Raw genomic sequence first — 54,733 nt, forward strand, 5'->3', positions numbered from 1 at the left:
TGGCGCACCGGCGGGCTCGAGGCCGCGATCGTCGGCCACGTGCTGAACAACACGGTGCTCTTCCTGTTGCTGGCGCCGTTCGCCGGCACCGGCTCGAGCGACGGCAGCCCGATCGGCCTCGCGGTCACGGTGGTCTGCACCCCCGTCTGGGCCTGGCTCGCGGTGCGCGCGTTCGACAGGTCGGGGGAGCTCCGCTCCTCCCCAGCCCTCGGCGTCGGACGCCCTCCCCCCCAGGAGGCGCGGGCCGCCTGAGAGCGTCGGTACCGCCTCCTAGACTCGCCTGGTGACGACAGCTCCCCCCGCCCCCGCCGCCCCCTCGCCCGGCAGCACGCCCCTCGAGGTGCTGCACCGCGTCTTCGGCTACGACGCCTTCCGCGGCGACCAGGCGGCCATCATCGACCAGGTGGTCGGCGGCGGCGACGCCCTCGTGCTCATGCCGACCGGCGGCGGCAAGTCGCTCTGCTACCAGGTGCCCGCGATCGTGCGGCCCGGCACCGGGGTCGTCGTCTCGCCGCTCATCGCGCTGATGCAAGACCAGGTCGACGCCCTCGAGGCGGTCGGCGTCAGGGCGTCGTTCCTCAACTCGACGCAAGACCCCGACCAGCGGCGTGCGGTCGAGCAGGCCTTCGTCGCCGGCGAGCTCGACATGCTCTACCTCGCGCCCGAGCGCCTCAAGCTCGACTCGACGAAGAACCTGCTCGACCGCGGACGCGTCTCGCTCTTCGCGATCGACGAGGCCCACTGCGTGGCGCAGTGGGGCCACGACTTCCGACCCGACTACCTCGAGCTGTCGGTGCTGCACGAGCGCTGGCCCGACGTGCCGCGCCTCGCCCTCACCGCGACCGCGACCGAGACGACCCACCGCGAGATCTCCCGCCGGCTCGAGCTCGACGACGCCGCGCACTTCGTCGCCGACTTCGACCGGCCGAACATCCAGTACCGCATCGAGGCGAAGGACGGCCCGCAGCAGCAGCTGCTGCGCTTCATCCGGGCCGAGCACGACGGCGACGCGGGCATCGTCTACTGCCTGTCGCGCAAGTCGGTCGAGGGCACGGCCGAGTTCCTCGTGAAGCAGGGCATCGCGGCGCTGCCGTACCACGCGGGCCTCGACGCGGGCACGCGGGCGCGCAACCAGTCGCGCTTCCTCCGCGAGGACGGCATCGTGATGGTCGCCACCATCGCCTTCGGCATGGGCATCGACAAGCCCGACGTGCGCTTCGTCGCCCACCTCGACCTGCCGAAGTCGGTCGAGGGCTACTACCAAGAGACCGGCCGAGCAGGGCGCGACGGCCTGCCGTCGACCGCGTGGCTCGCCTACGGCCTGCAAGACGTGATGCAGCAGCGCCGCATGATCGACCAGTCCGAGGGCGACGCCGAGCACCGCCGCAAGCTGAGCGCCCACCTCGACGCCATGCTCGCGCTCTGCGAGACGGTCGAGTGCCGCCGCGTGCAGCTGCTCGGCTACTTCGGCCAGGCCAGCACGCCCTGCCACAACTGCGACACCTGCCTGAACCCGCCTCAGTCGCTCGACGGCACGGTGCCCGCCCAGAAGCTGCTGTCGACGATCGTCCGCCTCAAGCGCGAGCGCGACCAGCAGTTCGGCGCGGGCCAGATCATCGACATCCTCCTCGGCAAGGTCACCCCCCGAGTCACCCAGAATCGCCACGAGCAGCTCTCGACCTTCGGCATCGGCACCGAGCTGAGCGACACCGAGTGGCGCGGCGTGGTCCGGCAGCTGCTGGCGCAGCGCGTGCTCACGGTGTCGCCCGACGGCTACGGCACGCTGCTCATCACCGACGCGGCGGCCGAGGTGCTCTCCGGCGCCAAGCCCGTCCGGCTGCGACGCGAGCCGGAGAAGGCGCCGCGTGCTCGCGGGTCCCGGTCGGGCTCCGGCTCAGGGTCGCGGGGCTCCCGCTCGGGCTCGGGGTCGGCCGACCTCGACGCGGCCGACGTGCCCCTGTTCGAGACCTTGCGCGCCTGGCGTGCCGGCGTCGCGAAGGCCCAGGGCGTGCCGGCGTACGTGGTCTTCGGCGACGTCACCCTGCGCGGGGTGGCGGCGGCGAAGCCGTCCTCGATGGGCGAGCTCGCCGGCATCAGCGGAGTCGGCCAGAAGAAGCTCGACACGTACGGGCAGCAGGTGCTCGACGTCGTCGCCGGGACGTCGCCCGAGGAGGCCGCCGCGTCGGCGGCCGAGCGCGCCGAGGCCGGCACGACCGCGGGCCCGCGCTTCGTCGGCGGCGGCGACGGCGGCGACGCCCCCGCCGCGCCCCCGTCCGCTCGACCCGCGCGCTCGACCGCCCCGGCCACCGGTCGAGGTCGTTCCGCGGCGCCGGCTGCCGAGCCCGACCCGTTCCCCCTCGACGACGAGCCGCCCTACGACCCCTACGACGAGGCCGAGCCCCCCGACGACTGGCGCTGACGCGCCGCGCCCGCCCCGCCCCCCTCCACGCGAGGCGGGGCGTTCGCGTGTGCGCGCAGGCGCGCGCCGTGCGTGCGTGCGTCCGCCCGTCCGTGCGCCCGTGCGCCCGTGCGCCCGGCCGTCCGTGCGTCTTCCGCGAGGGCGGGTGTTCGCGGTCGAGGGCGGGTCGTCGGCGACCCGCCCTCGCGCACGGACACCCGCCCTCGCCGAGAACGGGAGCGCGCCGCTACCGCGGGCCGGGGCCGACCTGGCTCACGCGACGCCAGAGCAGCATCAGCGCGAGCGTCGTGCCGAACATCGCCTCGAAGCCGCCGATGAAGGGCCCGCCGTTGAGGCGCGAGACGTAGGCGGCGGCCAGCACGAAGGCGCCCGCGACCGGACCGACGAGGTAGACCGCCCGCACCGCCGCCTTCGAGGCGGTCCGGCCGCGGCTGCCCTGCACCTGGGCGACGATCATCGTGACGGCCACGGCCACCGAGATCACGGCGGCGATCACGTACAGCAGGGACGAGACCGTGGCCCAGGGCTCCTCGAACGCCGCGACGGTGACGGCCCCGACGATCTCGATCACGGCGAACCAGGCATAGACGGCCGGTCCCGCGACGTAGCCGGCCCGGCGGGCCCGGCTGGGCGCGAAGGGGAGGACGGCATCGCGGCGGTCGTCCTCGACCGCGACGTCACGCAGGCGTCGTCGACGCGGGGCACGGGCGGCCCGCGCCGTCCCCCGGGCACCGGTGACGGACATCGGGGCCCGCTCGACGAAGGGCGTGGCCGCACCGACCGGTGCAGCTGCGTCGGCCGTCGACGCCGCGGCGCCCCCGGACGGCAGCGTCCCCGGCTGCGTCGTCGTCCCTCGTTCGTTCCCCATGCCGCGAGCATACGAGCAATGAGAAAGCCTCGCGATCCTCTCTCCGGAGGACACCCCGTGTCCCCGGCAGAGGGTGAGAGGGGTGGCCTTCCTGAGAGCACCGGGTGCCCCGCGGGTGCCCCCGACACCCCCGGCACCCGACCGGGCGTCACGCGTCCCGCGTCCCCACGGTCGTCCACGGATCGTCGCGCCACGAGACCTCGGGCGACGATCCGTGGACACCCGCGCGCCCAACCGGGCGGGCCCGACGCGACGCGACGCGCCCGACGCGACGCGACCGCCGCGACGAGGCCCCACGCCACGCCCGCCCGCCCCGCATGCCCGCTCGGGCATGCACCCTGCGCCACCCTTGACCATGCTCACCTTCGTCAGCCGAGCGTTCCTCGCGCCCCTGGTCCGCCTGACGTGGCGCCCGAAGATCGTCGGTCGCCGCAACGTCCCGCGCACCGGCGCCGTGATCCTCGCGAGCAACCACCTGTCGTTCATGGACAGCGTCGTCATCACGCTCATGGCCCCGCGCGAGGTCGCCTTCCTCGCGAAGAACTCGTACTTCACCGGCACCGGCCTGAAGGGCCGCCTCCGCCGCTCGTTCTTCGCCGGCATCGGCGCGATCGGGGTCGAGCGCGGTGCCGGGGCCGCCGCCCAGCAGTCGCTCGACCTCGGCCTCGAGCGCCTCACGGCCGGCGACGCCTTCGCGATCTACCCCGAGGGCACCCGCTCCCTCGACGGCCGCCTCTACCGCGGCCGCACCGGGGTGGCCTGGCTGGCACTCACGAGCGGGGCGCCCGTCGTCCCCGTGGCGCTCACCGGCACGCAGGACCTGCAGCCCGTGGGCACGACCATCCCGCGCCTCCGACGGTTCACCGTGGAGTTCGGCGAGCCCCTCGACCTCTCCCGCCACGGCGACGCGAAGTCGGGCCGCGCGCGACGGCACGCGACCGACGAGGTGATGGCCGCGATCCAGCGCCTCAGCGGCCAGGAGGAGGCGGGCGCCTACAACGAGCCGCCGGCCCCGTCGGTCGTCGAGCGGGTGCGCCGGGCGATCCGACGCGACCCCCTCGGGTCGGGCGAGGTCGACTGACGCGGCCCGCGCCTCCTGACCGGCCGTCCGGAGGCGCGGGTCGCGTCCCGCAGACCGCCCGCCCCGCGACGCCCGCCGGAGGAGCGACCCGCTCCCCGCAGACCGTGCGGTCGCGCACGGCGTCGCCCCGGCCCCTCGGCGTACCGTCGAGCGCGGCGGCGACAGGCCCGCCACGACGACGACGCGGCCCGGCGATCCCGTGGCCGCCGACGAGGAGCAGGCAGATGAAGGTCGCGGTACTGGGCACGGGGATCATGGGGACGGGCGTCGTGCGGACGCTCCTGCGCGAAGGGCACGACGTCACGACGTGGAACCGCACCCGCGAGAAGGCCCAGCCGCTCGCCGACGACGGCGCGACCGTCGTCGACACCGTCCGCGAGGCCGTCGCCGGGGCCGAGGTCGTCGTCACGGTGCTGTTCGACGGCGACGCCGTCGTCGACGTGCTGCGCGAGGCCACCGACCAGCCCGACACCGACCAGCCCGACACCGACCAGCCCGCGACCGACCAGCCCGACACCGACCAGCCCGCGACCGACGCGCAGACCGGCGCCGCGGCCCCCGTCTGGCTCCAGGCCAGCACCATCGGCGCGGCCGACACCGGGCGCGTCGTCGACCTCGCGGCCGAGCGCGGCGTCCCGCTCGTCGAGGCGATGATGCTCGGCACGAAGAAGCCCGCCGAGACGGGCGCGCTCGTCATGCTCGCGGCCGGCGACCCCGACCTGCTCGCCCGGGTGCAGCCCGTCCTCGACGCGATGGGCGCGAAGACGATCACGGCCGGCCCGTCCGTCGGCCAGGGCACCGCCCTGAAGCTGGCAGCCAACGCGTGGATCGCCTCCATCACCGCCGCGACCGCCCAGTCGCTCGCGCTGACGCAGTCGTTCGGGCTCGACCCGCAGCTCTTCCTCGACGCGATCGACGGCGGGCAGTCCGACACCCCCTACGCGCACCTGAAGGGGGCCACGATGATCGCGGGGGAGTACCCGGCCCAGTTCGCGCTCGACGGGCTCCGCAAGGACATCGCCCTGATGCGCGCGGCCGCCGAGGGCACGTCATTCGACCCCTCCCTGCTGGAGGCGCTGGCCGGCCTCTACGCGACCGCCGCCGACCGCGGCCACGGCGGCGACGACGTCGCGGCGGTGCGTGCGGCCTTCACCGACTGACCCGGCGGCGCCGGGCGGCGCTGGCGGCGGCGCCCGGCGCACGCCGTCGCGTCACGGTCTGCGCGTCACGTCGCGGCGAGACGCGACGTGACGCCCAGAACGTGACGCCGCGCCCCGCCCCCGCACGTCCGGACGCGCCCAGCGCGCCTGCGCCCCGCGGAATGCCCGAGCCCGCCCCCGTGTTGGGACGCAGGTGCGCGACGACGGGCACCCCACCTCCGCGCCGCACGACGGCGCGACACCCCACCTCACCCCCACCGGAAGGACCCCTCCGTGGACCTCTTCTCCTCCGCCGTGCTCGGCGACCTCGTCCTCTCGAACCGCGTCACCATGGCGCCCCTGACCCGCACCCGCGCCGACGCCGGCGACGTGCCCGGCGACATCGTCGTCGAGCACTACGGCCAGCGCGCCACGCTCGGCATGATCGTCACCGAGGGCACCTACCCCACGCAGGAGGGCAAGGGCTACACCGGCCAGCCCGGCATCGTCACCGACGAGCAGGTCGCGGGCTGGAAGCGCGTGGCCGACGAGGTGCACGCGAAGGGCGGCACCATCGTCATGCAGGTGATGCACGCCGGACGCGTCTCGCACACCGACGTCACGGGCACCGACCGCATCGTCGGCCCGAGCGCCGTGGCGATCGACGGCCAGGTGCACGTCCCCGCCGGCAAGGCCGACTACCCCGTGCCGCACGCCCTCACCACCGAGGAGGTGCGCCAGGTCGTGCAGGACTTCGTCACCGCCTCGAAGCGCGCCGTCCTCGAGGCCGGCCTCGACGGCGTCGAGCTGCACAGCGCCAACGGCTACCTGCTGCACGAGTTCCTCTCGCCGGTGTCGAACGTCCGCACCGACGAGTACGGCGGCAGCCCCGCCGCCCGCGCCCGCCTCGGCATCGAGGTGGCCGAGGCCGTCTCCGCCGCGATCGGCGCCGGCCGCGTGGGCATCCGCATCTCGCCCATGCACAACATCCAGGACGTCGTCGAGACCGACCTCGACGACGTGACCGCGACCTACGACGCCCTCATGGACGGCCTCGCGCCCCTCGGCCTCGCCTACATGAGCGTGCTGCACGCCGACCCGCGCGGCGAGCTCGTGCAGCGCCTCCGCCGTCGCCTCGGCCAGGCGGTCGTGCTCAACAGCGGCTTCGGCACGGTCACCGACCTGGCCGAGGCGAAGGACCTCGTCGAGAACGGCCACGCCGACGCCGTCGCCGTGGGCCGCCTGGCCATCGCGAACCCCGACCTCGTCGCCCGCTGGGAGCGCGAGGCCGAGCTCAACGAGCCGAACCCCGCCACGTTCTACGCCGACGGTGCCACGGGCTACACCGACTACCCGGCACTGGAGTCCGTCTCGCGCTGAGAGCCGGGCCCCGGCACCGGACGGTGACCGACGAGGAGGCGCGGGGTGCGGTCGAGGCACCCCGCGCCTCCTCGCGTCCCCCCGCCTGGCACCGCGGCCGGGTGTACGACGGACGCATGAGCGACGACGTGAAGCACCCCTCCGACCTCGGAATCGACGTGAGCGACGGCCGGCCGCAGCAGCTCTACCGCTGGCTGCTGGCCAGCGTGCTGTTCGGACGGCCCGTCCAGCAGAGCGTCGCGGCCGACACGTACCGCGTGCTGATCGACCACGGGCTGACGAGCCCCGCCCGGTTCGCCGAGCACGACCACGAGGGGCTCCGTCGGCTCCTCGACGAGGGCAGCTACGCGCGCATCGACCACGTCATGAGCGACGAGCTCCACGAGGTCATGGCCCACGTCGTCGACGACTGGGGCTCGGTCAGCCACCTGGTGCGGTCGTCCGCCGATCGCCGCGAGCTGACCGCTCGACTGACGGCCCTCACGGGCGTCGGGCCGAAGACCGCCGAGATCTTCACGCGCGAGCTGCCCGACTCGCTGTACGGCACCGCCGAGGCCTGAGCCGCCGGCGTCGGCTGCTCGGGCTACGATCCCGGGAGCGGTGCGTCCCGAGCCTCCGCCGAAGGAGTCCCCGTGACCACGACGCCGACCGTGCCGCCCTCGCTCGAGCGCCTCGCCGAGCGGCTGCGCCACGACCTGCCGGGCCTCGAGGTCGGCACCGTCCCCTCCGACTACGTCGCGCCCGGCTGGCGGGCCGACGCGCTGCGGCTCCGCCTGGGGCACCGGCTCTGGCTCGACGTCGCCGACGACGGCGGCGAGTGGTCGACGCACGGCCTCTACGCCGACCACGGCGGGGTCACGCCCGTCGCCGAGCGGGCCCGCGAGGCCCTCGCGGTGGCCCCCGACGCGGAGGCGCGGGTCGTCTCCCTCGCCGTCGTCGCCTCGGTCTGGCGCTGGGTCGACTCGGTCGGCCCGGGCGAGGCCGACGCCCCGTTCGTCCTCAGCCGCTCCGCGGCGCCCCCGGCGATCCCGACCCCCGCGGCCTTCGACGGCTCGGCCCCCGCGCTGCTCGCGCGTCCGCCGATGCCGCGGCGGCGCCGCGGGCTGCTGGTCGCGGGAGTCGTGGCCGCGACGACGCTCGTGCTCGCCCTCGTCGGCACGGGCGTGGTGGCGGGCGTCAGCACCGTGACGACCGCCGTCACCGGGTCGGGCTGGTGGCAGGGGCCCGGCAGCGGCGACCCCGACAGCGGCGCCCCGGGTGCGCCGGGCGACCAGGGCACCGGCGGCGACGGCTCGGGCGACGACGGTGCCGAGGGCGGCAGCGGGCTCGACCCCGACCCCGGGGCGACCTCCGACACCTCGACCTACGACCTCGTCGTGGGCGACTGCTTCTCGTTCGCGGCCGACTCGATGTCCGGCGGCGGTCTCTCCGGCGTCGACGTCCGGCCGTGCCCCGACGAGCACCAGGCCGAGATCTACCTCGAGGACGACCTGCCGGGCGGTGCGTGGCCCGGACAGGAGGAGGTCGGCGCCGAGGCCGACGACCTCTGCTACGGGGCGTTCGCCGGCTTCGTCGGCATCGAGTGGGAGGACTCCGTCGTCGAGTACTCGTCGCTCGTCCCCTCCGAGTCGAGCTGGGCCGAGGGCGACCGGGCGGTCTCGTGCTACGTCTTCATCGGCGGCGTCGACCAGCGCGGCACCCTCGAGGGCCTCGGCGAGTAGCCCGGCCCGCCCGGCCCCGCCCGACCGGAGCTGCACCGTCGATCCGGCACTGCACCCCCTGTCCCGACGGTGCGACGCCGGTCCGACGGTGCGACGCCGGTGCGACGGTGCGACGGTGCGACGCCGCTAGAGCAGCCGCTCGAGGAGGCGCAGGGTCGCCGAGATGTCCACGCGGCGGTCGAGCAGCCACTGCACCTGCAGGCCGTCGAACGCGGCGATGATCAGCGAGGCGACCTGGTCGAGGTCGAGGTCGGTGTGCCGACCGGCGGCGGCGAGCTCGGCGGCGAGCTCCCTCGCGAGGCCGGCCCGCGCCTCCTCGAACCGGCGGGCGAAGAACTCGCGCGACTTGTCGTTGCCGGGCTCGACCGAGGTCGCGAGCATGGTCGTGTACAGGGTGGCGAGGCCGGGCACCGTGACGTTGTCGTCGGCGGCGAGTCCGAGGCGGGCGAAGGCGCCGACCGTGTCGCCCATGACGACGCCCGAGTGCGCGTCGCGCTCGCGGAGCACCTCGAGCAGCAGCTCCTCGCGCGAGTCGAAGTAGTGCCGCAGGGCGGCGTGCGAGACGCCTATCGCCTCGCCGATGGCCCGCAGGGAGGCGCCGTCGATGCCTCGCGAGGCCACCACGTCGAGGGTGCGGTCGAGGATCTCCTGACGGCGCTGGACGCCCTTCGCGTACGGGCCGCGCTCGCGGGTCTCGCCGGTCGTGGACATCGCACGACAGTACCCCGCAGGAGCGCCCGGAGAAGTCCGGGCGGCGAAAACCCCCACGTGGCTGTTTTCGGTGCTACTGTCCTGCCACTGCACTGAATCCCACTCGGCTTTCAGGACGCAGCCGCTGCCGACAGGCACCGGGAACGGGCCCAGGCCCCTGATGACTCAAGGAGGAGTCATGACGACACCGACGTCGATGGACGACCCGAAAGACGGCATCGCCAGCACGGCCCCCGTGCCCGGCAGCCTGATCGACGAGGGCGTCACGCAGCCCGTCGCGACGATCAAGGTCACGCGCACGTACATCTTCGGGCTGGGCCTCGCCCAGTTCGGCCTCTTCATCGCCCTGCTCTCGCCGGTCTTCGTGAGCATGTCGCTCAAGGCCCAGCAGCTGAACCCGGACGACCCCGCGTCGATCATCGGCTCCGTGCTGCCGATCGGGGCCTTCGGAGCGCTCTTCGCCAACCCGCTGGCCGGCGCGCTCTCCGACCGCACCCGCACCCGGTTCGGCCGCCGCCGCCCCTGGATGCTCGGCGGCGTGCTCGTGTTCGTCGCCTCGCTGGCGTACATCGCCTACGCCGACACCGTCGGCCAGCTGACGATCGGCTGGCTCGTCGCGCAGATCTCGGCCAACGCGGTCTTCGCGGCCCTGACGGCGAGCTTCGCCGACAACGTGCCCGAGATGCAGCGCGGCCGGGCCTCGAGCGCGATCGCCCTCGCCCAGAACATCGCCATCCTCGCCGGCCTCTACCTCGCGGTGTACCTGGTCGGCAACCTGCCCGTGCTGTTCATCGCGCCCGGCGTCATCGCCATCGCGCTGATCCTCGTGTACTGCTTCATCGCCCGCGACGAGCTGCCGACCTACACGCTGAAGAAGTTCAGCCTGGTCACGATCGTCAGCTCGTTCTGGACCAACCCGTTCAAGAACCCCGACTTCGGCTGGGCCTGGTGGGGCCGGTTCCTCATCACGTTCGGCACGTTCATGTTCACGACGTACCGCCTGCTCTACATGCAGGACCACATCGGGCTCGACGTCCAGTCGGCGACGTCGGCCGTCGCCTTCGGCGTGCTGCTCTACACGATCGCCCTCATGGTCAGCGCGGCCCTCTCGGGCTGGGCGTCCGACAAGCTCGCCCGGCGGAAGGTCTTCGTCTGGGGCTCGACGGCCCTCACGGCGGTGGGCCTCGTCGTGCTGGCGCACTCCGACACGGTGGGCATGTTCTACGTGGCCGAGATCATCATGGGCTTCGCCTTCGGCATCTACACCGCCATCGACACGGCCCTGATCGTCGACGTGCTGCCGAACGCCGACCGCCCCGGCAAAGACCTGGGCGTCATCAACATCGCGAACGCCCTGCCGCAGTCGCTCGCCCCGGCGGCCGGCCTGTTCCTGCTCCACGTCGGCAGCACCGCAGGCGAGAACTACACGCTCATGCTCTGGGGGGCCGGCGTCGCCGTCCTCCTCGGCGCGATCGCCGTCTTCCCGATCAAGTCGGTCCGATGACCGCGCAGCCCGCTCCCGACCGCCCCGAGAGGACCCGCACCATGACGCCCACCATCTCGCTCCAGCTCTACACGGTGAACGCCGCGCTCGAGCCCGACCTCGACGGCGGCCTCGCCCGCCTGGCCGCGATCGGCCTCGACACCGTCGAGGCGTTCGACTTCGTCGGCCGCGCCCCCGAGCTGAGGGCGGCCTTCGACCGGCACGGCATCAGCGCGAAGACCGGCCACGCGTTCCTCGTCTCGGAGCAGATCCCCCTGCCCGACGGCACGGTCATGACCGCGCCGACGCACGCCGAGGTGTTCGCCGCCGCGACGACCCTCGGCCTCGAGATCGTCATCGACCCGTTCGTCGCCCCCGACGAGTGGACGACCCGCGAGGGCGTCGAGCGCATCGCCGAGCGCCTCAACGCGGCGGCCGCCGAGGCCGCCGAGCACGGCCTCCTCGTCGGCTACCACAACCACGACCACGAGCTGCGGCCGCAGATCGACGGCGTGCCCGCCCTCGAGCACCTCGCCGGGCTGCTCGACGACCGCGTCGTGCTCGAGGTCGACCTGTACTGGGCCACGGCCGCCGGCGTCGACGCCCCGGCCCTCCTCGAGCGCCTCGGCGACCGCGTCGTCGCCGTCCACGTCAAGGACGGCCCGATGCGCGGCGACGTCTCGACCGCGAACGTGCCCACCGACCAGACGCCCGCCGGCCAGGGCGACGTGCCCCTCGCCGCGGCCCTCGCCGCCGGTGAGCACCTGCGGTACGCCGTGATCGAGTTCGACGGCCAGCAGGGCGACGTCTTCGAGGCGGTCGCCGCGAGCCACGCCTGGCTCTCCGCGCAGTTCGAGGCGGTGTCCGCCTGATGGCCCGCACCGGACGCGTCGGCGTCGGCATCGTCGGCGCCGGCATGATCAGCGAGCAGTACCTCGAGAACCTGACCCGGTTCCCCGACGTCGAGGTCGTCGCGATCGGCGACATCGACACCGAGCGCGCCGCGGCGTCGGCGGCGACGTGGGGCGTGGCCCGGTCGGGCACGGCCGACGACGTGCTGGCCGACGACGACGTCGAGATCGTCGTGAACCTCACGATCCCGGCCGCGCACGTCGCCGTCTCGACGGCCGCGCTCCGGGCGGGCAAGAGCGTCTGGTCCGAGAAGCCCATCGGCATCGACCGCGAGTCGGCCTCCGGGCTCGTCTCGCTCGCCGCCTCCTCGGGCCTGCTGCTCGGCATCGCGCCCGACACGGTGCTCGGCCCGGGCTGGCAGGCCGCCAAGCGCGCCGTCGAGGCGGGGGCCATCGGCACGCCGCTGACGGCCGTGACGAGCTTCCAGTGGCAGGGGCCGGACATCATCCACCCCGCCGCCGACTTCCTCTACGCCGAGGGCGCGGGCCCGCTGTTCGACATGGGCCCGTACTACTTCACGGCGCTCGTGCACCTGCTCGGCCCGATCGCCTCGGTCGTCGCGACCGGCACCAAGGCGCGCGACACCCGACAGATCGTCGTCGGCCCCCGCGCCGGCGAGGAGTTCCCGGTCGAGGTGCCCACCCACCTCTCGGTGCTGACGAGCTTCGAGCAGGGCGGCGCCGCGCAGAGCCTGCTGAGCTTCGACACGCCCCTGTTCCGCCACGGCGTGTTCGAGGTCAACGGCACCGAGGGCACGATCGTGCTGCCCGACCCGAACACGTTCGGCGGAGGCCACCCGATCCGCGTCGCGCGGCCCGTGACGGAGTTCGCGTTCCCGATCGAGAACCCGTGGGAGACCCTCGTCGACGAGGAGCCCGGCGTCGGCCGCGGCCTCGGCGTGCTCGACATGGCCCGGGCGCTCCGCGGCGGCGGCGCGCACGTCGCCACCGGCGAGGTCGGGTACCACGTGCTCGACACGATGGTCGCCGTCGAGGAGTCGATCGCGACCCGCTCGTTCGTCGACGTCGCCAGCACGGTCGACGCCGTGCCGTCGCTGCCCGAGGGCTTCGACCCGTTCGCCGCGACGCTGACCGAGGCCGTCACGGCCTGACGCACCCCCATGCGGAGGCGCGGGCCCGGCACGCGCCGCGCCCGCGCCTCCGCGTCGTCCCGTCCCGCGCCGCGGCGGAGCTGCACCGTCGGCCCGGCGCCGCACCCCCTGCCCCGACGGTGCAGCGCCGGTCCGACGGTGCAGCGCGCGCCTCCCCGTCGACACGGCGCCGCCTAGGATCGTCGTGGGCGTCGGGCACGACCGCCCGGCCGCCCCGAGACCCGCGAGGAGCACGCGTGCAGCTCACCGACCGCCTGTTCCGCACCGACGAGTGGCGGACCGTGCCGAACGCGATCACGGCGGTGCGCCTCCTGCTGCTGCCGGTCTTCGTCGTGCTCATCGTCGGGCAGCACTACTGGTCGTCGATGGTCGTCATCGCGATCGTCTTCGTCACCGACTTCCTCGACGGGTTCATCGCGCGCCGCACCGGTACCACGTCCGAGCTCGGCAAGTGGCTCGACCCCGTCGCCGACCGGCTCACCGTCATCGTCGTCGTGCTCGCCTTCGCCCTCGGCGGGCTCGTGCACTGGCTGACGTTCGTGCTGCTGCTGCTGCCCGACGTGCTGCTCACCTCGTACGCGCTCGTGGTGCTGCGCGGGGCGTCGTTCCCCGTCTCGTGGATCGGCAAGGTGCGCACGGCCCTCATCTTCGTCGGGCTGCTGCTGCTGCTCGTCGGCTACGCGTTCGTCTCGCAGTGGCGCGGCACCGACCAGGCCGGGCTCGACCAGGCCGGCCAGACCATGGTCGTCGTCAGCGCGGCCGTCCTCTACCTCGGGCTCGTCGGGCACTGGATCGCCGCGGTCGTCTACGCCCGGGCGCTCGTCCGACAGCACCGCGGGCTGCGCGAGCAGCGCCGGACGGCCTGAGGTGAGCGACGCGGCCGGCCCCGGCCCCTCGGCCGAGACCGAGACCGAGACCGACGCCGAGATCGTCCTCGCCGAGGTCGACCCCGACGACCCGCGGGCCGCGTGGTGCCTCGGGCAGTACCTCGCCGAGATCGACGCGCGCTTCGACGTCGGCTACGACCCCGCCGCCGCCGTGCCCACCACCCCCGCCGACATGCGTCCGCCGAAGGGGCTGTTCGTGCTCGCGACGCAGGACGGCGAGCCGGTCGGCTGCGGCGCGCTCAAGCTGCACGGCGACGGCACCGCCGAGGTGAAGCGGGTCTGGACGTCGGCCGTCGTGCGCGGTCGCGGGCTCGGCCGCCGGCTGCTCCGCGACCTCGAGTCGCGGGCCGTCGCGTCGGGCCGCACCGTGCTGCGGCTCGACACGAACGCCGCGCTCGTCGAGGCGATGGCGCTCTACCGTTCTGAGGGCTGGGTCGAGGTGCCGCGCTTCAACGACGAGCGCTACGCCGACCACTGGTTCGAGAAGCACGTGCCCGCCCGCCCCTAGGCTCGCGGCATGCCCTCCTCGACCGCTGCGACCGGACGCCACGACGACTCTCCCGTGGCCGTGCTGCTGCCGGGCTCCGGCTACACCGCGCAGGCGCCGCTGCTCGCCTGGAGCGCGGCGCTCCTCGCCGAGCGCGGCTGGCACGTCGAGGTCGTGCGGTGGGTGCTCGACGACGAGGCCGGGGCCGATCCCGGGGCGTTCGTCGAGCGGGAGGCGACCGGTGCGGCGGAGGCGGCCCGCGCCTCCGGCGCTCGGGGCCCCCTGCACGTGGTCGCGAAGTCGCTCGGCACGCTCGCCCTGCCGTGGGCGGTGCGGCTCGGCGTGCCCGGCGCGTGGCTGACGCCGCTCAGCACCGAGCCCGCCCTGCGCGGGGCCCTCGCCGCGGCCGGGCCCGAGCACCTCCTCGTCGGGGGCGGCGACGACGGCTGGTGGCGGCCCGACGAGCTGCCCGCCACCCGCGCCGAGGTCGTGACGGTGCCCGGAGCCGACCACGGGCTCACCCTCACGACGAGCTGGCGCGCGTCGCTCGCCGCCCAGGCCGACGTGTTCGAGCGGGTCGACGCGTGGGCCGCGGCCCGGGTCGCGGCGGTCGCCGCGCGCTGACGGCCCGTCCAGCGGCGCGGCCTACCGTGGCCCGCATGACACGACTCACGACTCCGTTCTCCGCCGCCAGCACCGCCGCCGAGGTGGTCGACGGACTCGACCTCTCCGGGCGCCGCATGGTCGTCACCGGAGGCGGCTCGGGCCTCGGCCTCGAGACCTCGCGCGCGCTCGCCGCGGCCGGCGCGGACGTCACGCTCGCCGTCCGCAACCCCGACCAGGGCGAGGAGGCGGTGGCCGACATCCGCCGCACGACCGGCAGCGAGACGGTGCGGCACGCCCACGCCGACCTGCAGGACCGCGCCTCGCTCGAGGCCTTCGCCGCGGCCTGGACCGGTCCGCTGCACGTGCTCGTGAACAACGCCGGCATCATGGCCACGCCCCTGACCCGCACGCCGGAGGGCTGGGAGATCCAGTTCGCCAACAACCACCTCGGGCACTTCGCGCTGTCGTTGGCCCTCCGCGACGCGCTGGTGGCGGGGGCGGAGGAGTCGGGCACGCCGTCGCGGCTCGTGTCGCTGAGCTCGACCGGCCACCACCGCTCGCCCGTCGTGTTCGACGACGTCATGTTCGAGCGCCGCGAGTACGACCCGTGGGCCGCGTACGGGCAGTCGAAGACGGCGAACTCGCTCTTCGCCGTCGGCGCCACGCAGCGCTGGGCCGACGAGGGCGTGCTCGCCAACGCCGTGCACCCGGGCGGCATCATGACGAACCTGCAGCGGCACATGCCCGAGCAGGAGATCCTCGACCGCGGCTGGCGCGACGCCGAGGGCACCCCGAACCCCGCGTTCAAGACGCCGGAGCAGGGCGCCGCGACCTCGGCGCTGCTCGCCGCGTCGCCGCTCGTCGAGGGCGTCGGCGGCCGGTACTTCGAGGACGTGGCCGAGGCCGTGCCGTTCTCGGACGAGAAGCCCGGCGTCGGCGTCAAGGCCTACGCGCTCGACCCCGAGGCGGCGGACCGGCTCTGGCAGTACACCGCGGGCCTGCTCGGCTGAGCGGGTCCGGGCGGGCTGCCCGGCGCCTCCCGGCGCCTCCCGGCGCAGAGCGGCTCGCGTGCCGCCGCGCTCGCGCGCGCACCCGCGCCGACGTCCGCGCCGACCCGCACCGACGAGGGCACCCCGCCGCCGACGAGTCGGGGCGGGGTGCTCAGCGCGGTGCGTGGTGCACGGAGGTCAGGAGAACTTCTTCTCCGCCTTCTTCACGGCGACCTTGCGGGCCTTCGCGACGTTCTTCTTGGCGGTCTTGCGCGCCTTCTTCACCTGCGGGTCGTTCCAGAACGAGCCGAAGTAGTTGGCGATCTCCTTGTAGCGGCCGTGTCCGGCCTTGGCGCCGTACGTGTAGGCGACGAAGGCGATGATGGCGATGAGCAGCCAGCGAAAACTCATGAGTGTCCTCCCGTGTGGAACGAAGTGCGTGTCGTGACGACGGTAGTCCTCGGCGCTGGGCGGCGACTCGATCGCGAGGCGGAGTTCGCGGAACGGCCCCGGGTCACGGCGGACGGCGAGCCGTCCCTCCCCTGACCGCATCGTGGCGGGCCCTTCCCTCCACCGATCGCATCGCGGTCGGCCCGTCCCCGGCGCGCAACGCCGTCGAAACACCCCCGCAACACCCCGTCGCTAGCTTCGACCCATGGGAGACCTCTTCGACGGATACGCGGGCCCGGCCATCGGGACCGGCACCGCCGGCGGTGCCGCCGCCCGGGCGCTGCGAGCCGTGCGCCCCGCCCGCGCCCCGCTCAGCGCCCACGCGGCCCCGCGTGCCTGGGACGAGATGTTCGACACCGACGGCCAGGCCCGCCGCGCCTACCAGGAGATCCACGCGACCCTCCAGGGCATGACGCAGGACGACCTGCGGCACCGCACGGCCGCCCTCGCCGACTCGTACCTCGCGCAGGGCGTCACCTTCGACTTCGCCGGCGAGGAGCGCCCGTTCCCCCTCGACGCCGTGCCGCGCGTCGTCGAGCAGCCCGAGTGGGTGGGCGTCGAGCAGGGCGTGAAGCAGCGGGTCAAGGCGCTCGAGGCGTTCCTCTCCGACATCTACGGCGCTCAGCGGGCGATCGCCGACGGGGTCATCCCCGCGAGCCTCGTCACCAGCTCGAGCCACTTCCACCGCCAGGCGGCGGGCATCGAGCCCGCCAACGGCGTACGGATCCAGGTCAGCGGCATCGACCTCATCCGCGACGAGGCCGGCGCCTGGTGCGTCCTCGAGGACAACGTCCGCGTGCCGAGCGGCGTCAGCTACGTCATCTCGAACCGGCGGGTGATGGCCCAGACGCTGCCCGAGCTCTTCGTCTCAATGAGGGTGCGGCCGGTCGGCGACTATCCCAACCGCCTCCTCGCCGCCCTGAAGAAGAGCGCGCCGTCTGGCGTCGACGAGCCCACGGTCGTCGTGCTCACCCCCGGCGTCTTCAACTCGGCGTACTACGAGCACACCCTCCTCGCCCGGCTGATGGGCGTCGAGCTCGTCGAGGGGCGCGACCTCTACTGCTCGGGCGGCCGCGTGTTCATGCGCACCACGGGCGGCCCCGAGCGGGTCGACGTGATCTACCGCCGGGTCGACGACGAGTTCCTCGACCCGCTGCAGTTCCGCGCCGACTCGGTGCTCGGCTCGCCCGGCCTGCTGATGGCCGCGCGCCTCGGCACCGTGACGATCGCCAACGCCGTCGGCAACGGCGTCGCCGACGACAAGCTCGTCTACACGTACCTGCCCGAGCTGATCCGCTACTACCTGGGCGAGGAGGCGTTGCTGCCGAACGTCCGCACCTGGCGCCTCGAAGACCCCGGCGCCCTCGAGGAGGTGCTCGACCGGCTCGACGAGCTCGTCGTGAAGCCGGTCGACGGCTCCGGCGGCAAGGGGCTCGTCGTCGGCCCCGCGGCCAGCCGCCGCGAGCTCGACGACCTGCGCTCGCGCCTGCAGGAGGACCCGCGCGGCTGGATCGCGCAGCCCGTCGTCCAGCTGAGCACCATCCCGACCCTCGTCGAGGACGGCCTCCGCCCCCGGCACGCCGACCTCCGCCCGTTCGCCGTGCACGACGGCGACGACGTCTGGGTGCTGCCCGGCGGCCTGACCCGGGTCGCGCTGCCCGAGGGCCAGCTCGTCGTCAACAGCAGCCAGGGCGGCGGCTCGAAGGACACCTGGATCGTCGGCGGCGACGTCAACGCCTGGGCCGGCCACGACGTGAGCGCCCTCATCGCCGAGCAGACGACCCCGACGGAGGCGATCGCGATCATCCCGCCGGAGGTCGCGGCCGCAGCGGCCGACCACAGCCCCGACCACGCCCCGCAGGACGACCCGCGCAACGACCAGCAGGCGCAGCAGCAGCAGGAGCACGTGCAGCAGCAACAGCAGCAACGGACGCAGGAGGCGCGGGCCGGGACCGCGCGCCGCCCCGCGCCTCCCACGCCCACCGCCACCATCACCACCGAGAGGGCATCATGCTGAGCCGCATCGCCGAGAGCCTGTTCTGGATCGGCCGCTACATCGAGCGGTCGGACGGCACGGCGCGCATCCTCGACGTGCACCTGCAGCTGCTGCTCGAGGACCCGTGGATCGAGGAGGACGCCGCCTGCCGCAGCCTCCTGTCGGTGATGGGCAGCGACGCCCCCGCCGACGTGCAGCTGACCCGGGCCGACGTGCTCGCCATGCTCGCGGTCGACCGGCACAACCCCGCGTCGATCGCCTACTCGCTCGGCGCCGCCCGCGAGAACGCGCGCCGGGCCCGCGAGATCGTGTCGACCGAGCTCTGGGAGTGCCTCAACACCACCCGCGCCCGCATGCCGCGCAAGGTCGCGGGCGACAAGGTGCACGAGTTCTTCGGCTGGGTGCGCGAGCGCAGCGCCCTCGCCGTCGGCATCATCGAGAGCGCCACGAGCCGCGACGAGGTGTGGCAGTTCTTCACCCTCGGCCGGTCGATCGAGCGGGCCGACATGACGGCTCGGCTGCTCGCGACGCGCACGCTGACCGAGGCGTCGGGGCCCTCGTGGACCACGATCCTCCGCTCGTGCGGCGCGTACGAGGCGTACCTCCGCACGTACCGCGGGGTGCCGAGCGCCCGCAACGCGGCGGAGTTCCTGCTGCTCGACCGCCTCTTCCCGCGCAGCGTGCTCTTCGTGGTGAGCAGGGCGGAGGCCTGCCTCCGCGAGGTCGAGCCGACGAACCACCGGGTCGCGGCGTCCGACAGCGGCGTGCGGATCCTCGGGCAGATGCGCAGCGAGCTCGAGTTCCGGCCGATCGGCGACATCATCGACGACCTGCCGGCGCAGATGGACGCCGTGCAGGCCGCGACGAGCGCCGCGTCGGAGGCGATCCGCCAGCGGTACTTCCCGACGAGCGCCGCGCCGACCTGGGTGGGGGAGCGGTCGTGAGCCGCCTGCGCATCCGCCACGTCACCGGCTTCCAGTACGCGGGAGAGGCCGTGGCCAGCTACAACGAGGCGCGCATGCTCCCGGCGCACACCGAGGGGCAGTACGTGCTCTCGTCGCACCTGCGCATCGAGCCCGTCGCGGGCGCCCACGAGTACGTCGACTACTGGGGCACGCGCGTCTCGTCGTTCGAGGTGCTGCTGCCGCACCGCCAGCTCTCGCTGACGGCGACGTCGCTCGTCGAGGTGCGGCCGGTGCAGCACCCCGACTCCCAGATGGACTGGGACGACCTCGCCCGCGTCGCCGGGGCCACGACCGAGTTCGTCGAGCACCTCGAGCAGACGCCGCTGACGGCTCCGCCCGCCGACCTCGTCGCGCTGGCGATCGAGACGCGGGGCGGGCAGGCGTCGCCGTGCGCCGCGGCCCTCGCGATCTGCGAGGCGGTGGGAGGCGCGGTGCGGTACCTGCCCGGCGTCACCAACGTGAAGACCACCGCCGCCGAGAGCTGGGCCGAGCGGGCCGGGGTCTGCCAGGACATCGCGCACATCACGGTGGGCGCGCTCCGCGCCGCGGGCGTGCCCGCCCGGTACGTGAGCGGGTACCTGCACCCGAAGCCGTCGGCCGAGCTCCGCGAGACGATCGTGGGCGAGTCGCACGCCTGGGTCGAGTACTACTGCGGGTCGTGGCACGGCTACGACCCGACGAACCTCATCGACATCGGCGAGCGCCACGTCGTCGTCGGCCAGGGCCGCGACTACCGCGACGTGCCGCCGCTGCGCGGGGTGTACGCGGGGTCGGGGGCGTCGAAGCTGTTCGTCACGGTCGAGATCACGCGCGAGGCTTAGCGCGGGCGCGCCGCGAGGCGTCCGGCGTCAGCAGCGGGCGAACGAGTACCCGGGGTCGTCCGGCGTGACGAGGTCGCGGTCGCGCACGACCGTGCTGCGCGGCGTCGACGACCGCGAGCACAGGCCCGCGACGGTGTCGCGCAGGTCGTCGACGTACTCGATCGCGAGGACGCGCTCGCCGTAGACGTCGGTGTAGGCGGGGCACTCGTCGTAGCGGTCGCACTCCTCCACGACGGCGAAGTCGTAGCCGATCTCGTCCCGGCCCCGCGCCTCCAGCTCGGCGGTGTTCTTCTGGCCGGCGAGCAGGCCCGCGTCGTGCGCCTGCCCGACGAGCAGGGTCGCGAAGGCGACGGCGTCGTCGAGGCCGAAGGCGCCGTCCGAGCGCGTGTACGAGTCGAGGTTGTCGAACTCGACGGCGTCGAAGCCGTCGTCGGCGCAGGCCTGCACCGTCGCGCGCATCCGGTCGGCGACGGCATCCCGCGTCGTCGCGCTCGCCAGGTCGAAGAGGTGCTCGTCGGGCCAGCCCGGGTCGACGAGCAGCTCGCCGGAGGCGCGGTGCACCAACAGCTCGTCGGGCCACTCCACGCCGGGCTGCGTCTGGAACCCGTTCACGTAGCAGACGTCCCAGGTGCCGGGGGCGGGCTGCTCGGTGCTGTCGCGGGCGACGATGCCCGTGCCGGCCGGGGGGTCGTAGGCGCCGCCGAGCTGGTAGTCGAGGGCGGCCCCGACGGGGAAGCCGTCGGCGTCGGGCGTCGCGGTCGGGGTCGTCCCGACGACGGTCGGGTCGTCGTCGACGTCGAGGGTGAGGCTGGTCGCGCAGCCCGTCAGCGCGAGGGCCAGGGCGAGCGCCCCGACGACGGCGGCGGTGCGGCGGAGGCGGGGCGCGCCTCCTCGGGGCGGGGTGTCGGGCATGCGGCGAGCCTACGGCGAGCACGACGCGGACCCGCACCGCGTCTCGGCCGGGGCACCGCGCTCGTGGCTCGGCGTGGGTCACGCGGAGCCGGGGGGCCGTGACGCGGGTCAGTGGCGGTGGGCGCGCGCGGCGAGGACCCCGGCCGGGGCGACCCACGACGACCGCGCGGCGGCGGGAACGGGATAGGCGCTCGGCCCGGCGAGGTCCGGGGCGACGGGAGCACGGTGCTGGCCGACGGTCGGCGCGGCGCGGACGGCCCGCTCGGGCGCGACGGTCGCTGCCCGGTCGCGGTGGTCGACGGGGGCCGGCGCCGGGGACGCGCCCGGGGTCGTCGTGGGGGGAGCGGACGCCGTGTCCCGAGCTCGACCCTCCGGTGCCGCCTCGGTCGGCGGCACCGCGCCGAGCAGTCGGTCGGCCGCCGCCACGAGCAGCACCGCCGCCCCGCCGAGCACGATGGCGACACCGAGCAGCCACACCGCCGCGGTGACGAAGTCGAGCCGGCCCGCGCGGATCCCGTCGGGGCCGAACGCCCCCTCGCGGATGAGCGCGACCGTCGCGATCCCGCAGATCGTCACGCCGACGGCGGTGGTCGCCAGGGACGCGCCCGTGGCCGTCGTGAGCCTCTTCTGCATGCGGCGCCTCCCGTCGACGGGGCGGCGTCGGTCGGCGACCGCGCGGCGACTCCCTCGTCGGGGGGACTGTACGCCCGCCCCGCCCGCCGCGGAACCCCCGAGCCGCCCGACGCACCCGCCGCCGTCACACCCGACACCCGGGCCCCACCGGCACCAGGTCCGGGGACCTTCCGGAGGCGTCGCGTCACGTCCTGCGCATCGCGTCACGTCCTGCCGTGACGTCACGCCCAGACCGTGACGCGACGCCCGCGCCTCAGCTCGTGCGCGCTGCCGCCTCGTCGGCCTCCATCGCATCGGCCGTCTCCGCCCGCGCGGTCTCCGCCCGCGCCGCGGCGGCCCGCGCCCCGGCGGCCCCGTCCCCGTCGTGCTCGACGGCGAAGTGCGGCAGCGGCGGCAGGTGCGGCAGGTGGGGGGCACGGCGGGCGGGCGGCGCCGGGGAGCCGGCCCGCGCCTCCTGCGCGGCGGTCGGCTCGACGGGCACCCGGCGCACCCGCAGGTGCTGCGCGCGCACCAGCCACGTGATCGCGATGCCCGCCGCGACGAACCCGGCCGCGGCGGCGACGCCGATGGCCCAGCGCGGCCCGAACGTGTTCGCCACCCAGCCGACGACCGGCGCCCCGAGCGGCGTGCCGCCCGTGAAGATCGCCATGTACAGCGCCATGACGCGGCCGCGCATCTGCGGGGCCGCGCTGAGCTGGACGGTGCCGTTCGCGGTGGTCATGAGGGTGATGGACGACAGGCCGACCGTGACGAGCACCGCGGCGAAGCTCCAGTAGGTGGGCATGACGGCGGCGACCGCGCAGGTCACGCCGAACGCGAGGGAGGCGAGGACGAGGATGCGCATCCGTGGCCGTTCCCGTCGGGCCGAGAGCAGCGCCCCGGCCAGCGACCCCACGGCGATGCACGACGAGAGCAGGCCGAAGCCGCTCGCGTCGACGCCGAACTCGACGCTCGCCATCGTCGACGTGAAGATCGGGAAGTTCAGGCCGAAGGTGCCGATGACGAAGATCATCGTGAAGATCACCATGAGGTCGGGGCGGCCGCGGACGTAGCGGAACCCCTCCTTGATCTGGCCCTTCGCCCGCGACACCGGCGGCTTCGCGAGCAGCTGCGCGACCCGGATGAACCGCAGCGACAGCAGCACCGCCGCGAACGACGCCGCGTTGATGAGGAACACCCACCCCGTGCCGACCGTCGCGATCAGCACCCCGGCGACGGCGGGGCCGAGGAGGCGCGCGGCGTTGAACGAGGCCGAGTTCAGCGAGACCGCGTTCGCCAGGTGCCCCGGCGGCACGAGCTCGGAGACGAAGCTCTGCCGGATCGGGGCGTCGATCGCGTTCGCCGTGCCGAGCAGGAGCGCGAAGACCCAGACCATCCAGAGCTGGGCGACGTCGGTGAGCACGAGCAGCCCCAGCGCCAGCCCCAGCAGCCCCATCGTCGCCTGCGTCAGCATCAGCATGCGTCGCCGGTCGAACCGGTCGGCGATGAGCCCGGTGACCGGCACGAGGAGGATCGGCGGCGCGAACTGCAGCGCCATCGTGATGCCGACGGCGGTCGCGTCGTGGTCGGTGAGGTGGGTGAGGACGAGCCAGTCCTGCGCGGTCGACTGCATCCACGTGCCGGTGTTCGAGACGAGGGCGCCGCCGAACCACAGGCGGTAGTTGTAGAGGCTCAGCGAGCGGAACATGGCGCTCACGAGCGGGTCAGCTTCCGCAGGACGGCGGTCGCGTCGGCGAGGGTGCGACGTTCGTCGGCGCTGAGCGCGGCGAGGCGCGGCACGAGCCACTCGTCGCGGCGACGGCGGGTCTCGAGGACGAACGCGGCGCCCGCGGGCGTCGTCTCGAGCACGACCCGGCGGCCGTCGGCGGGGTCGGGGCGTCGCGTGAGGAGGCCGGCGTCGACGAGCTTGCCGACGGTGCGGTTCATCGACGGCGGGGTGACGCCCTCGTGCTCGCCGAGCTGACCGATCGTCAGGGGCTCGGCCTGGAACACGTAGCCGAGGGCCGCCATCTGCGCGTCGGTGACCTCGGTGTCGGCCTTCTCCTGCCGCAGGCGGCGGGCGAGCCGCAGCACCGAGCCGCGCACCTCGCTCGAGAGCTGGGCGTGCGCCACCGCTCGCTTCGGGGGGTCGGTCACGTCGCTCAGGTCGGTCATCGCCGGCCAGCCTAGGCATTTAGCTCGGCTAAGTAAATAGTTCGACCCGATAAGCGACACGTGTTGAATCGAGGAGGCGCCGGGCGTATCGTCGAGGACGGCTCACCGACGAGCCCACCACGCAGACAGAGGAAGAGGGACGTCATGTCCAGGTTCGACAGCAAGACCGCGATCGTCACGGGCGGCGGCAGCGGCATCGGCGCCGCGATCTCGAAGGCGCTCGCGAGCGAGGGCGCCTCGGTCGTCGTCACCGACATCAAGCTCGACGCCGCGCAGTCGGTCGTCGACCAGATCACCGCCGCGGGCGGCACCGCGTCGGCGTTCGAGCAGAACACCGCGGTCTGGGAGCACTCGGAGGCGGCCGTCGCGTTCGCGAAGGACACCTACGGAGCCCTGCACCTCGCCGTCAACAACGCGGGCATCGGCGCCGCGCCGCAGACGATCGGCGACTACGACATCGAGGCGTGGGACCGCGTGCGCGCGGTCGACCTCGACGGCGTCTTCTACGGCCTCAAGTTCCAGCTGCCGGCGATCGTGGAGGCCGGCGGCGGAGCCGTCGTCAACATGGCGTCGGTGCTCGGCACGGTCGGCATGGCGCACAACGCGGCCTACGTCACGAGCAAGCACGCGCTGGTCGGCCTGACCAAGGTCGCGGCCCTCGAGTACACGGCGCAGGGCGTCCGCACGAACGCGGTCGGCCCCGGCTTCATCGACACCCCGCTCGTGCGCTCGGGCCTCTCGACCGAGCAGCTCACCGCGCTCGAGGGCGAGCACGCCGCGGGTCGCCTCGGCACCGACTCGGAGGTCGCGGCCCTCGTGCTGTTCCTCCTCAGCCCCGAGGCCTCCTTCATCTCGGGCAGCTACCACCTCGTGGACGGCGGCTACTCCGCGCACTGACGCCCCGCGTCGGCGCCGCGCGCCCGCCGCGTCCGCGCCGCCGATCTGCCGAGGGCAGGCAGGCAGGCGAGCAGCGCGCTTCAGCGCCGCTTCAGCGGGGCCGCGCCAGGATGGGCACCGGCGGGCAGGGTGCGCGCGGGGGAGGTCGGCCGTGCGCGTGCTCGTCGTCGAGGACCAGGCGACCCTGGCCGAGGGCCTCCGCATGGGCCTCGAGGCCGAGGGCATGGCCGTCGACGTGGCAGGGAACGGCGTCGACGCCCTCTGGCGCACCCGCGAGGGCCGCTACGACGTCGTCGTGCTCGACATCATGCTGCCCGGCATGAGCGGCTACGCCGTCTGCCGCGCGATGCGCGAGGGCGGCGACTGGACCCCGGTCATCATGCTCACGGCCAAGGACGGCGAGTGGGACCAGGTCGAGGCCCTCGACACGGGCGCCGACGACTACCTCACGAAGCCGTTCTCGTTCGCGGTGCTGCTCGCGCGCCTCCGGGCCCTGGTCCGCCGCGGCGCCCGTGAGCGGCCGGTCGTGCTCGAGGCCGGCGACCTCCGGCTCGACCCCGCGTCGCGCAGCGTGCACCGCGGCGACCAGCCGATCGAGCTGACCAGCCGGGAGTTCGCGGTGCTCGAGTTCCTCCTCCGCCGCGCCGGCCAGGTCGTCACGAAGCGCGAGGTGCTCGACGGCGTCTGGAACGACGACTTCGAGGGCGACCCCAACATCGTCGAGGTCTACGTCCGGCACCTCCGCAACAAGGTCGACCGGCCGTTCGGCCGCGAGGCGATCGTCACGCTCCGCGGTGCCGGATACCGTCTGGAGGCGCGGGGTGGCTGACCGCAGCGCGCCCGTCCCCGGGGCGCCCGCCGCGCCTCCCGGGGCCCGGCCTCGTCGCCGTGCCTCCCTCCGCCGCCGCATCACGACCGCCGCGGTGCTCGCGGTCGCCCTGACGCTCGGCGTGTTCACGCTCGTCTTCGCGCTCGTGCAGCGCGCGGTGCTCGACGACGCCCCGCGGTCGGCCGCGACGTCGGACGTCGACCGGGCCGTCGCCGCCCTCGAGACGGGCTCCACGCCGGCGGCGGCGGTCGCCGGGGAGGCCGACGGTGCCGTCGTGCTCGTCGTCGACGACACCGGCGCGCTGCTCGCCGCCGGGGGAGAGGACGACCTCGTCGAGCGGGCCGGCTCCCTCGTCGACGCCTCGTCGGGCGACCGGGTGCGGCTCGACGACGAGTGGTACGTGGTCGAGCGCGACGGGGCCGACGTCGCGGTGACGGCGAGCCCGAGCCCGAGCGCGAGCCCCAGCCCGAGCACCGACCCGGCCCCGAGCGCGTCGGCCTCGTCCGGCCGCGGTTCCGACGACGCCGACGACCTCGATCCCGACGACGACCCGGCCGGTGACGACCCGACCGACGACCGCGACGACGCCGACACCGCCGACGACGCGACGGACGACGCGAGCGACGACTCGACCGAGGCCGCTGCGCCCGTCGTCGACCGCGCCTCCTGGTCGGTGGTGGCGGCGCGCAGCGTCGAGGAGTCGCAGGCGGCCGCCTCGGCGAGCCTCGTGACGCTCGGGGTCGCGATCCCCGTGGCGTTGCTCGTGCTCGGCGTGACGACCTGGCTCGTCGTCGGGCGGGCGCTGCGCCCGGTCGAGACGATGCGGCGCGAGGTCGCCGAGGTCACCGCCGCGAACCTGTCGCACCGCCTGCCCGACCCAGGCGGCGGCGACGAGGTCGCGCGGCTCGCCCGCACGCTGAACGGCATGCTCGACCGGCTCGACGCCTCGGCCACGGCGCAGCGACGCTTCGTCGGCGACGCGTCGCACGAGCTCAAGACGCCGCTGGCGACGATCCGGCAGCACGCGGAGGTCGCGCTGCTGCACCCGGAGGCGGTCGACGGCCGGGCGCTGGCGGGCACCGTCCTCGGCGAGGAGGCCCGGCTGACGGCGCTCGTGCAGGGCCTCCTCGTGCTCGCGCGCGCCGACGAGGGCGCGCTCGGCGTCGCGCGGCGACCGGTCGACCTCGACGACCTCGTGCTGGCCGAGGCGTCCCGGCAGCGGGCAGCCGCGGCGGCGGCGTCGGCAGCAGCAGCCGAGGCCACGGCCACGCCCGCGGCGACCGGCGCCGCCGCCCCGCTCGTCGTCGACGCGACCGGCGTCGGCCCCGCCCGCGTCGTCGGCGACGAGGGCCTGCTCGGCCAGGTCGTGCGGAACCTCGTCGCCAACGCCGCCCGCCACGCCGCCGCGACCGTCGCGATCGGCCTCGTCGACCGCGACGGGCGGGCCGTGCTGACGGTGGACGACGACGGCTCCGGGGTGGCCGAGGCCGACCGAGAGCGGGTCTTCGACCGGTTCGTGCGGCTCGACGAGGCCCGCGACCGCGACGCGGGCGGCAGCGGCCTGGGGCTCGCGATCGTGCGCGAGATCGTCCGCGTCCACGGCGGCTCGGTGCGCGTCGAGGCCTCCCCGCGCGGCGGTGCGCGCTTCGTCGTCGAGCTGCCCGCGGCTGGCTGAACGTCCCTTCAGCGGGCTTCAGTTCCGCTTCAGCGCTCCCTCGAGAAGCTGTCTCCATCAGCTCGACGACCTCCTCCGGGAGCCCCGCCGAGCCCCGACCGGCCGCCCGCGGCCCCCTCGAACGGAGACACCATGCCCACGAAGAAGACCCTCCTCATCGCCGGCGGCATCGCGGCGGCCCTCGTGCTCGCCGGCGGCGGCGTCGCCGTCGCGTCCACGGTCGGCGACGACGACCGCGTCTCCGCCGCCACGAGCGACCAGGCGCGGGAGGCGGCGCTCGCCGAGGTCGGCGGAGGCACCGTCACCGAGGTCGACCGCCTCGACGACGGCCTGCCCGGCTACGACGTCGAGGTCACGACGACCGACGGGCGCGAGGCGCACGTGTTCCTCGACGACTCGTTCGCCGTGACCTCGAGCCGCGTCGACGACCGCCGGGACGGCGACCGCGACCGCGGCGGGGACGACGACGACCGCGACGACGCGACGTCCGCGGCGAGCCCGAGCAGCGGCGCCGGCCCCTCCGACGACGCGAGCACCGGCTCCGACGACGTCACGGGCGCCGACTACGACGACGCCTCGGCGGCCGCGATCGCCGCGGCCGGCGGCGGCACCGTGACCGACGTCGACCGTGACGACGACGGCGACGTGGCCTACGAGGTCGACGTCCGCCTCGACGACGGCACCGAGGTCGACGTCGACCTCGACGCGGCCTTCGGCGTGCTCCGCACCACGGTCGACGACCGCCGCTGACCCGCGGGGGCCGCGCCGCGCCTCCCCGGGGCGGTCGGGTGCGACACTGGCCGCATGCCCGTCTTCTCCGCAGCCCGCGGCGACCACACGTTCGTCGATGCCCACGGCGTCACCGTCCACTACTACGTCTGGCGGGCGGGGGCGCCCCGTGGCGTCGTGCAGCTGCTGCACGGCGTCGGCGAGCACGCGCTCCGCTACGAGCGCCTCGCGCAGGAGCTCGTCCGCGCCGGCTACACCGTCTACGCCGACGACCACCTCGGGCACGGCGCCACCGGCCTCGGCCAGTGGGACGGCGACCACGCGAAGCTCGGCCGCCTCGGCCCCTCGGGCCTCGCGGGAGCGGTGGAGGCGGTGGTCCGGCTCACGGGCATCGTCCGCGAGCAGGAGCCGGGCCTGCCCCTCGCGGCGCTCGGCCACTCGTGGGGCTCGCTCATGCTGCAGAAGATCGTGAACCGGCAGGCGTCGCTCTACGACGCGGTGGTGCTGAGCGGCACCGCGTACCGGATGCCCGGCAGCATGAACGGCGGCGACCTCAACGCCCGCCACGCCCACCTCGGCAGCACGGGGTTCGAGTGGCTGAGCCGCGACCCGGCCGTCGCCGAGGCGATGAGCGTCGACCCGCTCGCCGTCGACGCCAAGGTCGCGAAGCTCTTCGGCTACCGCGACGCGGCCCGGCTCTTCGGCCGCCCGGCGAAGCAGCTCGACCGCGACGTGCCGGTGCTCATCCTCGTCGGCGACGACGACCCGCTCGGCGGTGAGGAGAGCGCCCGCAAGCTCGCCACCGCCTACGCCTCGCGCAGCGGACTCACCGACGTCGAGCTCGTCGTCTACGCGGGTGCCCGCCACGAGGTCTTCCAGGAGACGAACGCGGACGAGGTCACGGCCGACCTCGTCGCCTGGCTCGACGCCCGCCTAGGCTGACGACCATGCACGGTGAGTACAAGGTCCCTGGCGGCAAGCTCGTGGTGGTCGACCTCGAGGTGCGTGACGGTCGCATCGCCGACTTCCGCCTCGCGGGCGACTTCTTCCTCGAGCCCGACACGGCGCTCGACGCGATCGACCGGGCGGTGAACGGCCTGCCCGCCGAGTCCGACGCCGCGACGATCGCCGACGCGGTGAAGCGCGGGCTGCCGGACGACGCCGTCATGCTCGGCTTCTCGGCCGACGCGGTCGCCGTGGCCGTCCGCCGCAGCCTCTCGCGGGCGACCGACTGGCGCGACTACGACTGGCAGGTCGTGCACGACGGCCCCGTCTCGCCGAACATGCACCTCGCCCTCGACCAGGTGCTCACCGAGGAGGTCGGGGCCGGCCGCCGCGGACCGACCCTCCGCTTCTGGGAGTGGGACCAGCCCGCCGTCGTCATCGGCAGCTTCCAGTCGCTCCGCAACGAGGTCGACCCGGAGGCCGCCGAGCGCTTCGGCTTCGAGGTCGTGCGCCGGATCAGCGGCGGCGGCGCGATGTACATGGACGCGCAGTCGATCGTCACGTACTCGCTCTACGCGCCCGGCGAGCTCGTGCAGGGCATGAGCTTCGCCGACAGCTACGCCTACCTCGACGAGTGGGTCATCACGGCCCTGAGGTCGCTCGGCATCGACGCGTTCTACCAGCCGCTCAACGACATCACGAGCGCGAAGGGCAAGATCGGCGGCGCCGCGCAGAAGCGCCTCGGCAACGGAGCGCTCCTCCACCACGCCACGATGTCGTACGACATGGACGGCGAGAAGATGGTGCAGGTGCTCCGCATCGGCCGCGAGAAGATGAGCGACAAGGGCACGACGAGCGCGGCGAAGCGCGTCGACCCGCTCCGCAGCCAGACCGGCCTGCCCCGCGCCGAGATCATCGAGCGGCTCAAGCAGACCTTCACGGGCCTGTACGGCGCCACGCCCGGCCACGTCACCGACGCCGAGCTCGCCGCCGCGGAGGAGCTGGTGGCGACGAAGTTCGCCACGCCCGAGTGGCTGCGCCGCGTCCCCTGACCCGCGGAGGCGCGCCTCCTCTCCGCCGCGCCGATCGACCCGCCCCACGAGGAGGCGCGGTGCCGCCCGGCTCCGCCGCGGCGGCTCCCGGCAGGGTCGCCCTGGCTAGGGTGTCTGCGTGGACCTGGTGATCGGCGGTGCGGTGGTGCTCGGGCTCGTGGTGGTCGGGACGGTGCTGCACCGGCTCGGCGTGATCGACCTCAGCGACAAGAGCCGCCGCGGCGGCTCGGGCGGGGGAGGCGTCGCCGGCATCGGCGACGAGGTGTTCTCGCCGACCCGGTACGAGGCCCAGGTCGAGCTCGACCGGCAGACGATCCTGCCGGCTCCCGCGCCCTTGCCGGGCGACGGCGACGGCCGCGGAGACCGTGGTCGGCACGTGCCCGACCTGGCGTCGCGCGTGACCATCGACCTGCGCGACCGCGACTGAGCCGGCGGCGCGCTGCGGGACGCTACCTGCCGCGGCGGCGTCACCCGCGCCTCCGGCGTCGGGGTGGTCAGGGCTGGCGGCGCAGCAGCTCCTGGTAGTCGACGTGCTCGTCGATCCACTCGACGACGAACGGGCAGAGCGGCACGACGCGGCGGTCGGACTCGGCCCGCACGTCGTCGAGCGCGCCCTGCACGAGCTGCGCCCCGAGGCCCGCACGGCGGCGGCTCGGCTCGATCTCGGTGTGCGTGAACCGGATCTCGTCGCCCGCGACGTCGTAGGCGGCGAAGCCGATGGTCTCGCCGTCCTCGACGAGGGCGTACTGGTTCTGGGCGGGGCGGTTCTCGACGGTGACGCTCATGCGGCCGAGGATACGCCCGGCGGCCTGGGCCTGGGCCTGGGCCCGCGGTCCGCGGCCGGCGGTCCGTGGTCCGCCGCCTCGGTCCGCGGCCACGTCCGCCCTCCCCACCCGACAGAATGGGGGGCATGCCCGTCGACTGGACCGCCGCCTCCCCGAGCCTCGTGGTGCACGGCGACAACCTCGACGCGACGCGCACCCTGCCCGACGGCGCCTTCACCGTCGTCTACCTCGATCCGCCCTTCAACACCGGGCGCGCCCAGACCCGCCGCTCGACCACCTCGACCCGCAGCGTCGAGGGCTCGATCACCAGCATCACCGGTTTCAAAGGGGTCGCGTACGAGCGCATCCGCGGCGACCTCATGCGGTACGACGACCGCTTCGACGACTACTGGACCTTCCTCGAGCCGCGGCTCGCCGAGGCCTGGCGGCTGCTCGCCGACGACGGCACGCTCTACCTGCACCTCGACTACCGCGAGGCGCACTACGCGAAGGTGCTGCTCGACGCGCTGTTCGGCCGCGAGTCGTTCCTCAACGAGATCATCTGGGCGTACGACTACGGCGCGAAGAGCCGGGCGCGCTGGCCCACGAAGCACGACACGATCCTCGTCTACGTGAAGGACCCGCAGCGCTACTGGTTCGACTCCGAGACCGTCGACCGCGAGCCGTACATGGCGCCGGGGCTCGTCACGCCCGAGAAGGTCGCCCGGGGCAAGCTGCCGACCGACGTCTGGTGGCACACGATCGTCTCGCCGACCGGTCGCGAGAAGACCGGCTACCCGACGCAGAAGCCCGAGGGGGTGCTGCGCCGCATCGTGCAGGCCTCGTCGCGCGAGGGCGACTGGGTGCTCGACTTCTTCGCCGGCAGCGGCACGACGGGCGCCGTCGCGGAGGCGCTCGGTCGACGCTTCGTCCTCGTCGACAGCAACGAGGAGGCGGTGGGGGTCATGCGCCGGAGGCTCCCGTCGGCCTCGTTCGTCGTCGCCGAGCCCTCGGCGACCGGTGCCGCCCCGGAGGCGTCGGCGAGCTAGCGGGCCTCGTCGTGCCCTTGGTCGTCGACCTCGATCGCCGACGTCATCTCGGTGAGGAAGCGCACCACGGCGGCCGACTCGTCGGCGCTCATCGACTCGGCGGCGTGGATCATGCGGGCGTGCATGCTCGCCATCGTCGCGCGCACCTCGCCGTCGGAGTCGCCGGTGGCGGTCAGCAGCACGCCGCGCTTGTCGGTCGGGTGCGCGTGCCGCAGCAGGTGGCCGCTCCGCACCAGGCGGTTGATCAGCACGGAGGTGGAGGCCGAGGTGATGCCGAGGCTGTCGGCGAGCTCCTTCGCGCTGACCGTCTCCGCGCGGCGCTGGGCCCGCAGCAGGAAGCGGATGGCGGCGAGGTCGGTCTCGCCCATCTTCATCGAGGTGCGGGTGCGCCGGCGCATCTCGGACTCGGCCGCGCGGTAGCGACGGAGGGAGTTGAGCACCTCGACCCCGCGCTCCTCGTCGGTGGAGGCGTACCAGTAACCGGAGGCGTCGTAGGTCGGGTGAGGCCGGTCAGACATGCTAGTCAGCCTAACGACCCGGCCCGGGGACGAGAAGAGGGCCGCGCACCCGGGGGTGCGCGGCCCTGGTCGTCTGGCCTCCCACGTGAGCTTCACGGGCAGGGTACGCCGGGGGCGAGACGACCGACTCGGGAGGCGACGAGCGCCTCCGACCCGGGCAACGTTACCCGTCCTCCGGGCCCGGCGCGGTCAGGAGCCTCGGAGGCTGCCGTTCTCACCCGGGCGGTCGCGATCGTCACCCGGCGCGGTCGCCGCCGTGGTCGCCGCCGCCGCCGAGGTGCGGACGCTCCCGGTGTCGGGCGCGACCAGCGCGCCGGTCGCGGCCGCCGCCTCCTGGGCCGCCACCGCTGCCGCGGCCGACGCGGCCTGGGCGTCGTCGTGGGCCTCGTCGATGGCCGACTTCTGCCGCAGCGGCGTCGCCTTGAGGAAGAAGCTCAGCACGAACGCGACCAGCACGACGGCGAGGGCGACCCAGAACACGGTGACGGCCGCGCTCGCGAACCCGTCGAGGAAGGGCGCCGCCAGGCGGCGGTCGGCCGTGTTGAGGAACGACGTGTTGCCGTTCAGCGCACCGCTCACCGACGAGGTGTCGCCGCCCTGCGCCGCCTGGTACAGCTTCAGGATCGACGCGTTTCCCGGATCGGCGACGACCGCCGGGTCGGCGAGGGCGCTCTGCACGTCGCGCTGCAGCGACGTGTCGACGAAGGCCGCCGCGATGGTCTGGGGGATGCGCGAGAACAGCACCGAGAAGAGCACGGCCGTGCCGAGGGTGCCGCCGATCTGGCGGAAGAACGTCGAGGCCGACGTCGCCACCCCGATGTCGCGCGGGCCGACCGAGTTCTGCGACGCGATGGTCAGGGTCTGCATCAGCTGACCGAGCCCGAGGCCGACCAGCAGCATGCCGATCATCATGAACCAGTAGGGCTTGTCGTACGAGAGGTTCGTGAACCAGAAGAAGCCGAGCGACATGAACGCGGTGCCCGTGATCGGGAAGACCTTGTAGCGCCCGGTGCGCGAGATGAGCTGGCCCGAGACGATCGACGAGATCATCAGCCCGGCGATCATCGGCAGCATCTGGAAGCCGCTCTCGGTCGGGGTCGCCCCGTTGACGAGCTGCAGGTACAGCGGCACGGTCAGCAGCGCGCCGAACATGCCGAACCCGACGAGCACGCCGAGCACGGTCGACATCGAGAAGGTCGGGCTGCGGAAGAGCTTGAGCGGGATGAGTGCGTCGTCGCCCATCGCCCGCTCGATCGCGACGAACGAGGCGATGCCGACGGCGCCGACGACGTAGCAGGCGAGCGCGCCGGGCGACGACCAGCCCCACTCGCGGCCCTGCTCGGCGACGAGCAGCAGCGGCACGGCGGCGACGATCACGGCGGCGGCCCCGAGCCAGTCGATGCGGACGTTCTCGCGCCTCTTCTGCCCGGGGATGTGCAGGAACTTCACGACGACCGCGAGAGCGACGATGCCGATGGGGATGTTGATGAGGAAGACCCACCGCCAGCCCGTGACGAACAAGATCTGGTCGGCGCCGGCGAACAGGCCGCCGACCAGCGGCCCGATGACGCTCGAGACGCCGAAGACGGCGAGGAAGTACCCCTGGTACTTGGCCCGCTCGCGCGGGGCGAGGATGTCGCCCATGATCGTCAGCGGCAGCGCCATGAGCCCGCCCGCGCCCATGCCCTGGATCGCCCGGAAGATCGCGAGCTGGTACATGCTCTCGCTGAACCCGGCGGCGAGCGAGCCGACCAGGAAGATCGAGATCGCGATCAGGAAGAGCGGGCGACGGCCGAAGATGTCGCTGAGCTTGCCGTAGATCGGCGTGGAGATCGTCGAGACGATCAGGTACGCCGTCGTGACCCAGGCCTGCAGGCTGAGGCCGTCGAGGTCGTCGGCGATGGTCCGCATCGAGGTGCCGACGATGGTCTGGTCGAGCGCCGAGAGGAACATGCCGGCCATCAGGCCGAAGATCACGAACAGGATCTGCCGGTGGTTCATGAGCCCCTGGCGTTCGACGGGGGCGGTGGTCGTGCGTGACATGGAGCTGCTTCCTGGAGCGGACTGCGGAGCGGGACCGGGCGAGAGGGGACCGCGGGAGGCGCGGTTCGGCACGGCGCGGAGGGACCGCCGCGCAGACATTGCGTAGTACGCAGAAGTTACTGCACTGCACGATCCTCCGCCAGGCGTCCAGGGCCCCGTAGCCTGGGGGCATGCCGGCGCACCGCTCGAGACCCGTCCGCGCGATCACCACGGCCGTGGGCCTCGTGCTCGTGACGGCCGTCGTCGCCGGCTGCACGGGGGGCGACGACGGCGGCGGCGGGACGACGGCCACCGGCACCGCGCCTCCGGCGGGGCCGTCGTCGTCGGCCACGTCGAGCGCCGCGCCGACCGACGACCCGACCGACGACCCTCCGGAGGAGACCGTGGCCCCCGAGCCGAGCGAGACGCCCGCCCCGGGCTTCGACAAGACGGCGATGTCGATCGACGACCCCGCCAGCCTCTGGGTCGTCAGCGACAAGCTGCGGCCGCTGCAGCCGAGCGACTACGCGCCGAGCGACCTCGTCACGATCGCGGTGCCGTCGCAGAACCCGCCGGTCTTCCGCGCCGAGGCGGGGCAGGCGCTGCTCGACCTCGTCGCGGCGGGCGAGGCGGCGGGCGCCGGGCAGTTCCAGGTGCAGAGCGCGTACCGGTCGTACGCGACGCAGGTCAGCGTCTACGGCGGCTGGGTGCAGCGGCTCGGGCAGGCGCAGGCCGACATCCAGAGCGCGCGGCCCGGGTACTCCGAGCACCAGACCGGGCTCGTCGCCGACATCAGCCCGATCCCGCTGAGCTGCGCGCTGCAGGCGTGCTTCGGCGACACGCCCCAAGGGCGGTGGCTGGCCGAGAACGCCTGGCGGTACGGCTGGCTGCTGCGCTACCCGGCCGACAAGACGGCCGTCACCGGCTTCACGTACGAGCCCTGGCACTTCCGCTACGTGGGGGTGCCGCTCGCGACCGAGATGCACGAGACCGGCGTCACCACCCTCGAGGAGTTCTTCGGGCTGCCGGCCGCCCCGACCTACGCCGGCTGAGCCGCGCAGGTCGGGGTCACGGTCACTTCTTGGGGTAGACCGCGGCGAGGCCGGCGGCGTCGCCGACGCCCTTGAGGCGCGACGAGAAGTCGCACGGGGGGATGGACGGCTTCATCGTCTGGCCGGTCGAGGCGGCGACGTGGCCGAGCCCGAGGGCGTGGCCGAGCTCGTGCGAGGCGGCCGTCGACAGGTCGTAGCGCGTGCCCTTGCAGCCGGTGGCCGACGTGCTGGAGAACCACGACTGGGTGGTCGAGAAGGCGATGTCGGCCTCGAGGATCGTCGACCCCGAGTACACGACGCAGGTCAGGCCGAGGATGCCCTTCGGGAGCTGCTGCCAGCCGACGACGTTGACCTTGTCGCGGGAGCCCGTGCACGAGCCCGCCGTGGTGATCGCGGGTCGGGCCGTCGTCGTCCCGGCGAGGACGGCGGAGGCGCGGGTCGCGACCGTCGCGCCGGCGCCGCATCGCGTCCCGCCGGAGGCCATGGACTTGAAGGCCGCGTCGATGACGGAGGTCGAGTTCGACGACGGGCGACCGCTGTCGTTCGACTTCCACGTGTAGGCGCCGGGCCACGACCGGCCGGTCTTGACGAAGGCCGTGCGGGCCGAGGCCGCGCACGAGGTCGAAGTGGGGACGGCGGCGGTGGCGGCGGTGCCGAGGGCGCCGGCGTCGGCGTGGGGCGCGTGCGCCTCGTGCGCCTCGTGCGCCTCGTGACCGAGCAGCACCGAGACGCGGCCGGCGGCGGTGCGCTGCACGACGGCGTCGGCGTCGGAGGCGTCGTCCGCTCCGCCGGCCGCGAGGGCGTCGAGCGCGAGGGTCGTGCCGGCGGCGGGCACGCCGATGGTCCGGCCGTCGCCGATGTCGATGGTCACGCCGGCGTAGTCGCAGGTGCCGGTCAGGTCGGCCGCCTGCTCGACGGTCACGACCGCCACGTCGGTGCACGCGACGGGTGCGGCGCTCGGGGTCGTCGGGGTCAGGGGTGCCGTGGCCGAGAGCACGCCGGCGACGAGCGCCACGGCGGCAGCCAGGCTGCTCACCGTCGCGACGAGGTGCGTGCGGGTCGGCCGACGACGGATCGAGGAGGCGCGCTCGGGGCTGCGCGCATCGGTGGTCTTCACGTCGGGTCGTTCTCCAGTGTCGGGGTCGGGTGGTGTGCCTGACGCCGGGTCTGCGGAGGCACGATCGCGAGCGTATGCAGACGCATGGAGTTGAGGTCGACCCCAGAACGAGGCCGTTCGGTGGCGCCCCGCATGGCTGCGTGCGGGAGTGGCCGGAGAACGAACGAAGGACGCCGGACCGCGGCGGTCTCCCGCTGCGGTCCGGCGTCCTCGTGGTGCCGGTGCGTGGTGGTGCTGGTGGGGCTGGTGGTGCTTGTGCCGCTTACGCGCCGAGGGCGGCGTCGACGATCTCCTTCGCCTCGGCCTGCACGCGCTTCAGGTGCTCGGGGCCCTCGAACGACTCGGCGTAGATCTTGTAGACGTCCTCGGTGCCGCTCGGGCGGGCCGCGAACCAGGCATTGTCGGTGACCACCTTGAGGCCGCCGACCGAGGCGCCGTTGCCCGGCGCCTCCGCCAGCTTCGCCGTGATCGGGTCGCCGGCCAGCTCGGTCGCGGTGATGTCGTCGCCGCTCAGCTTGCCGAGGCGCGCCTTCTGCTCCTTGCTGGCGGCGGCGTCGACGCGCTCGTAGACGGGGTCGCCGAACTCCTCCGTCAGCTCGACGTAGAGCTGCGAGGGGGTCTTGCCCGTGACGGCGATGATCTCGCTGGCGAGCAGCGCGAGCAGGATGCCGTCCTTGTCGGTCGTCCAGACCGTGCCGTCCTTGCGGAGGAAGGAGGCGCCGGCGCTCTCCTCCCCGCCGAAGGCGACGGAGCCGTCGACGAGGCCGGGCACGAACCACTTGAACCCGACCGGCACCTCCCAGAGGCGACGACCGTGCTTCGCGGCCACCCCGTCGATGATGCTCGACGAGACGAGCGTCTTGCCGATCGCGGCGTCCTCGCGCCACTGCGGGCGGTGGGTGTAGAGGTAGTCGATGGCGACCGCGAGGTAGTGGTTGGGGTTCATGAGGCCGCCGTCGGGGGTGACGATGCCGTGGCGGTCGGCGTCGGCGTCGTTGCCGGTCAGCACGTCGAACTCGTCCTTGCGGTGCACGACGCTCGCCATGGCGGAGGCGCTCGACGGGTCCATGCGGATCTTGCCGTCCCAGTCGAGCGTCATGAAGCGCCAGGTCGGGTCGACGCCGGGGTTCGTGACCGTCAGGTCGAGGCCGTAGACGTCGCGGATCGCGCCCCAGTACTCGACGCTCGCGCCGCCGAGCGGGTCGGCGCCGATCTTCACGCCCGCCGCCTTGATCGCGTCGATGTCGATGACGTTGATCAGGTCGCCGACGTAGCCGCGGAGGAAGTCGTGGCGCCCCGGGCTGCCGTCGCCGCGCACGACGTCGACGCTGCCCGCGGCGATGATCTCGTTGGCGCGGTTCGCGATCCAGCTCGTGGCGTCGCTGTCGGCCGGGCCGCCGTGCGGCGGGTTGTACTTGAAGCCGCCGTCGCGGGGCGGGTTGTGGCTCGGGGTGACGACGATGCCGTCGGCCTTGTCGGCGTGCGACGGGTCGTTGTTGTAGACGAGGATCGCGTGGCTCAGCGCGGGGGTCGGCACGTAGCCGCCCTCGGAGTCGGCGAGGATGTGCACGCCGTTGCCGGTCAGCACCTCGATCGCCGTGCGCTCGGCGGGCCCGCTGAGGACGTGCGTGTCGCGACCGATGAAGAGGGGGCCGGTGATGCCCTGCGACGCCCGGTACTCGACGATCGCCTGCGTGACGGCGGCGATGTGGGTCTCGTTGAAGGCCGCGTCGAGCGACGAGCCGCGATGGCCGGAGGTGCCGAAGACGACCTTCTGCTCGGCCTTCGAGACATCGGGCACGAGGCGGTAGTAGGCGTCGACGACCTCGGTCGTGTCGATGAGGTCGCTTGCTTCTGCGGGTGTTCCGGCGCGGTCGGTCATGGGGTCATCTTGGCACCCGCCACCGACGGCCGTCCCAGGGCGACCGGCTCGCTCAGTAGGCTCTCGGTCATGCCGACCCGCGCCTCCTCGTCCTACAGCTACCTGGGGCCGGCCGGCACCTTCACCGAGGCGGCTCTCAAGCAGGTGCCGGAGGCGGTCGGCGCCGACTGGCGGAGCGTCAACAACGTGGGGGAGGCGCTGGCCGACGTCGTCTCCGGACGCAGCACCGCCGCGATGATCGCCATCGAGAACAGCGTCGAGGGCGGCGTCTCGGCCACGCAGGACGCGCTCGCGACCGTGCCGGGGCTCCGCATCATCGGCGAGTACCTCGTCGCCGTCGACTTCGTGCTCGTGGCGCGGCCCGGCACGACGATCGACGAGGTGCACGTCGTCAACGCCCACCCCGTCGCGTACGCGCAGACGCACCTCTGGCTCGAGGCCCACCTGCCGGGCCACGGCCATCTGCCCGCCACGTCGAACGTGGCCGCGGCGGCCGACCTGCTCGCGGGCCCGGCGGGTGCCGGTCGCGCCGACGCGGCGGTCGCGCCGCCGACGATCACCGAGCACCACGACCTCGCGGTGCTCGCCGAGGGCATCGGCGACAACCGCAACGCGGTCACGCGCTTCGTCCTGGTCAGCCGCACGGTCCCGGTGCCCGCCGCGACCGGTGCCGACAAGACGAGCCTCATCGTCGAGCTGCCCGAGGACGGCGCCGGCGCCCTCGTCGACATGCTCGAGCAGTTCGCGACCCGCGGCATCAACCTCAGCCTGATCCAGTCACGGCCGATCGGCGACGCCCTCGGCCGGTACCGGTTCGTCATCGACCTCGAGGGCCACGTGCTCGACGAGCGGGTCGCCGACGCCCTGCTCGGGCTCAAGCGGTTCAGCCCGAACGTGATCTTCCTCGGGTCGTACCCGCGGGCCGACGGCCGACCGGTGGCCGTGTCGCCGCGCTACGACGACGAGGCGTTCGTCGACGCCCGCGACTGGCTGCGCGCGCTCGTCACGGGCGCCGAGTCGGCCTAGCCGGCCTGGCCGACCTGGTCGGGTCAGCTGTCGCTGGGCACCCGGACGGTGAGCGCGCCCGGGTCGACGACCGCGCGCAGGGCGACGGTCTTGCCGACGGAGTCGCCGTCGATCTCGAAGTCCTGCGGGGAGTCGAGGCGGACGACGAGCTTCTTGCCCTTCGTGTAGCGGAGCGTGCGCACCTCGCGGTGGTTGGCGGCGAGGATGCGGCGACCGACCTGGCTGCGGCGCAGCACGCCGTTCTCCCACACGATCTTGAGCCAGATCTGGACCCAGCCGAAGAAGCCCTCGGGGCGCAGCGCGACGATGTCGAAGATGCCGTCGTCGACCGCCGCGTCGGGCAGCAGCATGATGTTGGCCGGCAGCAGGCCGCAGTTGCCGACGATGATCGTGTGGGCGCGCATGGTCTTGCGACCGCCGTCGTCGAGCTCGTAGCGCACGTCGATCTTGTTGTTGTCGCGCAGGGCACGGGCGATCGCGTCGACGTAGGCGAGCCACCCGACGCGCTTCTTCAGCTCGTCGTTCGTGTTCGCGAGCATCTTCGCGTCGAGGCCGACCCCGGCCATGACGACGAAGGCGAAGGTCTCGCGCTCGCCGTTCTCGCGCTCGACGTCGACGACGCCCAGGTCGATGTCGCGGTCGCGGCCCCGGAAGGCCGTCGCGATCGAGTCGTCGAGGTTGTCGAGCGACAGGTCGAGGTTGCGGGCCAGCAGGTTGCCCGTGCCCGAGGGGAGCAGCCCGAGCGAGGCGTCCTTGCCGCGGAGCGCCTCGGCGACCGCACGGACGGTGCCGTCGCCGCCGGCCGCGATGACCATGTCGGCACCTGCCTCGAGGGCCTCGGCCGTGACCCCGCCTCCCGGGTCTTCCTTGCTCGTCTCGTAGAACAGGGTCTCGGCCCAGCCGGAGTCGCTCTCGTGGCGGGCGATCGCGGCCTTGACGGCGTCGATGTCGACCTTGATCGGGTTGTACACGAGGGCAGCGGTCTTCTGCCCGGCACCGGCCGAGGAGGCCTGCTCGGCCTCCGGCGTCGAGGCGTGCTCGGCGGGGGAGGAGGAGGGGGAGGTCGTCATCTGCTCACCGTACCGGCGGGGCCCGGCGGAGGTGACGGTCTCGGGGACGCGACGGGGGACGGAGCGCGGCCCGCGCCTCCCGGGGGAGGGGCGGCGTGGGGGCGGTGGGCAGCGGCTGTGGAAGGGACCCGCCGTCGGACGCGGTCCCTAGGATGGACGGGTGATCGATCCCCAGCTGCTCCGCGACGACCCCGACCTCCTCAAGGCGAGCCAGCGTGCGCGGGGCGACTCCGAGTCGCTCGTCGACGACGCGGTCGCCGCCGACGCCGCCCGACGTGCCGCCATCACGGCCTTCGAAGAGCTGCGCGCCGAGCAGAACGCCTTCGGCAAGACCGTCGCCAAGGCGCCGAAGGAGGAGAAGGCCGCGCTCGTGCAGCAGGCCCAGCAGCTCGCGGGTCGCGTGAAGGAGGCGCAGGCCGCGTCGACCGAGGCCGACGCGGTCTCCGACGCCGCCCTCCGCTCGCTCGGCAACCTCGTGGTCGAGGGCGTGCCCTCGGGCGGCGAGGAGAACTTCGTCACCCTGCGCGAGGTCGGCACCCGCCCGACCTTCGACTTCGAGCCGCTCGACCACGCCGACCTCGGCGAGAAGCTCGGCGCCATCGACATCAAGCGCGGCACGAAGGTGTCGGGCTCGCGCTTCTACTTCCTCCGCGGCATCGGGGCGCGCCTCGAGCTCGGCATCATGAACATGGCGCTCGACCTCGCGCTGCAGAACGACTTCGTGCCGCTGATCACGCCGACGCTCGTCCGCCCCGAGGTCATGGCGGGCACCGGGTTCCTGGGCTCGCACGCCGACGAGGTCTACCACCTGCCCGCCGACGACCTCTACCTCACGGGCACGAGCGAGGTGGCGCTCGCCGGGTACCACGCCGACGAGATCCTCGACGTCGAGGCCGGGCCGATCCGCTACGCCGGCTGGTCGACCTGCTACCGCCGCGAGGCCGGCGCCGCCGGCAAGGACAACCGCGGCATCCTCCGCGTGCACCAGTTCAACAAGCTCGAGATGTTCAGCTACGTCCACCCCGACCAGGCCGAGGCCGAGCACGACCGCCTCGTCTCCTTCCAGGAGGAGATGATGCAGTCGCTCGGCCTGAACTACCGCGTCATCGACGTCGCGGCCGGCGACCTCGGCTCGAGCGCGGCCCGCAAGTTCGACATCGAGGCCTGGGTGCCGACGCAGGGCACCTACCGCGAGCTCAGCAGCACCTCGAACTGCACGACGTTCCAGGCCCGCCGCCTCGACATCCGCTACCGCACCGAGAGCGGCAAGACCGCGCCCGTCGCGACGCTGAACGGCACCCTCGCTACGACCCGCTGGCTCGTCGCCATCCTCGAGACGCACCAGCAGGCCGACGGCTCGGTCGTCGTGCCGGAGGCGCTCCGTCCGTACCTGGGCGGCCTCGAGGTCATCGAGCCGGTCGCGTGAGCGACGGACCCGTGGTGCCCGACCGGGCCGTGACGCCCGACGAGCAGTGGCTCGTCTGCCTCGACGTCGACGGCACGATCATGCAAGAGAGCGGCGCCATCGGCGACGCGGTCGCCGAGCAGATCACCCGGCTCGCCGCCGAGGGGCACCAGGTCATGATCGCCACGGGGCGGTCGGCCTCGATGACCTTGCCGGTCATGGAGCGCCTCGGGCTCGTCTCCGACTACGTCGTGACGGCGAACGGCGCCGTGACGCTCGGCCGCGACCCGTCCTCGCCGACGGGCTACAGCCAGGTGCACGTCGAAGAGTTCGACGCCACCGAGGTGCTGACGACGATCCGCTCGAACCTCTCCGCCGGCGGCTACGCCGTCGAGGACCGGAACGGCATGCTGCGGTACTGCGGCTCGTTCCCCGCGATCGAGGCGGCGGGCAACGGCGAGAAGGTCGAGTTCGAGGCCCTGTTCGAGCACCCCGCGACCCGCGTCGTCGTGGTCTCGCCCGACCACGACACCGAGGACTTCCTCGAGGTCGTCGAGCGCATGGGCCTCTCGAAGGTCAACTACAACGTCGGCTGGACGGCCTGGCTCGACATCGCCCCCGACGGCGTGACGAAGGCCACGGCGCTCGAGCGCGTGCGGGAGTGGGTCGACGTGCCGCGCAGCCGCGTGCTCGCGGCGGGCGACGGTCGCAACGACATCGACATGCTGCGGTGGGCCTCCGTCGAGGGCCGCGGAGTCGCCATGGGCCAGGCGCCCGACGACGTGCTCGAGGTCGCCAACGAGCGCACCGGCACCGACCTCGACGACGGCCTCGCGACGGCGCTCGCGACGCTGTAGCCGTCGGCCGCGGTCGCGGCTGCGGCAGTGTCGTGCACGGGACGCGGTGCCGTGCGGCGAGGCGGGGGTCTCGGGGGCGGGAGCTGTCCGCCGGTGGCGGCCGCGCCTCCTCCGTTAGACTCGGCCCGGGATGCGCGGCCTCGGTCGGGCATGCCGGGAGGGCTGTCCGAGCGGCCGATGGAGCTTGTCTTGAAAACAAGTGGGCAGAGATGTCTCGTGGGTTCGAATCCCACGCCCTCCGCAAAAGCCAGGCCCCCTGAATACCCCCGATATCGGGGGTCTGGCTCGTCCTTATGAGCGTTCTGCCCACATTTTGCCCACAACTGTGTGCGCCAAGCCCTCATCCAAACGTTCTGCAACCGCGTCCAGGTCGTCGTCGAACAGGTCGGAATAGACGTCCAAGGTCATTGACGCCGATGCGTGACCGAGCATCCGTTGTACTGCTTTGACGTTCGCCCCTGCGCTGACAGCAAGGCTCGCAGCTGTGTGTCGGAGCGTGTGCGGCGTCATGGCGGGGAGGCCGGCAAGCCTGACGGCGGCAGGGAACCAACCGTGGTCATTATGAGACCGGCGCTCGTGCGACCCGTGCCGATTTCCGAACAGCAGATCATCCCCAGATTTGCCTTCGCACTGCTGAGCAAGGGGGAAGGTCAGCAGGGCCGGGAATGGGACGCTACGGCGCTTGTGCGTCTTGGGTGTCCCGACCTCGATTCGGTCACCGACCTCGACGGCGTTGACCGTCACGTTGATTCGACGCCGGAGCATGTCGAGGTCCTTGACCCGCAGACCCACGGCCTCACCCCAGCGGAGACCGCAGTAGGCGAGCGTCAGGACCAAGGTACCGCGATCGCCGGCAGCTATAGCCAGGGCTGACACCTGGTCATGCGTGAGATAGACGTGTTCTTTCTTCGTCTTGCGGGGGAGGTTGATGCCTCTAGCCGGGTTGCTCAGTAGCCGGCGGTCCTTAACCGCAACATCAAGGATGCCTGCCAGAACCCCGTAGACGCGGAGGACGGTGGTAGCGCCGCGCTCCCGTGACAGGTCGCTTATCCACGTCTGGACGTCGCTGTGGCGGATCTCGCTGACCTTCCGTGCACCCCACCTTGGCTCGACATACAGCCGCCATGCAATCTCGAGGGGCCGAAGTGACGACGGTTTTAGATGTGATTGGTTCGATAGCCACGGCGGCCCCAGAGCGCCAATGGTCTCCCGTGCGTCGGCAGGCTGCACGAACTCCCCGCGCGCCTTAGCGACCTCAATAGAGGCAAGGAACAGCTCGGCCTCGCGCTTTGTTTTGAAGCCACGCTTATCTGTCTGCTTTCGTTCGGGCGTGCGATACCGGACGCGGTACCGCTTGCCGGCTGCCGATTCGTAAGGCGTGATGCTGCCCATCAGTCCGCCATGAAATGCGGAGTCATGTCGACTTTGAGCTGCCTCAGCGTGTGTGCCTGGCCCCGTAGTTCGAGCTCACGCACGTGCCTGTCCTCGGTTCCTTCTGGGCTGCGTGCCGCACCGTCTTCCGTGCGGAAGTATTCCGCGATGGCTGACATCATCTCGCGCGTGAATGCGCCCGCGGGCGTGGGGTCGGGGCTGCCAATGCCCCCGGGTTCGTCTTTTCCCTCAAACCATTTGGCTAGGGCCCAGGATCTGACTGCCACCAGTTCACCGGGGGAGGACACCGTTCGGACTGCTCGATACGGTTCGTCTACAGGTAGGGCCAAAACGACGGGCGGCACATCAAGCGCCCATGCCAGAGCGATAAGCTGATCGATCGTTATGTCGGTTTTGCGGCCACTCTCAATGTTCGCGATGACACCACGGCTCATCTCGCCGCCAAGGGCCTCACTCAGCTCGCGGGCACTAAGTCCAGCCAGCTTCCTGTACTTCGCGAGGCGTCGCCCGAATCCTGCGGATGCTCGTTCGCTCATGTCCTGATCGTAGATGGTGTGCGTCCCTTTTGTGTTTCCCCGGACCACTTTCATTCTCCTAGACACAGCCCCCAATGCGGGGTACTGTGTTTCACAGAGACAACGCGTCTCTGGCAGAGACAGGAGCAGATATGGACGAGTACCTGGACGGCGAGCAGGCGGCCGCTTACATCCCGGGCATGACAAAGGCCTTGCTGGCGCAGCTGAGGTTCAAGGGAACAGGGCCGGTATTTCTCAAGCCGACTCCGCGGAAGGTCATCTACCGCCGGAGCGACCTCGACAAGTGGCTAGCCGACAGTGTCCAGACGAGCACGCGAGCGTCGGCGTGACGCACGCACTTGCCGGGGGAGTGGCCCCGGAGGACGAGGAGCAGGCGTCTGCGTGGTGCAACGACGGATGCGAAGTCGAAGCACCCAGCGTGAGAGAGGCGGTTGCCCTACTCACCTGCACCAAGAAGAAAGCCGCCACTGGGGTGCAACCCAGTGACGGCCAGACCGGAACCCCTACAGGAGGAACGATCATGAACAACGTTAAGACCAGTGTGGCCGAGACCGCTGACAATGCAACAGCCCCCCGTCCGGAGGTCGACCGGGAGTGGATGGTGTCGCTCCGCGAGGAGTTCGACCTCCCCGCGGAACAGCTCGCCCGTGAGCTCGACATCACCGTCACCTACCTGACCGCACTTGAGGACGGCACCCTGCCGCTCTCACGCACCATGTACCAGCGCATCACGCGGGCCATCACCTACCGTCCGCACCCGACCATCCACATCGACTGCGTGACCCCGGGCTGCAACCTGTTCGGCCTTGGGCACGTCGTCAGCAGGATCGACTACTACCGCGGCGAGAGCGTCACCCACACGGCGTTCGAGGACAACCGAGACGAGTGGCAGGTGCAGGTCACCCTGTTCGCGCCGCACACGACGTGGGGCGTCTGGACCGCCTTCGAGACCGACACCGACCCCGGCACCACCTGCGAAGCCTGGGCCGAGTACACCGCCACCGTCACCGGAGCATTCCAGCTCGCCGGCCAGCTGAACGAGGAGGCCGGACGATGAAGCACAAGCAGCCCCTGGAGCACGACGTCGCCCGCGCCTTCTACGAGCTCGAGCCCGTTCGCGTCGGCGGTTTCGAGGCCAACTTCGACCAGGCTCCTCAGGCCGTCCGTCGTGCCTGCTACGACCGTGCCACGGCCACCGTGGCTGCCCTGCGAGCTGGCTGCTGATGGCGCAGGTGAAGACCGGCATGAACTGCGACGCTCAGACGGTCGTGCTCATCGCACAGCACGCGACCTGCAACATCACCGAGCACCTGACCGCATCCGAGGCTCGCCGGTTGTCGATCGAGTTGCTGTCCGCGGCCGGTCGTGTCGAACGTGCTGACGCGCGTCCCGAGTGGCCGTAAGGAGGCTTTATGACTGATGCGCGACTTCGCGGCGAGTGGGTCAGCTCCATGAAGTTCGACAACCTCTCGGACAAGGCTTGGCGGATCTTCACGGGCGCTCTCATGTGGTCCGCCGAGAACGGGACAGACGGGTTCATTCCCGACCGCTACAGCAAGCGCCTCCACCCAGACGGCTCGGACATCCAGGCTGAATGGGAGCTGTCTGAAGCAGGTTTGTGGGAGAAGACCCGTGATGCGGACGGCAACAAGGGCATGCAGCTCGTCGACTGGGATGGCGCTCTTGGGCAGTCGCTCGCGATCCAGGTCGAGACGTACAGGGCGAATGCTCGTGGGCGTTCTCGCCGGTACCGCGAGAAGGAGCGGGCCAAGCTCGCCAAGTCGGTCGGGTTCACCGACGAGTCCGTTACGCGTGACGTGACTGGTGACGTGACGAGTGAGGTGCGCCCGCACGTAGGCGAAGGCAAAGGCAAAGGCAGAGGCACAGGCGACGTGAACGACGAGGTTTCTCTGAACGAGGAGACCGGAGAAGTCTCGATCCAGGGAGAACCGTTGTGGGAGACGGTGGCTATCCCATCTGGGAAGAAGTGTCGGGTGTGCCTCGACGCTCTGGCGGCTGATTTCCCGGGAGATGTCTGTTTTAGGCAGGATGCCGCTCACGTTAAGGCTCGAAGGGCTCGGGTCGCTTGATGGCGGACAGGCCAGATGTTTTCGACTCGGCGCTTTCAGACTTCGGTCGCGCTGTCCTCCCTCACCGAGATCCGACGTTCGATGCTGTCGCGCGCCTACTCGAGCGGGGAGACCCGGTCACCGATTGGTGCATCACGGGGCCACGGACGGTCATCCCGTCCGCGGTTCCTGAGGTGTCCAACCAGCCCGTGACCATGAACCTGCAGCCGGCGGTGGCGCACGCCGTCCTGCAGTACCTCCTGCACATCGCCGAGCCGCAAGCGTCGCGCTCGGGCAAGAGCATCACTTACCGCCTGAAAGGCAGGAACCTATGACCCACAGCTTTGAGGAAGCCACCGCATACGTTGAGCGGTTTCTGGCCGCGCTACACGCTGACGATCGCGCCGGGTTCGAGGCCGTCTACCAGGACGCACTTGCCACTTCCGATCCGACGAGACCGATGTTTCGCGTAGTCAACATCTTGGTGGCCAATCTCGTGAACTTGGTGGCGGAGGGGGTGGAGAGCGACTTCAAGAATGCAGAGCAGCTCATCAGCGACGTGTTCAAGGGCATTGCCGATCCCTGGACCACATCTGAGAAGGGTGAGAAGTGAGCCGGGGGCACAACGGAAAGGCGATGTCAGCCTGGCATCACGATGTCCGCGCGGCTCCCCACCGCAACCTGAGCCGCCCGAAGCGGGTCTCGCTGAGCTTGTCGACCATGGCTTGGTGCGCGGCGGCCTCGTCGGCCTCGGCGTCGAAGGATGCGGCGAGGAACAGCAGAAACAGGGCGGCGGTCAGGACGATTCCCACGAAGCACATCCACGCGAATACGGCCAAGGCTGGCGCTCTCAGTCCGTCGAGTTGGACCCCCAGCACGGCAAGGATGAGACCGAAGAAGCCAAAGCCGAGCGCCGCAGACATGACGTACACGAACAAACTGCGGGCCCGGATGCCCAGGTGCACGTTCCGGGCTTCCAGGATGACTGTGAGAAGCAGGACTGGGAAGACCCCGGCGAGTGTCGCGCAGGTGGATGAAGTCACGGAGTCGACTGTCGGCAGCGTTCTCAGGACTGTTAGCAAGGGGGCGAGGTGAAAGCTCCGGATGCGTACCTTCACGGCGACGACGGGCCGGTCGTCATTGTGCCGGCGCGTGTGGCTGCGTTTCTCAAGCGCCACACACCGTTGGACAAGCTGCGCCTCCAAGTCCGACCTACGGGGGACAGGGAGGTCTACGACGTCCTGAATAGCCTGCAACGAGCCGCGCTGGCTTACATGCCGCCCGACCCCGTAGCAGACGATCAACCCGCCCGAGCTCAGATGGCAACGACAGTCACCACCCGTCAAGCGGCCACCCTGCTCCACTTGTCGACCCGGGGCGTCCGAGACGCATGCGAGAAGGGGCGGCTCGAGGGGCGCCTTATTGAGGGCAGATGGATCATCAGCCTCGCCTCAGTGAAGCGGTACGCAAAACCGACCTAGTAAAACTGCCACATGTGGCATACAAGCAGCGGGGCTAGCGGCAGTCGGGAGAACCTAGACGTAGCTGATCGACAGCACGTCTCGGCAGAACCAGGAGGTTCCCCCATGCCCGCTAGCCCCGCACCCACCTACGCCAGCTCTCTTCACGAGCAGGCAGAGAAGACCAAGACCGAATTCCACCGCCGCGCGGACACCATCCGCGCAGACAACCGACTCAGCCCCCAGGGTAAGCAGCACGCGATCGCCAAGCTTTACGCGACAACTAAGCCCGCACTCGAAGCGCTCGGCGCAACCTACGACACAGGCCGCGCGGAACGACGGTCCACCCTCGAGCGTGACCTTTTCGGCCTCAAGTCCGGCGCGCTGAGCACCGACACCATCAGCTACCGCGACGCCATGGACCGAGTTGCAGGAGTGAAGGATCAAGCAGATCTTCTCCCCATCCTCCGCACTGCCAACCTCAGCGGTGACACCATCCTCGGCAAGGCAGTCCTCGCTCGAGCCTTTGAGCTGGGCGAGGTGGGCACCATTAATCAGTGCATCGAAGCAAGCCCGGCGCTCGAGAAGGACGTCGTCGAGCTGTGGGGGCTGAGCGCACCCAACGACTTCCAGAGCATGTTCAACGACACGATGTTCGCCGTGCAGAAGCCGACCGAGATCGCTGCACTGAGCGACTCTGCGATCAATGGCATGGCCACCGCAGAGGAGTAATCCATTGCCTGCCAGTGGCAGTGCCTGGAACCGGCTGCGTGCCCAGCTCAAAGCACAGTGGCAGAGGGAGGGCAGAGCCTGCGCGCTCTGCCACCAGCCCATCGACTACAACGCACCAGCCGGCAAGCCACGCGCTTTCACCCTTGACCACATTCTCGCGACCAGCCACGGCGGAGAACCGCTGCGGATCAGTAACCTCCGGGCGGTCTGCGCCTCTTGCAATAGCGCGCGAGGCAATGGAGAAGGTCGACGTTCCCGCTTCGACTACCCGACCAGTCGAACTTGGTGACCCCCACCCCCCACGCCCTAGCCGCATCCAAGCGGAGTACCACCGGGGCGTCGTCGCTTCTGCCCGTCACCCTGAAATGACCGACCCTTGGGCGCTGATTACCCTGAAAGGACAACGAAGTGAGCGAAACGAACTCACCCCAAATGCCCCCTCCGACGCCTCGCAACCTCAACGCCGCTGGGCGCAAGCTTTGGGACGCATCGACGGATCCGGAGGCATTTGAGTGGGCGCAGCACGAGCTGGCGATCCTCGAAGAGGCTTGCCGGACTCGAGACCGCATTGTGCAGCTCGATCAGGCGGTGGCTAGTGATGGCGTGATGATCTCGTCGTCACAAGGCAGCCGCGTGCATCCAGCCATTGGCGAGAGTCGGCAGCAGCGACTTGCGCTTGCACGTCTCCTGTACACCCTTGGGATCCCGCCGCTTGAAGATGACGTGTTGCCAAAAACTGCTGGCGTCCGTGGCTTTTACCGCGGTAGCGCCACGCGCTAATGGTGCGCCGTCGTCCAGCCCGCACGGGTCTCGACGTGCCGGCCTGGGTTGCCACCTTCGAGCCGGCAGCGTGGCCGCTGGGAGTCACCGAATGGCGAGAAGCAGTGAGAACTTACTGCCGTCGTCAAGATCTCCTTCACTCCGATGTTGAACTCTGGTTGCGCGTGGTGTCCGAAACGCATGCCATACGCCTAGGTGTCATTCGCGAGGATCGCGTACGAGTCACCGTGACGCAGCTCGAGGCCTAGCGCCTCCGCATAAACGCGAGGGTGAGGACGGCAACCGCGACCGCGTACGAACGAAACGTCATGGGCTGGAGGGGTGGCGTTGGTGCCCCCCGGGTCGATGGGGGCGTGTTGAAGTCCCTGCGCCTTCTCCAGGCCTCTAAGGCCACTTGGCTCAGGGCTAGCCCCACCGCTGCGCCGGAAGCGCAGTACAGCACAATGCCGTCCCGTCCACTGATCGTGATGTCGTTGGCGACTAAAAGCACGTAGGCAACAATGACGCCGAGCAACGCCATCAGGAACACCATGAACAGCCATATTGGTACGCCCTTTCTACCTGCGACGGAGTCGAGGAGGGCATAGACGAGAAACGTCGTAAGGAGGAGGCCCGCCACAAGCGAGGCCACGGCGGGCGTGAAGTCCATGTCGTCAAAGTATCGCCATCTAATCCAAACCTGAGAATTCAGCAAATCAAGGACCCGCCAATGTCGCGGGTCCTTTTCAGCGCCCGGAACAGGCGCACAGCCCTTAGGAGGCACCAATGGCAGCCAACAGGACGACCCGCGTAAGCCTGGTCGCAGAAGTCAGCTCGTACGTCGCTGGAATGGAACGTGCGGCCCGTTCCACCCGTCAGACGGGCGACGCAGCGCAGCAGCTCGCGCAGCGCCGCGAGGGCATCGACACCCTCGGCAAGACCATGTTTGCCGCTGGGGCCGTCATGGCCGCGGGGGTCGGTTTGGCCGTGGCTAAGTTCGCTGAGTTCGACCAGGCCATGTCCGCCATTCAGGCGGCGACGCACGAGACCGAAGCGAACATGGGCCTGCTCCGACAGGCGGCGATCGACGCGGGCGGGGCGACCGCTTTCTCGGCTACCGAAGCCGCCGGCGCGATCGAGGAACTTGCTAAGGCGGGGCTCTCGACTGCCGAGATCCTCAGCGGTGGTCTGGCGGGCGCCCTCGACCTCGCCGCCGCCGGCGGGCAGAGCGTCGCTGACGCCGCGCAGACGACCGCGATTGCCATGAAGCAATTCGGGCTCGAGGGCGACAAGGCCTCGCACGTGGCCGACCTCCTTGCAGCCGGTGCGGGCAAAGCTGTCGGTGACGTGTCCGACATGGCCGCAGCTCTGGGTCAGGCGGGTCTGGTCGCGAATCAGACCGGGCTGAGCATCGAGGAAACGACCGGTGTCCTGGCGGCTTTCGCTGATCAGGGTCTGCTCGGTTCTGACGCTGGTACGTCGCTCAAGACGGCCCTGCAGGCGCTTACCCCGTCGTCGAAGGAAGCGGCCCGGGAGATGGAACGGCTCGGGATCTCCGCGTTTGACGCTCAGGGCAATTTCATCGGGATCTCCGAGTTCGCCGGGGTGTACCAGAACGCACTCCGCGACCTGTCTCCCGAGCAGCAGGCGGCGACGTCGAAAATCATCTTTGGCTCTGACGCAGTGCGGGCAGCGAATGTCCTGTACACGAACGGTGCTCAGGGCATTCAGAAGTACATCGACCAGACCAACGACAGCGGTTATGCCGCCGAGACGGCCCGGATCAAGATGGACAACCTGGCGGGCGATATCGAGAAGCTCGGGGGCGCGTTCGATACAGCTCTGATCCAGGGTGGGTCTGGTGCAAACGACGTTCTGCGTGAGGTCACCCAGGGCGTGACGTTCCTGGTGGACGCCGTTGGTGGTGCCCCTCAGCCCGTCCTGAATGCGGGGCTTGCCATCGCAACTGTGGGGGCAGCTGTGGGCATCGTCGGTGGTGGCGCTCTCCTGGCCGTACCCAAGGTGATTGCGTTCAAGGCCTCCCTCGACACCCTCGGCATTTCCGCCGGCCGGGCAGCCGCGGCGACCGTCGCAATCGGTGGCGCTATCGGCCTGGCTGCGGTCGCGGTGGGGACTCTCGTGGGGCAGCAGGCGAAGGTGGCGGCGACTACCGCTGAGCTGGCTGACACGCTCGACGAGGCGACTGGTGCGACTACCCAGTACACCCGTGCGTCTATCGCTCGGAAGCTGTCCGACGAGGGCATTTTCGACACGGCGAAGAAAGCCGGTGTGGGCCAGAAGGAACTCACTGACGCGATCCTCGAGGGCGGCGACGCACTCGAGGAAGTGCAATTGAAAATTGGTGACCTCAACACCGCTGGAAACGTGTTCAACGGCCTGGCCCTGAAGTCGGATCTTGCTGGCCGATCCATTCAGGATCTACGGCAGTCAGTCGAGAATGCCCCGACCAAGTTCGAGGATCTGAAGAAAGCTGGTGACGAAGCGGGCGAGGGCATGGCGAACACCGCTGATGGGCTCTCGCAGGTGCAGGCAGCTAGTGCAGATGCTGGGGCAGAGATTGACGACCTTAAGGCAACGATTGAAGGTTTCGGTTCTGCGCAGCTCGACGTGAACTCGGCTACTCGCGACTTCGAGGCAGCCGTCGACGGGCTGACTGACTCGGTGAAAGAGAACGGGCAGAGCCTGGACGTGACCACCGCGGCGGGGCGTGAGAACGAGGCAGCTCTCGACCAGATTGCACAGTCTGCCCTGGGGCTCTCGAGTGCGACGCTGGCTCAGACAGGTTCGCAGGAGAAAGCCTCTGCGGCGCTCTCTGTGGGCCGTAAGAAGCTCATTGAGGCTCTCGGGGCACTCGGTATCACCGGGCAGGCTGCGGAGGACTACGCGGACCGCCTGGGGCTCATCCCGAGCAACATCGCAACGGCAGTGAACCTCTCCGGTGCTCAGAACGCGATCGACAAGGCCTATCAGGTTGCTTCTGCGATTCGGAACATTCCGGGTCAGCGCGACATCGTGATCAATCAGGTTGTGCGCGAGACGGATGCAGCTCGAGGTGTCGTCGGGGCCGCGTACGCCGCCGGCGGGGCAGTGCAGGGCCCCGGCCCGGTCGGGCGTGACTCCGTTGTCGCCATGCTCGCCCCTGGTGAGCACGTCCTCACGGACAAGGACGTGAGCCGTCTGGGAGGACAGTCCGGCGTCTACGCAATGCGAGCCAGCCTCGCCGCTGGAACGTTCCCCAGATACGCGAAGGGCGGTCCGGTCGGGATCAAGCACTACACCTACGGGCAGGCTGCGGCCTATTCAGCCGCGACGGCCCCTGCCCCGCAGATCAATGTCTCGATTCAGTCGAAGGGCGGCATCGACCTGCTCAAGTACGTGGACGTGCGGATCGACCGGGCCGACCAGGCCGCGAGCCTGTCTAACCGGATGGGCCGACAGGTCCGCTGAGCCGCTTCCACCCCTCGAGGGCGCACCCAACCGGGTGCGCCCTTTTTCGTACCATCCAGAAGGAGAAATCACATGGTCATGCGACTTGTAGGAGCAGACAGCCAGACCGGCAAGCTGCCCGACATTGTTCTCGACGAACTGCAGGCCCGCTTCCCCCGAAAAGCCGACATCAACGTCTACGACTACGGCGCAACCGATGTCAGCTCAATGACGGACCCTGCAATTGCCCCGTCCTCCCAGAACGCCATCGATCGGGCCGTAGCGGCGGCGGAAAAGCTTGTAGTGGGCGAAACGCGGGTATGGATCTCGATCCCCTACGGAGCCATCAAAGGCACCATCACGGTGCAGTCGCCGTTCATCTGCGTCACGGGACCGGGTTCCCTCGTCGAGGGTCAGCTCGTGTTCCAGCCCCCGGCAACCGGACAGCAGCTTCGATTCCATTCCGTTGTCTTCAACATGGGTTTCCGCCCCCTAAACGCGTCCGTCAACCGTGGGGAGAACGGCATCCGTGTCGTGGCTGGGGCTTCGATCGAGATCATGTCGTGCCGGTTCCGTGACATGCCCAAGGCCGTGCATCTCGACAGTTGGGCCGACACCACGGGGCAGCAGAACAAGACAATCGACGTGCATCACAACCAGATGACCAACGTCGACTACGGCCTCTACGCCCCCTTGAAAGGTGCGAACACGTGGGACACCCACGCCGACTCGAAGTTCAACGAGAACGTCGTGCGGCTCGCGTACGTCTCGCATGTGTGGGTCGGTGGGGCGGATGGTTTCGACGTCCACGGAAACACCCTGTTCCACGTTGGACGGGACTCGACCGATCTCAGCCGACGGAACCAGAAGGAAGACTCGATCTACTTCGGACCTCGCTCCAACTTCCTCAAGATCGGAACCAACCAGATCTTTGAGGCTGGACGCTCTGGCATCTTCCTTGATCGGGTTACAGACGCGAACGTGGTCGGCAACACCCTCGCCTGGTGCGGCCAGAACCTGCAGGTACCCGCCATCCGGCTCGTGACCAGCTCCACGTCTCTGACCGCCGCCATCCTCATCGACGCGAACATTGTCGAAGAGTGCACCCATCATGGAATCGGCATCAGCGGTGACGGCAACGCAGGCAACATCACCATCACCGACTCGAACGTCATCCGTCTTATTGGCGACAGCGCCCGAAACGTCTACCGGGGCGACTCCATGGGCAACGGCCCACTCGTTACCAACGACATCGCGCGCATTTTCGTCGCCTCGACCGTGACCGTCGTCCCACGGCTGACCATCACCCAGATGCCGCGCGGCAGCCGAAACGGTGTTGTGTCCATCAAGGGGATGTACTCGAGCGCGCGCAGTCAGCCCTTTGCAGACAACTACGAGACGACCATCAACCTCACGAAGACCGTCGCTCAGGGAACGGCTACAACAGTTGGTGTCCTTCGGTCCGCGGGCGACAACCCTTCCGAGACGACCTTCGTCGGGCTGGTGACCGTAGTAGTGAAGAACACCACCGCGAACTTCGTGGGGCGCTATGAGTTCACTGCGGCCTCGAACGGCACCAACAAGAGCGTGCAGAATCTGCGCACGGCAGGATCAGTTTCGGCGATCACAGACGGCACGACTCCGGCATTCGTTTTCACCATCGCGTCGTCCGGCAGCAGTGTTATTGCCACCCCTCAGGGCAACACGGCGGGCACATTCGAATT

59 protein-coding genes and 1 tRNA gene (2 of these 60 only partly in view) are annotated in these 54,733 nt (G+C 71.5%); 43 read left to right on the forward strand and 17 right to left on the reverse strand.

Features of this window, described 5'->3' with window-relative positions:
* Positions 1 to 252, forward strand: the 3' portion of a protein-coding gene (locus EDF38_RS00485; protein ID WP_123353462.1) for a type II CAAX endopeptidase family protein. 693 nt of this gene lie to the left of the window's left edge; only the last 252 of its 945 coding nucleotides appear in the window; its start codon lies beyond the left edge, outside the window; its stop codon occupies positions 250 to 252.
* Between the two features lie 31 nt (positions 253 to 283).
* Positions 284 to 2,419, forward strand: a complete 2,136-nt coding sequence (gene recQ, locus EDF38_RS00490) for a DNA helicase RecQ (protein WP_123353463.1) — start codon at positions 284 to 286, stop codon at positions 2,417 to 2,419.
* A gap of 226 nt (positions 2,420 to 2,645) precedes the next feature.
* On the opposite strand, the gene EDF38_RS00495 is transcribed toward recQ, so the two are convergent.
* On the reverse strand, positions 2,646 to 3,287 hold the full coding sequence (locus tag EDF38_RS00495; RefSeq protein WP_123353464.1) for a hypothetical protein: 642 nt from the start codon (positions 3,285 to 3,287) through the stop codon (positions 2,646 to 2,648).
* A 355-nt stretch (positions 3,288 to 3,642) separates the two neighbouring features.
* Between EDF38_RS00495 and EDF38_RS00500 the strand changes: the two genes are divergently transcribed.
* From EDF38_RS00500 to EDF38_RS00520, 5 genes are all read left to right on the forward strand, one after another.
* Entirely contained in the window at positions 3,643 to 4,368 is a 726-nt protein-coding gene (locus EDF38_RS00500; protein WP_123353465.1) for a 1-acyl-sn-glycerol-3-phosphate acyltransferase, read from the forward strand.
* Between the two features lie 224 nt (positions 4,369 to 4,592).
* Positions 4,593 to 5,528, forward strand: a complete 936-nt coding sequence (locus tag EDF38_RS00505) for an NAD(P)-dependent oxidoreductase (RefSeq protein ID WP_123353466.1) — start codon at positions 4,593 to 4,595, stop codon at positions 5,526 to 5,528.
* A 273-nt stretch (positions 5,529 to 5,801) separates the two neighbouring features.
* Positions 5,802 to 6,887 carry an alkene reductase gene (locus tag EDF38_RS00510; RefSeq protein ID WP_123353467.1) on the forward strand — a complete coding sequence of 362 codons (1,086 nt, stop codon included), beginning with the start codon at positions 5,802 to 5,804 and terminating at the stop codon, positions 6,885 to 6,887.
* A 116-nt stretch (positions 6,888 to 7,003) separates the two neighbouring features.
* Positions 7,004 to 7,447, forward strand: coding sequence for a DNA methylase (locus tag EDF38_RS00515; RefSeq protein WP_148061410.1), 444 nt, complete (start codon positions 7,004 to 7,006; stop codon positions 7,445 to 7,447).
* A 72-nt stretch (positions 7,448 to 7,519) separates the two neighbouring features.
* The gene (locus tag EDF38_RS00520; RefSeq protein ID WP_123353469.1) at positions 7,520 to 8,608 is read left to right on the forward strand and encodes a septum formation family protein; all 1,089 of its coding nucleotides are present in this window, start codon (positions 7,520 to 7,522) and stop codon (positions 8,606 to 8,608) included.
* 126 nt (positions 8,609 to 8,734) lie between these two features.
* Here EDF38_RS00520 and EDF38_RS00525 read toward each other — a convergent pair whose 3' ends face one another.
* Positions 8,735 to 9,319: a helix-turn-helix domain-containing protein gene (locus EDF38_RS00525; RefSeq protein WP_123353470.1), complete on the reverse strand. Its 585-nt coding sequence runs from the start codon at positions 9,317 to 9,319 to the stop codon at positions 8,735 to 8,737.
* 178 nt (positions 9,320 to 9,497) lie between these two features.
* On the opposite strand from EDF38_RS00525, the gene EDF38_RS00530 reads away from it, so the two are divergent.
* The 7 genes from EDF38_RS00530 (at position 9,498) to EDF38_RS00560 (ending at position 15,815) form a co-directional block, all read left to right on the forward strand.
* Entirely contained in the window at positions 9,498 to 10,823 is a 1,326-nt protein-coding gene (locus EDF38_RS00530; RefSeq protein ID WP_123353471.1) for an MFS transporter, read from the forward strand.
* A gap of 41 nt (positions 10,824 to 10,864) precedes the next feature.
* Positions 10,865 to 11,674 carry a sugar phosphate isomerase/epimerase gene (locus EDF38_RS00535; RefSeq protein WP_123354920.1) on the forward strand — a complete coding sequence of 270 codons (810 nt, stop codon included), beginning with the start codon at positions 10,865 to 10,867 and terminating at the stop codon, positions 11,672 to 11,674.
* A complete protein-coding gene (locus tag EDF38_RS00540) occupies positions 11,674 to 12,825 on the forward strand; it encodes a Gfo/Idh/MocA family protein (protein WP_123353472.1) in 1,152 nt (383 codons plus the stop codon). The genes EDF38_RS00535 and EDF38_RS00540 overlap by 1 nt, the downstream gene beginning before the upstream one ends.
* Positions 12,826 to 13,061: 236 nt before the next feature.
* Entirely contained in the window at positions 13,062 to 13,691 is a 630-nt protein-coding gene (locus EDF38_RS15780; protein WP_158613284.1) for a CDP-alcohol phosphatidyltransferase family protein, read from the forward strand.
* Position 13,692: 1 nt separating this feature from the next.
* On the forward strand, positions 13,693 to 14,220 hold the full coding sequence (locus EDF38_RS00550; protein ID WP_123353474.1) for a GNAT family N-acetyltransferase: 528 nt from the start codon (positions 13,693 to 13,695) through the stop codon (positions 14,218 to 14,220).
* A gap of 9 nt (positions 14,221 to 14,229) precedes the next feature.
* Positions 14,230 to 14,823: a hypothetical protein gene (locus EDF38_RS00555; RefSeq protein ID WP_123353475.1), complete on the forward strand. Its 594-nt coding sequence runs from the start codon at positions 14,230 to 14,232 to the stop codon at positions 14,821 to 14,823.
* 35 nt (positions 14,824 to 14,858) lie between these two features.
* Positions 14,859 to 15,815 (forward strand): SDR family NAD(P)-dependent oxidoreductase, encoded by a 957-nt coding sequence (locus tag EDF38_RS00560; protein WP_123354921.1) that lies wholly within the window; start codon positions 14,859 to 14,861, stop codon positions 15,813 to 15,815.
* Positions 15,816 to 15,992: 177 nt separating this feature from the next.
* On the opposite strand, the gene EDF38_RS00565 is transcribed toward EDF38_RS00560, so the two are convergent.
* Entirely contained in the window at positions 15,993 to 16,205 is a 213-nt protein-coding gene (locus EDF38_RS00565; protein WP_123353476.1) for a hypothetical protein, read from the reverse strand.
* Between the two features lie 244 nt (positions 16,206 to 16,449).
* Here EDF38_RS00565 and EDF38_RS00570 point away from each other — a divergent pair, with 244 nt between their 5' ends.
* From EDF38_RS00570 to EDF38_RS00580, 3 genes are read left to right on the forward strand one after another with little or no spacing between them, the layout of a single operon-like run.
* Positions 16,450 to 18,261, forward strand: coding sequence for a circularly permuted type 2 ATP-grasp protein (locus tag EDF38_RS00570; protein ID WP_123353477.1), 1,812 nt, complete (start codon positions 16,450 to 16,452; stop codon positions 18,259 to 18,261).
* Positions 18,255 to 19,184 carry an alpha-E domain-containing protein gene (locus EDF38_RS00575; protein WP_123353478.1) on the forward strand — a complete coding sequence of 310 codons (930 nt, stop codon included), beginning with the start codon at positions 18,255 to 18,257 and terminating at the stop codon, positions 19,182 to 19,184. The genes EDF38_RS00570 and EDF38_RS00575 overlap by 7 nt, the downstream gene beginning before the upstream one ends.
* On the forward strand, positions 19,181 to 20,026 hold the full coding sequence (locus EDF38_RS00580; RefSeq protein ID WP_123353479.1) for a transglutaminase family protein: 846 nt from the start codon (positions 19,181 to 19,183) through the stop codon (positions 20,024 to 20,026). The genes EDF38_RS00575 and EDF38_RS00580 overlap by 4 nt, the downstream gene beginning before the upstream one ends.
* 27 nt (positions 20,027 to 20,053) lie before the next feature.
* On the opposite strand, the gene EDF38_RS00585 is transcribed toward EDF38_RS00580, so the two are convergent.
* The 4 genes from EDF38_RS00585 to EDF38_RS00600 form a co-directional block, all read right to left on the reverse strand.
* Positions 20,054 to 20,938 carry an endo alpha-1,4 polygalactosaminidase gene (locus EDF38_RS00585; protein ID WP_123353480.1) on the reverse strand — a complete coding sequence of 295 codons (885 nt, stop codon included), beginning with the start codon at positions 20,936 to 20,938 and terminating at the stop codon, positions 20,054 to 20,056.
* Between the two features lie 108 nt (positions 20,939 to 21,046).
* Positions 21,047 to 21,571 carry a hypothetical protein gene (locus tag EDF38_RS00590; protein ID WP_123353481.1) on the reverse strand — a complete coding sequence of 175 codons (525 nt, stop codon included), beginning with the start codon at positions 21,569 to 21,571 and terminating at the stop codon, positions 21,047 to 21,049.
* A gap of 253 nt (positions 21,572 to 21,824) precedes the next feature.
* The gene (locus EDF38_RS00595) at positions 21,825 to 23,267 is read right to left on the reverse strand and encodes an MFS transporter (RefSeq protein WP_123353482.1); all 1,443 of its coding nucleotides are present in this window, start codon (positions 23,265 to 23,267) and stop codon (positions 21,825 to 21,827) included.
* Positions 23,264 to 23,725, reverse strand: a complete 462-nt coding sequence (locus EDF38_RS00600) for a MarR family winged helix-turn-helix transcriptional regulator (RefSeq protein ID WP_123353483.1) — start codon at positions 23,723 to 23,725, stop codon at positions 23,264 to 23,266. The genes EDF38_RS00595 and EDF38_RS00600 overlap by 4 nt, the downstream gene beginning before the upstream one ends.
* A 144-nt stretch (positions 23,726 to 23,869) precedes the next feature.
* Here EDF38_RS00600 and EDF38_RS00605 point away from each other — a divergent pair, with 144 nt between their 5' ends.
* From EDF38_RS00605 to EDF38_RS00635, 7 genes are all read left to right on the forward strand, one after another.
* Complete coding sequence (locus tag EDF38_RS00605) at positions 23,870 to 24,622, forward strand: SDR family NAD(P)-dependent oxidoreductase (RefSeq protein WP_123353484.1); 753 nt, start codon at positions 23,870 to 23,872, stop codon at positions 24,620 to 24,622.
* A gap of 151 nt (positions 24,623 to 24,773) precedes the next feature.
* Complete coding sequence (locus tag EDF38_RS00610) at positions 24,774 to 25,451, forward strand: response regulator transcription factor (RefSeq protein WP_123353485.1); 678 nt, start codon at positions 24,774 to 24,776, stop codon at positions 25,449 to 25,451.
* Positions 25,444 to 27,126: a HAMP domain-containing sensor histidine kinase gene (locus EDF38_RS16130; protein ID WP_233572091.1), complete on the forward strand. Its 1,683-nt coding sequence runs from the start codon at positions 25,444 to 25,446 to the stop codon at positions 27,124 to 27,126. Before EDF38_RS00610 ends, EDF38_RS16130 begins: the two co-directional genes overlap by 8 nt.
* Before the next feature lie 132 nt (positions 27,127 to 27,258).
* On the forward strand, positions 27,259 to 27,876 hold the full coding sequence (locus EDF38_RS00620) for a PepSY domain-containing protein (protein ID WP_123353486.1): 618 nt from the start codon (positions 27,259 to 27,261) through the stop codon (positions 27,874 to 27,876).
* A 54-nt stretch (positions 27,877 to 27,930) separates the two neighbouring features.
* On the forward strand, positions 27,931 to 28,797 hold the full coding sequence (locus EDF38_RS00625; protein WP_123353487.1) for an alpha/beta hydrolase: 867 nt from the start codon (positions 27,931 to 27,933) through the stop codon (positions 28,795 to 28,797).
* Between the two features lie 5 nt (positions 28,798 to 28,802).
* Positions 28,803 to 29,852 (forward strand): biotin/lipoate A/B protein ligase family protein, encoded by a 1,050-nt coding sequence (locus tag EDF38_RS00630; RefSeq protein ID WP_123353488.1) that lies wholly within the window; start codon positions 28,803 to 28,805, stop codon positions 29,850 to 29,852.
* Positions 29,853 to 29,970: 118 nt separating this feature from the next.
* Positions 29,971 to 30,279: a hypothetical protein gene (locus tag EDF38_RS00635; protein ID WP_148061411.1), complete on the forward strand. Its 309-nt coding sequence runs from the start codon at positions 29,971 to 29,973 to the stop codon at positions 30,277 to 30,279.
* A 67-nt stretch (positions 30,280 to 30,346) separates the two neighbouring features.
* Here the strand turns inward: EDF38_RS00635 and EDF38_RS00640 are convergent, their stop codons facing one another.
* Complete coding sequence (locus tag EDF38_RS00640; RefSeq protein ID WP_123353490.1) at positions 30,347 to 30,637, reverse strand: GNAT family N-acetyltransferase; 291 nt, start codon at positions 30,635 to 30,637, stop codon at positions 30,347 to 30,349.
* Between the two features lie 125 nt (positions 30,638 to 30,762).
* Here EDF38_RS00640 and EDF38_RS00645 point away from each other — a divergent pair, with 125 nt between their 5' ends.
* Positions 30,763 to 31,665 carry a site-specific DNA-methyltransferase gene (locus tag EDF38_RS00645; protein ID WP_123354922.1) on the forward strand — a complete coding sequence of 301 codons (903 nt, stop codon included), beginning with the start codon at positions 30,763 to 30,765 and terminating at the stop codon, positions 31,663 to 31,665.
* On the opposite strand, the gene EDF38_RS00650 is transcribed toward EDF38_RS00645, so the two are convergent.
* Both EDF38_RS00650 and EDF38_RS00655 read right to left on the reverse strand, forming a co-directional pair.
* Entirely contained in the window at positions 31,662 to 32,183 is a 522-nt protein-coding gene (locus tag EDF38_RS00650; protein ID WP_123353491.1) for a MarR family winged helix-turn-helix transcriptional regulator, read from the reverse strand. The genes EDF38_RS00645 and EDF38_RS00650 overlap by 4 nt on opposite strands.
* A gap of 189 nt (positions 32,184 to 32,372) precedes the next feature.
* Complete coding sequence (locus EDF38_RS00655; protein ID WP_233572092.1) at positions 32,373 to 34,226, reverse strand: MDR family MFS transporter; 1,854 nt, start codon at positions 34,224 to 34,226, stop codon at positions 32,373 to 32,375.
* 170 nt (positions 34,227 to 34,396) lie between these two features.
* Between EDF38_RS00655 and EDF38_RS00660 the strand changes: the two genes are divergently transcribed.
* Positions 34,397 to 35,257: a M15 family metallopeptidase gene (locus EDF38_RS00660; protein ID WP_123353492.1), complete on the forward strand. Its 861-nt coding sequence runs from the start codon at positions 34,397 to 34,399 to the stop codon at positions 35,255 to 35,257.
* A gap of 22 nt (positions 35,258 to 35,279) precedes the next feature.
* On the opposite strand, the gene EDF38_RS00665 is transcribed toward EDF38_RS00660, so the two are convergent.
* Entirely contained in the window at positions 35,280 to 36,374 is a 1,095-nt protein-coding gene (locus EDF38_RS00665) for a matrixin family metalloprotease (RefSeq protein WP_123353493.1), read from the reverse strand.
* A 262-nt stretch (positions 36,375 to 36,636) separates the two neighbouring features.
* The gene (gene pgm, locus EDF38_RS00670; RefSeq protein ID WP_123353494.1) at positions 36,637 to 38,256 is read right to left on the reverse strand and encodes a phosphoglucomutase (alpha-D-glucose-1,6-bisphosphate-dependent); all 1,620 of its coding nucleotides are present in this window, start codon (positions 38,254 to 38,256) and stop codon (positions 36,637 to 36,639) included.
* A 69-nt stretch (positions 38,257 to 38,325) separates the two neighbouring features.
* Between pgm and pheA the strand changes: the two genes are divergently transcribed.
* Entirely contained in the window at positions 38,326 to 39,282 is a 957-nt protein-coding gene (pheA, locus tag EDF38_RS00675; protein WP_123353495.1) for a prephenate dehydratase, read from the forward strand.
* 23 nt (positions 39,283 to 39,305) lie between these two features.
* On the opposite strand, the gene EDF38_RS00680 is transcribed toward pheA, so the two are convergent.
* Positions 39,306 to 40,352, reverse strand: coding sequence for a diacylglycerol kinase family protein (locus tag EDF38_RS00680; protein WP_123353496.1), 1,047 nt, complete (start codon positions 40,350 to 40,352; stop codon positions 39,306 to 39,308).
* Between the two features lie 160 nt (positions 40,353 to 40,512).
* Between EDF38_RS00680 and serS the strand changes: the two genes are divergently transcribed.
* The 3 genes from serS to EDF38_RS00695 all read left to right on the forward strand — a co-directional run bounded on the left by serS (position 40,513) and on the right by EDF38_RS00695 (position 42,855).
* Entirely contained in the window at positions 40,513 to 41,778 is a 1,266-nt protein-coding gene (serS, locus tag EDF38_RS00685; RefSeq protein ID WP_123353497.1) for a serine--tRNA ligase, read from the forward strand.
* On the forward strand, positions 41,775 to 42,614 hold the full coding sequence (locus tag EDF38_RS00690) for an HAD family hydrolase (RefSeq protein WP_233572093.1): 840 nt from the start codon (positions 41,775 to 41,777) through the stop codon (positions 42,612 to 42,614). The genes serS and EDF38_RS00690 overlap by 4 nt, the downstream gene beginning before the upstream one ends.
* Before the next feature lie 156 nt (positions 42,615 to 42,770).
* Positions 42,771 to 42,855, forward strand: a tRNA-Ser gene (locus EDF38_RS00695).
* 50 nt (positions 42,856 to 42,905) lie between these two features.
* Here the strand turns inward: EDF38_RS00695 and EDF38_RS00700 are convergent.
* Positions 42,906 to 44,006, reverse strand: a complete 1,101-nt coding sequence (locus EDF38_RS00700) for a tyrosine-type recombinase/integrase (protein ID WP_123353498.1) — start codon at positions 44,004 to 44,006, stop codon at positions 42,906 to 42,908.
* Positions 44,006 to 44,542, reverse strand: coding sequence for a helix-turn-helix domain-containing protein (locus EDF38_RS00705; RefSeq protein WP_158613285.1), 537 nt, complete (start codon positions 44,540 to 44,542; stop codon positions 44,006 to 44,008). The genes EDF38_RS00700 and EDF38_RS00705 overlap by 1 nt, the downstream gene beginning before the upstream one ends.
* 131 nt (positions 44,543 to 44,673) lie before the next feature.
* Between EDF38_RS00705 and EDF38_RS00710 the strand changes: the two genes are divergently transcribed.
* From EDF38_RS00710 to EDF38_RS00735, 7 genes are all read left to right on the forward strand, one after another.
* The gene (locus EDF38_RS00710; RefSeq protein ID WP_123353500.1) at positions 44,674 to 44,871 is read left to right on the forward strand and encodes an AlpA family transcriptional regulator; all 198 of its coding nucleotides are present in this window, start codon (positions 44,674 to 44,676) and stop codon (positions 44,869 to 44,871) included.
* Positions 44,872 to 45,062: 191 nt separating this feature from the next.
* Positions 45,063 to 45,599, forward strand: coding sequence for a helix-turn-helix transcriptional regulator (locus EDF38_RS00715; protein WP_148061412.1), 537 nt, complete (start codon positions 45,063 to 45,065; stop codon positions 45,597 to 45,599).
* Complete coding sequence (locus EDF38_RS15785; RefSeq protein ID WP_158613286.1) at positions 45,596 to 45,766, forward strand: hypothetical protein; 171 nt, start codon at positions 45,596 to 45,598, stop codon at positions 45,764 to 45,766. Before EDF38_RS00715 ends, EDF38_RS15785 begins: the two co-directional genes overlap by 4 nt.
* Positions 45,766 to 45,945 carry a hypothetical protein gene (locus EDF38_RS00720; protein WP_123353502.1) on the forward strand — a complete coding sequence of 60 codons (180 nt, stop codon included), beginning with the start codon at positions 45,766 to 45,768 and terminating at the stop codon, positions 45,943 to 45,945. Before EDF38_RS15785 ends, EDF38_RS00720 begins: the two co-directional genes overlap by 1 nt.
* 48 nt (positions 45,946 to 45,993) lie before the next feature.
* On the forward strand, positions 45,994 to 46,632 hold the full coding sequence (locus tag EDF38_RS00725) for a hypothetical protein (protein WP_148061413.1): 639 nt from the start codon (positions 45,994 to 45,996) through the stop codon (positions 46,630 to 46,632).
* Between the two features lie 188 nt (positions 46,633 to 46,820).
* Positions 46,821 to 46,946 (forward strand): hypothetical protein, encoded by a 126-nt coding sequence (locus EDF38_RS16285; protein ID WP_255409836.1) that lies wholly within the window; start codon positions 46,821 to 46,823, stop codon positions 46,944 to 46,946.
* The gene (locus tag EDF38_RS00735; RefSeq protein ID WP_123353505.1) at positions 46,943 to 47,224 is read left to right on the forward strand and encodes a hypothetical protein; all 282 of its coding nucleotides are present in this window, start codon (positions 46,943 to 46,945) and stop codon (positions 47,222 to 47,224) included. The genes EDF38_RS16285 and EDF38_RS00735 overlap by 4 nt, the downstream gene beginning before the upstream one ends.
* 37 nt (positions 47,225 to 47,261) lie before the next feature.
* Here EDF38_RS00735 and EDF38_RS15680 read toward each other — a convergent pair whose 3' ends face one another.
* On the reverse strand, positions 47,262 to 47,654 hold the full coding sequence (locus EDF38_RS15680; RefSeq protein WP_148061414.1) for a hypothetical protein: 393 nt from the start codon (positions 47,652 to 47,654) through the stop codon (positions 47,262 to 47,264).
* Between the two features lie 276 nt (positions 47,655 to 47,930).
* Here EDF38_RS15680 and EDF38_RS16360 point away from each other — a divergent pair, with 276 nt between their 5' ends.
* The 4 genes from EDF38_RS16360 to EDF38_RS00755 all read left to right on the forward strand — a co-directional run bounded on the left by EDF38_RS16360 (position 47,931) and on the right by EDF38_RS00755 (position 49,583).
* The gene (locus tag EDF38_RS16360) at positions 47,931 to 48,092 is read left to right on the forward strand and encodes a helix-turn-helix domain-containing protein (RefSeq protein WP_370275611.1); all 162 of its coding nucleotides are present in this window, start codon (positions 47,931 to 47,933) and stop codon (positions 48,090 to 48,092) included.
* Between the two features lie 105 nt (positions 48,093 to 48,197).
* A complete protein-coding gene (locus EDF38_RS00745; RefSeq protein ID WP_123353507.1) occupies positions 48,198 to 48,803 on the forward strand; it encodes a hypothetical protein in 606 nt (201 codons plus the stop codon).
* On the forward strand, positions 48,778 to 49,092 hold the full coding sequence (locus EDF38_RS16365; protein ID WP_123353508.1) for an HNH endonuclease signature motif containing protein: 315 nt from the start codon (positions 48,778 to 48,780) through the stop codon (positions 49,090 to 49,092). The genes EDF38_RS00745 and EDF38_RS16365 overlap by 26 nt, the downstream gene beginning before the upstream one ends.
* Before the next feature lie 119 nt (positions 49,093 to 49,211).
* Positions 49,212 to 49,583, forward strand: a complete 372-nt coding sequence (locus EDF38_RS00755) for a terminase (protein WP_199734540.1) — start codon at positions 49,212 to 49,214, stop codon at positions 49,581 to 49,583.
* Positions 49,584 to 49,827: 244 nt separating this feature from the next.
* Here the strand turns inward: EDF38_RS00755 and EDF38_RS00760 are convergent, their stop codons facing one another.
* Positions 49,828 to 50,232 carry a hypothetical protein gene (locus EDF38_RS00760; RefSeq protein WP_123353510.1) on the reverse strand — a complete coding sequence of 135 codons (405 nt, stop codon included), beginning with the start codon at positions 50,230 to 50,232 and terminating at the stop codon, positions 49,828 to 49,830.
* 116 nt (positions 50,233 to 50,348) lie between these two features.
* Here EDF38_RS00760 and EDF38_RS00765 point away from each other — a divergent pair, with 116 nt between their 5' ends.
* Both EDF38_RS00765 and EDF38_RS00770 read left to right on the forward strand, forming a co-directional pair.
* Positions 50,349 to 53,030, forward strand: a complete 2,682-nt coding sequence (locus EDF38_RS00765) for a phage tail tape measure protein (RefSeq protein ID WP_123353511.1) — start codon at positions 50,349 to 50,351, stop codon at positions 53,028 to 53,030.
* A gap of 72 nt (positions 53,031 to 53,102) precedes the next feature.
* Positions 53,103 to 54,733, forward strand: partial view of a hypothetical protein gene (locus EDF38_RS00770; RefSeq protein WP_123353512.1) — the 5' portion only. Its footprint extends 91 nt past the window's final position; 1,631 of the gene's 1,722 nt are visible here — the first part of the coding sequence; it begins with the start codon at positions 53,103 to 53,105; the stop codon falls past the right edge of the window.

It is taken from the genome of Frigoribacterium sp. PhB160 (genome assembly GCF_003751785.1).
In the GTDB taxonomy this organism is placed as follows: domain Bacteria; phylum Actinomycetota; class Actinomycetes; order Actinomycetales; family Microbacteriaceae; genus Frigoribacterium.

Excerpts from the sequence above, each read along its gene's own strand:
- EDF38_RS00495 (WP_123353464.1), bottom strand. The coding sequence starts at position 3,287 with ATGGGGAACGAACGAGGGACGACGACGCAGCCGGGGACGCTGCCGTCC.
- EDF38_RS00500 (WP_123353465.1), top strand. The coding sequence starts at position 3,643 with ATGCTCACCTTCGTCAGCCGAGCGTTCCTCGCGCCCCTGGTCCGCCTG.
- EDF38_RS00505 (WP_123353466.1), top strand. The coding sequence starts at position 4,593 with ATGAAGGTCGCGGTACTGGGCACGGGGATCATGGGGACGGGCGTCGTG.
- EDF38_RS00515 (WP_148061410.1), top strand. The coding sequence starts at position 7,004 with ATGAGCGACGACGTGAAGCACCCCTCCGACCTCGGAATCGACGTGAGC.
- EDF38_RS00525 (WP_123353470.1), bottom strand. The coding sequence starts at position 9,319 with ATGTCCACGACCGGCGAGACCCGCGAGCGCGGCCCGTACGCGAAGGGC.
- EDF38_RS00530 (WP_123353471.1), top strand. The coding sequence starts at position 9,498 with ATGACGACACCGACGTCGATGGACGACCCGAAAGACGGCATCGCCAGC.
- EDF38_RS00535 (WP_123354920.1), top strand. The coding sequence starts at position 10,865 with ATGACGCCCACCATCTCGCTCCAGCTCTACACGGTGAACGCCGCGCTC.
- EDF38_RS00540 (WP_123353472.1), top strand. The coding sequence starts at position 11,674 with ATGGCCCGCACCGGACGCGTCGGCGTCGGCATCGTCGGCGCCGGCATG.
- EDF38_RS00555 (WP_123353475.1), top strand. The coding sequence starts at position 14,230 with ATGCCCTCCTCGACCGCTGCGACCGGACGCCACGACGACTCTCCCGTG.
- EDF38_RS00560 (WP_123354921.1), top strand. The coding sequence starts at position 14,859 with ATGACACGACTCACGACTCCGTTCTCCGCCGCCAGCACCGCCGCCGAG.
- EDF38_RS00565 (WP_123353476.1), bottom strand. The coding sequence starts at position 16,205 with ATGAGTTTTCGCTGGCTGCTCATCGCCATCATCGCCTTCGTCGCCTAC.
- EDF38_RS00570 (WP_123353477.1), top strand. The coding sequence starts at position 16,450 with ATGGGAGACCTCTTCGACGGATACGCGGGCCCGGCCATCGGGACCGGC.
- EDF38_RS00575 (WP_123353478.1), top strand. The coding sequence starts at position 18,255 with ATGCTGAGCCGCATCGCCGAGAGCCTGTTCTGGATCGGCCGCTACATC.
- EDF38_RS00585 (WP_123353480.1), bottom strand. The coding sequence starts at position 20,938 with ATGCCCGACACCCCGCCCCGAGGAGGCGCGCCCCGCCTCCGCCGCACC.
- EDF38_RS00590 (WP_123353481.1), bottom strand. The coding sequence starts at position 21,571 with ATGCAGAAGAGGCTCACGACGGCCACGGGCGCGTCCCTGGCGACCACC.
- EDF38_RS00600 (WP_123353483.1), bottom strand. The coding sequence starts at position 23,725 with ATGACCGACCTGAGCGACGTGACCGACCCCCCGAAGCGAGCGGTGGCG.
- EDF38_RS00605 (WP_123353484.1), top strand. The coding sequence starts at position 23,870 with ATGTCCAGGTTCGACAGCAAGACCGCGATCGTCACGGGCGGCGGCAGC.
- EDF38_RS00620 (WP_123353486.1), top strand. The coding sequence starts at position 27,259 with ATGCCCACGAAGAAGACCCTCCTCATCGCCGGCGGCATCGCGGCGGCC.
- EDF38_RS00625 (WP_123353487.1), top strand. The coding sequence starts at position 27,931 with ATGCCCGTCTTCTCCGCAGCCCGCGGCGACCACACGTTCGTCGATGCC.
- EDF38_RS00630 (WP_123353488.1), top strand. The coding sequence starts at position 28,803 with ATGCACGGTGAGTACAAGGTCCCTGGCGGCAAGCTCGTGGTGGTCGAC.
- EDF38_RS00640 (WP_123353490.1), bottom strand. The coding sequence starts at position 30,637 with ATGAGCGTCACCGTCGAGAACCGCCCCGCCCAGAACCAGTACGCCCTC.
- EDF38_RS00645 (WP_123354922.1), top strand. The coding sequence starts at position 30,763 with ATGCCCGTCGACTGGACCGCCGCCTCCCCGAGCCTCGTGGTGCACGGC.
- EDF38_RS00650 (WP_123353491.1), bottom strand. The coding sequence starts at position 32,183 with ATGTCTGACCGGCCTCACCCGACCTACGACGCCTCCGGTTACTGGTAC.
- EDF38_RS00655 (WP_233572092.1), bottom strand. The coding sequence starts at position 34,226 with ATGTCACGCACGACCACCGCCCCCGTCGAACGCCAGGGGCTCATGAAC.
- EDF38_RS00660 (WP_123353492.1), top strand. The coding sequence starts at position 34,397 with ATGCCGGCGCACCGCTCGAGACCCGTCCGCGCGATCACCACGGCCGTG.
- pgm (WP_123353494.1), bottom strand. The coding sequence starts at position 38,256 with ATGACCGACCGCGCCGGAACACCCGCAGAAGCAAGCGACCTCATCGAC.
- pheA (WP_123353495.1), top strand. The coding sequence starts at position 38,326 with ATGCCGACCCGCGCCTCCTCGTCCTACAGCTACCTGGGGCCGGCCGGC.
- EDF38_RS00680 (WP_123353496.1), bottom strand. The coding sequence starts at position 40,352 with ATGACGACCTCCCCCTCCTCCTCCCCCGCCGAGCACGCCTCGACGCCG.
- EDF38_RS00700 (WP_123353498.1), bottom strand. The coding sequence starts at position 44,006 with ATGGGCAGCATCACGCCTTACGAATCGGCAGCCGGCAAGCGGTACCGC.
- EDF38_RS00705 (WP_158613285.1), bottom strand. The coding sequence starts at position 44,542 with ATGAGCGAACGAGCATCCGCAGGATTCGGGCGACGCCTCGCGAAGTAC.
- EDF38_RS00710 (WP_123353500.1), top strand. The coding sequence starts at position 44,674 with ATGGACGAGTACCTGGACGGCGAGCAGGCGGCCGCTTACATCCCGGGC.
- EDF38_RS00715 (WP_148061412.1), top strand. The coding sequence starts at position 45,063 with ATGAACAACGTTAAGACCAGTGTGGCCGAGACCGCTGACAATGCAACA.
- EDF38_RS15785 (WP_158613286.1), top strand. The coding sequence starts at position 45,596 with ATGAAGCACAAGCAGCCCCTGGAGCACGACGTCGCCCGCGCCTTCTAC.
- EDF38_RS00720 (WP_123353502.1), top strand. The coding sequence starts at position 45,766 with ATGGCGCAGGTGAAGACCGGCATGAACTGCGACGCTCAGACGGTCGTG.
- EDF38_RS00725 (WP_148061413.1), top strand. The coding sequence starts at position 45,994 with ATGAAGTTCGACAACCTCTCGGACAAGGCTTGGCGGATCTTCACGGGC.
- EDF38_RS00735 (WP_123353505.1), top strand. The coding sequence starts at position 46,943 with ATGACCCACAGCTTTGAGGAAGCCACCGCATACGTTGAGCGGTTTCTG.
- EDF38_RS16360 (WP_370275611.1), top strand. The coding sequence starts at position 47,931 with ATGGCAACGACAGTCACCACCCGTCAAGCGGCCACCCTGCTCCACTTG.
- EDF38_RS00745 (WP_123353507.1), top strand. The coding sequence starts at position 48,198 with ATGCCCGCTAGCCCCGCACCCACCTACGCCAGCTCTCTTCACGAGCAG.
- EDF38_RS16365 (WP_123353508.1), top strand. The coding sequence starts at position 48,778 with ATGGCATGGCCACCGCAGAGGAGTAATCCATTGCCTGCCAGTGGCAGT.
- EDF38_RS00760 (WP_123353510.1), bottom strand. The coding sequence starts at position 50,232 with ATGGACTTCACGCCCGCCGTGGCCTCGCTTGTGGCGGGCCTCCTCCTT.
- EDF38_RS00765 (WP_123353511.1), top strand. The coding sequence starts at position 50,349 with ATGGCAGCCAACAGGACGACCCGCGTAAGCCTGGTCGCAGAAGTCAGC.